The organism is Mesorhizobium sp. M1182, from assembly GCF_040318335.1.
Taxonomy (GTDB): domain Bacteria; phylum Pseudomonadota; class Alphaproteobacteria; order Rhizobiales; family Rhizobiaceae; genus Mesorhizobium.
The window spans coordinates 1-41823 of record NZ_JAMYMD010000046.1 but is presented as its reverse complement, the minus strand read 5'-3'; the positions used below and the strand labels follow the sequence as shown (position 1 = coordinate 41823).

The 41823-nt window shown below is 62.8% G+C and carries 34 protein-coding genes, 1 tRNA gene, 2 pseudogenes and 1 riboswitch; of the genes and pseudogenes, 19 read left to right on the top strand and 18 right to left on the bottom strand.

Features of this window, described 5'->3' with window-relative positions; genetic code table 11:
• From NKH33_RS30355 to NKH33_RS30345, 3 genes and pseudogenes are all read left to right on the top strand, one after another.
• Positions 1-242: pseudogene (locus tag NKH33_RS30355) on the top strand (glycosyltransferase family 4 protein); the annotation flags it as partial.
• A gap of 237 nt (positions 243-479) precedes the next feature.
• The gene (locus NKH33_RS30350; protein ID WP_352540670.1) at positions 480-1346 is read left to right on the top strand and encodes a class I SAM-dependent methyltransferase; all 867 of its coding nucleotides are present in this window, start codon (positions 480-482) and stop codon (positions 1344-1346) included.
• Positions 1347-1793: 447 nt separating this feature from the next.
• Positions 1794-4373, top strand: a complete 2580-nt coding sequence (locus tag NKH33_RS30345) for a bifunctional diguanylate cyclase/phosphodiesterase (protein WP_352923045.1) — start codon at positions 1794-1796, stop codon at positions 4371-4373.
• 88 nt (positions 4374-4461) lie between these two features.
• Here NKH33_RS30345 and radC read toward each other — a convergent pair whose 3' ends face one another.
• Together radC and map are read right to left on the bottom strand one after the other, a co-directional pair.
• Positions 4462-5208 carry a RadC family protein gene (gene radC / locus NKH33_RS30340; RefSeq protein WP_352923039.1) on the bottom strand — a complete coding sequence of 249 codons (747 nt, stop codon included), beginning with the start codon at positions 5206-5208 and terminating at the stop codon, positions 4462-4464.
• 52 nt (positions 5209-5260) lie between these two features.
• Positions 5261-6088: a type I methionyl aminopeptidase gene (gene map / locus NKH33_RS30335; RefSeq protein WP_352451363.1), complete on the bottom strand. Its 828-nt coding sequence runs from the start codon at positions 6086-6088 to the stop codon at positions 5261-5263.
• A gap of 296 nt (positions 6089-6384) precedes the next feature.
• Between map and NKH33_RS30330 the strand changes: the two genes are divergently transcribed.
• Positions 6385-6681: a DUF982 domain-containing protein gene (locus NKH33_RS30330; protein WP_023678889.1), complete on the top strand. Its 297-nt coding sequence runs from the start codon at positions 6385-6387 to the stop codon at positions 6679-6681.
• Between the two features lie 124 nt (positions 6682-6805).
• Here the strand turns inward: NKH33_RS30330 and NKH33_RS30325 are convergent.
• The 3 genes from NKH33_RS30325 to phaC all read right to left on the bottom strand — a co-directional run bounded on the left by NKH33_RS30325 (position 6806) and on the right by phaC (position 10337).
• A tRNA-Glu gene (locus tag NKH33_RS30325) sits at positions 6806-6880 on the bottom strand.
• Positions 6881-7055: 175 nt separating this feature from the next.
• Complete coding sequence (locus tag NKH33_RS30320) at positions 7056-8174, bottom strand: YcbK family protein (RefSeq protein ID WP_352923043.1); 1119 nt, start codon at positions 8172-8174, stop codon at positions 7056-7058.
• Between the two features lie 327 nt (positions 8175-8501).
• The gene (gene phaC / locus NKH33_RS30315) at positions 8502-10337 is read right to left on the bottom strand and encodes a class I poly(R)-hydroxyalkanoic acid synthase (protein ID WP_352923036.1); all 1836 of its coding nucleotides are present in this window, start codon (positions 10335-10337) and stop codon (positions 8502-8504) included.
• Between the two features lie 97 nt (positions 10338-10434).
• Between phaC and NKH33_RS30310 the strand changes: the two genes are divergently transcribed.
• The 5 genes from NKH33_RS30310 to recJ all read left to right on the top strand — a co-directional run bounded on the left by NKH33_RS30310 (position 10435) and on the right by recJ (position 16641).
• The gene (locus NKH33_RS30310) at positions 10435-10821 is read left to right on the top strand and encodes a hypothetical protein (protein ID WP_352500851.1); all 387 of its coding nucleotides are present in this window, start codon (positions 10435-10437) and stop codon (positions 10819-10821) included.
• Between the two features lie 40 nt (positions 10822-10861).
• Positions 10862-12079 carry an LL-diaminopimelate aminotransferase gene (locus NKH33_RS30305; RefSeq protein ID WP_352923033.1) on the top strand — a complete coding sequence of 406 codons (1218 nt, stop codon included), beginning with the start codon at positions 10862-10864 and terminating at the stop codon, positions 12077-12079.
• Between the two features lie 276 nt (positions 12080-12355).
• The gene (locus tag NKH33_RS30300) at positions 12356-13669 is read left to right on the top strand and encodes a homoserine dehydrogenase (RefSeq protein ID WP_352451360.1); all 1314 of its coding nucleotides are present in this window, start codon (positions 12356-12358) and stop codon (positions 13667-13669) included.
• A gap of 143 nt (positions 13670-13812) precedes the next feature.
• Positions 13813-14796 carry a class II fructose-bisphosphatase gene (gene glpX / locus NKH33_RS30295; RefSeq protein ID WP_352923030.1) on the top strand — a complete coding sequence of 328 codons (984 nt, stop codon included), beginning with the start codon at positions 13813-13815 and terminating at the stop codon, positions 14794-14796.
• Positions 14797-14856: 60 nt separating this feature from the next.
• Positions 14857-16641, top strand: a complete 1785-nt coding sequence (gene recJ, locus NKH33_RS30290; protein WP_352923028.1) for a single-stranded-DNA-specific exonuclease RecJ — start codon at positions 14857-14859, stop codon at positions 16639-16641.
• A gap of 19 nt (positions 16642-16660) precedes the next feature.
• Here recJ and NKH33_RS30285 read toward each other — a convergent pair whose 3' ends face one another.
• From NKH33_RS30285 to folE, 3 genes are all read right to left on the bottom strand, one after another.
• On the bottom strand, positions 16661-17632 hold the full coding sequence (locus NKH33_RS30285) for a patatin family protein (protein ID WP_023678882.1): 972 nt from the start codon (positions 17630-17632) through the stop codon (positions 16661-16663).
• Positions 17633-17716: 84 nt separating this feature from the next.
• Entirely contained in the window at positions 17717-18187 is a 471-nt protein-coding gene (gene hisI, locus NKH33_RS30280) for a phosphoribosyl-AMP cyclohydrolase (RefSeq protein WP_352923026.1), read from the bottom strand.
• A gap of 35 nt (positions 18188-18222) precedes the next feature.
• Positions 18223-18858, bottom strand: coding sequence for a GTP cyclohydrolase I FolE (gene folE / locus NKH33_RS30275; protein ID WP_352466975.1), 636 nt, complete (start codon positions 18856-18858; stop codon positions 18223-18225).
• Positions 18859-19098: 240 nt separating this feature from the next.
• Here folE and NKH33_RS30270 point away from each other — a divergent pair, with 240 nt between their 5' ends.
• Entirely contained in the window at positions 19099-19545 is a 447-nt protein-coding gene (locus NKH33_RS30270) for an iron-sulfur cluster assembly scaffold protein (protein WP_023678879.1), read from the top strand.
• Here NKH33_RS30270 and NKH33_RS30265 read toward each other — a convergent pair.
• The gene (locus NKH33_RS30265; protein ID WP_352500847.1) at positions 19542-20456 is read right to left on the bottom strand and encodes a LysR substrate-binding domain-containing protein; all 915 of its coding nucleotides are present in this window, start codon (positions 20454-20456) and stop codon (positions 19542-19544) included. The genes NKH33_RS30270 and NKH33_RS30265 overlap by 4 nt on opposite strands.
• Positions 20457-20547: 91 nt before the next feature.
• On the opposite strand from NKH33_RS30265, the gene NKH33_RS30260 reads away from it, so the two are divergent.
• From NKH33_RS30260 to thrS, 4 genes and pseudogenes are all read left to right on the top strand, one after another.
• Positions 20548-20715, top strand: a complete 168-nt coding sequence (locus tag NKH33_RS30260; RefSeq protein WP_352473909.1) for a hypothetical protein — start codon at positions 20548-20550, stop codon at positions 20713-20715.
• Positions 20716-20794: 79 nt separating this feature from the next.
• Positions 20795-21169, top strand: coding sequence for a membrane protein insertion efficiency factor YidD (gene yidD, locus NKH33_RS30255; protein WP_352451412.1), 375 nt, complete (start codon positions 20795-20797; stop codon positions 21167-21169).
• Positions 21170-21315: 146 nt separating this feature from the next.
• A pseudogene (blaOXA, locus tag NKH33_RS30250) lies at positions 21316-22121 on the top strand (class D beta-lactamase).
• Positions 22122-22288: 167 nt separating this feature from the next.
• Positions 22289-24262 (top strand): threonine--tRNA ligase, encoded by a 1974-nt coding sequence (gene thrS / locus NKH33_RS30245; RefSeq protein ID WP_352923024.1) that lies wholly within the window; start codon positions 22289-22291, stop codon positions 24260-24262.
• Positions 24263-24420: 158 nt separating this feature from the next.
• On the opposite strand, the gene NKH33_RS30240 is transcribed toward thrS, so the two are convergent.
• Entirely contained in the window at positions 24421-25386 is a 966-nt protein-coding gene (locus NKH33_RS30240) for an RgsD C-terminal domain-containing protein (RefSeq protein WP_352923021.1), read from the bottom strand.
• A gap of 156 nt (positions 25387-25542) precedes the next feature.
• Between NKH33_RS30240 and NKH33_RS30235 the strand changes: the two genes are divergently transcribed.
• On the top strand, positions 25543-26127 hold the full coding sequence (locus NKH33_RS30235; protein WP_352923019.1) for a nitroreductase family protein: 585 nt from the start codon (positions 25543-25545) through the stop codon (positions 26125-26127).
• Between the two features lie 20 nt (positions 26128-26147).
• Here NKH33_RS30235 and NKH33_RS30230 read toward each other — a convergent pair whose 3' ends face one another.
• Together NKH33_RS30230 and NKH33_RS30225 are read right to left on the bottom strand one after the other, a co-directional pair.
• Positions 26148-27029, bottom strand: a complete 882-nt coding sequence (locus tag NKH33_RS30230) for an HpcH/HpaI aldolase/citrate lyase family protein (protein WP_352540658.1) — start codon at positions 27027-27029, stop codon at positions 26148-26150.
• A gap of 3 nt (positions 27030-27032) precedes the next feature.
• Complete coding sequence (locus tag NKH33_RS30225) at positions 27033-27524, bottom strand: MaoC family dehydratase (protein WP_502901046.1); 492 nt, start codon at positions 27522-27524, stop codon at positions 27033-27035.
• Between the two features lie 110 nt (positions 27525-27634).
• Here NKH33_RS30225 and NKH33_RS30220 point away from each other — a divergent pair, with 110 nt between their 5' ends.
• Positions 27635-28756, top strand: coding sequence for a DUF2336 domain-containing protein (locus tag NKH33_RS30220; protein WP_352923016.1), 1122 nt, complete (start codon positions 27635-27637; stop codon positions 28754-28756).
• Here NKH33_RS30220 and NKH33_RS30215 read toward each other — a convergent pair.
• Both NKH33_RS30215 and parE read right to left on the bottom strand, forming a co-directional pair.
• Positions 28753-30819 carry an FUSC family protein gene (locus tag NKH33_RS30215; RefSeq protein ID WP_352923014.1) on the bottom strand — a complete coding sequence of 689 codons (2067 nt, stop codon included), beginning with the start codon at positions 30817-30819 and terminating at the stop codon, positions 28753-28755. The two genes, NKH33_RS30220 and NKH33_RS30215, sit on opposite strands and share 4 nt — an antisense overlap.
• 42 nt (positions 30820-30861) lie before the next feature.
• Positions 30862-32913 (bottom strand): DNA topoisomerase IV subunit B, encoded by a 2052-nt coding sequence (parE, locus tag NKH33_RS30210; RefSeq protein WP_352923011.1) that lies wholly within the window; start codon positions 32911-32913, stop codon positions 30862-30864.
• 273 nt (positions 32914-33186) lie between these two features.
• On the opposite strand from parE, the gene NKH33_RS30205 reads away from it, so the two are divergent.
• Positions 33187-34356: a GGDEF domain-containing protein gene (locus tag NKH33_RS30205; protein ID WP_352923008.1), complete on the top strand. Its 1170-nt coding sequence runs from the start codon at positions 33187-33189 to the stop codon at positions 34354-34356.
• Between the two features lie 65 nt (positions 34357-34421).
• On the opposite strand, the gene gcvP is transcribed toward NKH33_RS30205, so the two are convergent.
• The 3 genes from gcvP to gcvT are packed head-to-tail and all read right to left on the bottom strand — an operon-like array spanning position 34422 to position 38741.
• Positions 34422-37232 (bottom strand): aminomethyl-transferring glycine dehydrogenase, encoded by a 2811-nt coding sequence (gene gcvP / locus NKH33_RS30200; RefSeq protein WP_352923005.1) that lies wholly within the window; start codon positions 37230-37232, stop codon positions 34422-34424.
• 16 nt (positions 37233-37248) lie between these two features.
• Positions 37249-37617: a glycine cleavage system protein GcvH gene (gene gcvH, locus NKH33_RS30195; RefSeq protein ID WP_352451343.1), complete on the bottom strand. Its 369-nt coding sequence runs from the start codon at positions 37615-37617 to the stop codon at positions 37249-37251.
• A 5-nt stretch (positions 37618-37622) separates the two neighbouring features.
• On the bottom strand, positions 37623-38741 hold the full coding sequence (gene gcvT / locus NKH33_RS30190; protein WP_352473893.1) for a glycine cleavage system aminomethyltransferase GcvT: 1119 nt from the start codon (positions 38739-38741) through the stop codon (positions 37623-37625).
• A gap of 148 nt (positions 38742-38889) precedes the next feature.
• A riboswitch (glycine riboswitch) is annotated at positions 38890-38976 on the bottom strand.
• A gap of 204 nt (positions 38977-39180) precedes the next feature.
• Between gcvT and NKH33_RS30185 the strand changes: the two genes are divergently transcribed.
• Positions 39181-40179: a hypothetical protein gene (locus tag NKH33_RS30185; protein ID WP_352923002.1), complete on the top strand. Its 999-nt coding sequence runs from the start codon at positions 39181-39183 to the stop codon at positions 40177-40179.
• A 14-nt stretch (positions 40180-40193) separates the two neighbouring features.
• Here NKH33_RS30185 and NKH33_RS30180 read toward each other — a convergent pair whose 3' ends face one another.
• Complete coding sequence (locus NKH33_RS30180) at positions 40194-41024, bottom strand: transporter substrate-binding domain-containing protein (RefSeq protein WP_352923000.1); 831 nt, start codon at positions 41022-41024, stop codon at positions 40194-40196.
• Between the two features lie 86 nt (positions 41025-41110).
• Between NKH33_RS30180 and NKH33_RS30175 the strand changes: the two genes are divergently transcribed.
• A complete protein-coding gene (locus tag NKH33_RS30175) occupies positions 41111-41713 on the top strand; it encodes a DUF3011 domain-containing protein (RefSeq protein WP_352922997.1) in 603 nt (200 codons plus the stop codon).
• Positions 41714-41823 lie beyond the last annotated feature (110 nt).

The window sequence follows — 41823 nt, the reverse complement described above, 5'->3', positions numbered from 1 at the left end:
TCGATGACGGTGTGTCCGGATGGATCGTGGATACGGTGGAGGAAGCCGTGGGCGCGCTCCGGCGCATAGACAGCCTCGATCGCGCTCGAGTGCGGCAGACGTTCGAGAAGCGGTTCACGGTCGAGCGCATGTGCAGCGATTATCTGGCACTCTACCGAGCACTCACGAGCGGCACGGCAGACGCAGTTGCCCCCACAAACGAGCTCTCCAGAAATATCGCGATGGTGGCTGTGCCGGGCTGAGGAACCGACTGATCCACATACAGACCACGACGGCGGAGTCCGGGAGCGCCTGCGGGGTCTTGTCGCCGGGCGCGGCGATCGCGCCAGAAGCCTTTGATCAGCAGCAAGCCTTCCCGGGACTAATGCTTTCGCGAGCGGCGTCGTACTGCCGCCCGGTCCGGATTGACGCGCGCTACTTTCGCTGCAAAGGTGCTTTAACGACTTGTTTACCATGCGTCGGTCAGGGGTGGGGGGAATTTGGAACGGTTTCTGGGCGCGAACCGCCTTAATTGGGATGATCGGGCCGAACTGCACTCGACCGACACAACGGGCAGCTACCACATCGAGAATGTGCTGGCCGGCGGATCCAATCTCTATGAGCTGGAAACGCGCGAGCTCGGCGATATCGCCGGCAAGGATATCGTCCACCTGCAGTGTCACATCGGTCTTGACACGATCAGCTTGAAGAATCTCGGCGCAGGCAGCGTGACCGGGCTCGACTTTTCACCGACGGCGATCGTGGCAGCGCGGGATTTTGCTGCGAAGGCAGGCACCGAAGTGCGCTTCGTGGAAGCGCCACTGTTCGAGGCGGTGGAAGCGCTCGGCCGGACCTTTGATATCGCTTACGTTACCTGGGGTTCGGTAAACTGGCTGGACGACGTGTTCCGTTGGGCGCGGGTGGTTGCCGATCTTCTGCGACCCGGCGGCCGCCTCTACATGGCCGAGGGCCATCCATTGCTGTTTCAGTGCGATCGAAAGGCCGCGGCCCTGGAATTGAAGCACGACTGGCGAACGCCGATAGCTCGGCCGCTCGCCTGGAACGAGGAACTGACCTACACCGGCGATGATCGCATCTTGAAGCATCCTCGCTATTATGAATGGATCCACCCGATCAGTGACGTGGTGAATGCGCTGATTTCAGCTGGTCTGACGCTCGATTTTCTCAATGAGCATGACACGGTTTCGTGGCAGCACTTTTCATTTGCCGTGCGGGCCGGCAAGGATATGTACGGCTTGCCGGAGAACTCTCCCAAGATACCGATGGCTTATTCCATTGGCGCGACGAAGCGCAGCGTCGGCAAGATACCATACCTTGTGTCTCCCAAGGCGATTGAGGGGCACTAGTCCAGGTCAACGCTCCAGAGTACTCGGGTCGGAGCGTCGACTTGTGCAATCGCGCTCGCGCTCCTCTATCTTCCGAGCAAGCCAGGTCTAGCTGGCCTCTCTCTCGGTCCGCTTCCACAGACGAGCGCCTTGAGATGAGCAGATCTCCTCGCGAATGGTCGACAGACGCTGGATCGCCGGCGCCAGCGTATCTCAATCAGTGGGACCATGGCAGTGGAAGTCGGCAGCTGGCTCCAACCGCTCGGGCCTGCAACGTCAGCAACGGTCGGAAGTGCAAAAGCTCTAAGGAGCGTGAAGGTCAAATTAAACATTGAAAGCTAATGTTCCTCATCGGGTCGACCCGAAAACCTGAAATGGCACTTGAGGAATCGCCTATTGGCTTTTTTCCGCGCTAGGTTCGGCGGCATCAAGGAGGTCGTCTTTTCGTCGGCAAATATTCCGGCGGCGATCGCGCTTGTCGTCATACTTATCAGCGCTGCGTTCGCGGAGCACCAGAACAAAATCGTCTCGGACCAGGCCGTCCGTGCGGACGTGCTGACCAAGGTCAACCTCATCCGCGCCAAGCTCGAAGGCAATATCAACGGAAACCTTCAACTCGTGCGTGGATTGGTCGCCGCGGTCGTGACCGAGCCCTATATGGGTCAGCAACGCTTCGCCTCGCTCGCGAGCAATCTGTTTGGCGCCGACTCGCAATTGAACAATATTGCCGGCGCGCCCGATCTGGTCGTTTCCCTGATGTACCCGATGGAGGGTAACGAGCAGGCGATGGGCCTGGATTACCGCAAGAACGAGCGACAGCGTGCGGCTGCGCTAAGGGCGCGAGACGAACGCAAGCTGGTGCTTGCCGGTCCCGTCGAGCTGAAGCAGGGAGGACAAGGCTTCATCGGCCGCTTTCCGGTTTTCGTGCGGAGCGCGGGCAATACGGAAAGATTCTGGGGCATCATTTCCGCCGTTGTCGACGTGCAGCGTCTTTATCGGGCGAGCGGGCTGCTTGACGACGATCTCGGGATTGACATAGCGCTGATCGGCAGGGACGCTCTCGGCCAAAATGGAGACCAATTCTACGGTAATGAGCGGATCAGCAAAAGCGATCCGGTGACAGCCGACGTTGTGCTCCCGTCCGGTTCGTGGCAAATCGCGGCCATTCCCAAAAATGGCTGGCCTTCGACGCCAAGCAACGCATGGTTGTTGCGCGCTATCATGGCGACGGCCGGAGCCTTGGTTGTGTTCCCTTTCCTGGTCACAGGCCGCCTGATTGGCGAAAGACAGCGCAATTATGCGGAATTGCGTCGATTGTCACGACGCTTGGAACTCGCCCTGGAAGCGTCGGCTATTGGGGTTTGGGAACACGATCTAGCGACCAACGAGCTTACGTGGGATGATCGCGTCAACGAAATATATGGCAAACCAACCGGCGAGCACCGGGGCTATCCAGACTGGGCGGGAGCAATACACCCAGATGATTTGGCTGGCGCCAACGCGGACTTCGACAGGGCGGTGGCCAGCGGACGACCATATTTGTCGGAGTACCGGATTGTGCGTCAGGATGGCGAGATCCGTCATGTCCGGTCCAAGGCGATCGTTTACCGGGTCGCAAACGACACCCCAAAAATGATCGGCGCGGAATGGGACGTGACTTCCGACGTCCTGCTGAACAAGGATCTGGTTCGTGCAAAACAGCTGTCCGAGTCGAAAAATGCAGAACTCGAGTCAGCCAAAGCGCGCATAGAGCACATCGCGCTTCATGATTCGCTGACCGGCTTGCCCAACCGGCGTTACCTCGACCAGGTACTGGAACATTACGCGGCAAACGCCAGGCGCTCAGGCGGGCACGCGGCACTGCTTCACATAGATCTGGATCGGTTCAAGCACATCAACGATACGCTGGGCCACGCCGCCGGTGACGCGATGTTGGTTCACGCGTCAACCGTGCTCAGGTCGAAGGTCGGCGACGAGGGATTCGTCGCCCGTATCGGGGGAGACGAATTCATCGTTCTGTGCGTGGTGCGCGACGATACCAAGCAGCTGGCGCTGCTCGCCGACCGCGTCATCAGCCAGATGCGCGAACCGGTGTACTATCAGGGTCATCGATGCCGTTTTGGTGTCAGCGTGGGAATCGCTGTCGACAACGGAAAAGATGTCGAAGCCAAACACCTGCTGGTGAACGCCGATATCGCGCTTTACCGAGCAAAGGCGCGGGGGCGCAATCGATACGAATTCTTCACAGACGCGATGCAAAGCGAAATCGTCGATACCAAGCGGATTGCCGACGAAATTCTCGGCGGCCTCGAGCGCAACGAGTTCATCCCGTTCTACCAGCCCCAATTTGACGCAAAGACGCTCGAAATCGTTGGGGTTGAGGCGCTGGCGAGGTGGAAACATCCAATAAAGGGTATTTTGGCGCCCGACGTCTTCCTGAGGATTGCAGAAGAACTGAACGTTGTCTCGATCATCGACCAAGCCATATTGAAGCAATCGCTTTCGGATTTCGAAGCGTGGTCCGCTGCAAAACTTCACATTCCGCGGGTGTCGGTCAATGTCTCGGCCAGGCGCCTTCAGGATGAGGAGCTCATCAAGAGCCTGCGAGAGCAAAATATCAAGAAGGGAACAGTTTCGTTTGAGCTTGTTGAGTCGATTTTCCTGGACGAGAACGACGACCTTGTCACGTGGAACATCGAGCAGATAAAAGAACTGGGGATTGACATCGAAATAGACGATTTTGGTACCGGTTACGCTTCAATGGTCAGTTTGCTGAAGTTGCAGCCGCGCCGGCTGAAGATAGATCGGCAGCTGGTCACCCCAATCGTCAAATCGCCGCAGAGAAGGCAGGTTGTCTCGTCGATCATTGAAATCGGCAAGTCGCTGGGTATCGAGGTCGTGGCGGAAGGCGTCGAGACGATGCAGCATGCACGGCTACTCAAGGGCCTGGGCTGCGACATATTGCAGGGTTATGCCTTCGGCCACGCGTTCGATTCCGAGGGACTTAAGACCTTTGTCCGATCGCGACGCCTGCGCACGGCCAGCTGAGCCTCGGCGCCAGAATTTATCGAGCCGACCGCCTTCACGTTGCGGTACATAGGCGCACAGCGGACAAAGCTGAAGACAACGCCAAACCTCAGATCAGCAGCAGGCCCTTCATGCTGGAGTGGCCTTTCCTGCCGATGATGATGTGGTCGTGAACGGCAATGCCAAGCGGTTTGGCCGTCTCGATGATCAGCTTGGTCATCTCGATGTCGGCGCGCGACGGCGTCGGGTCTCCCGACGGATGGTTGTGCGCCAGAATGATCGCCGTGGCGGAGAGCTCCAAGGCGCGCCTGACCACCTCGCGCGGATAGACCGGTGTGTGGTCGACGGTGCCGACCTGCTGGACTTCGTCGGCGATCAGCGCGTTTTTCTTGTCGAGGAACAGGATGCGGAACTGCTCGCGCTCCTCGAAGGCCATCACCGACCGGCAGTATTCGAGAACCTGCGTCCAGGTCGACAACAGCTCGCGGCCGGCGATCTCGCCGCGCGCCATGCGCTGCGCCGTTGCCGCAACCACCTTGAGGTCGAGCGCCACCGCCGGGCCGATGCCCTTCACCTCCTGCAGGCGCTCGACGGACGCACCGAGGACCTCGGCCAATGTACCGAAGCGTGCCAGCAATGCCTTGGCGACCGGCTTGGTGTCGGCGCGCGGGATCAGCCGGAACAAAAGAAGCTCGAGCAGTTCGTAGTCGGGGAGGGTGTTGGCACCGGCGGCGAAGCGCTCGCGCAGGCGGTCGCGATGGCCGAGATAATGCGGCTTGTCGGCGGCCACCGCCTTCGCGTGGGATCGCACTGGCCTTTCGGGAAAGAAGGCCCGCTCGTTGTCGTTGCCGTTCATGGCTGCCCCACCCAGCATTTGCCGGGCAAGGTAACGCCCGATCTGCCAGACACTAGGCCCGCAGGCCGGGGCGGTCGAGGTTTTTTGGCGACAGCGTGAAGATCTCGCAGCCGGTCTCGGTGACGCCGATCGTGTGCTCGTACTGCGCCGACAGCGAACGGTCGCGCGTCACCGCGGTCCAGCCGTCCGACAGCACTTTCACATGCGGCCGGCCGAGATTGATCATCGGCTCGACGGTGAAGATCATGCCCGGCCGCATCTCGACGCCTTCGCTGGCGCTGCCGTAATGCAGGATATTCGGCGCGTCATGAAACAGCCGGCCAACCCCGTGGCCGCAGAAATCGCGCACCACCGAGCAACGCTCGGCTTCGGCATAGGTCTGGATGGCGGCGCCGATGGCGCCGGTTCGGGCGCCCGGCTTGATTGCCGCGATGCCGCGCATCAGGCACTCATACGTGACTTCGAGCAGCCGCTCCGCGGCACGCTTGATCGTGCCCACCGGATACATGCGCGAGGAGTCGCCATGCCAGCCGTCGAGGATATAGGTGACGTCGATATTGACGATGTCGCCATCCTTCAACGGCTTGTTGTCGGGTATGCCGTGACAGACGACGTGGTTGATCGAGGTGCAGGATGATTTCGTATAGCCACGGTAGTTGAGCGTCGCCGGAAGCGCGCCATGGTCCATCCCGAACTCGAAGACGAAGCGATCAATCGCTTCGGTGGTGACGCCGGGCGCCACAATCGGTACCAGTTCGTCGAGGCAGCGCGCGGTGAGATCGCAAGCCTTGCGCATGCCGACAAAACCTTCCTCGTCGTAAAGACGGATCTGGCCGGTGTTTCTGAGCGGTGCCGTGGCGGCGTCGAGATAGGTGACCATTTTATCCGTCTTGCAGGGATGCGGGGCTGGATGAGCCTCCGCGAGAGAAACCTTCCCAGATTTGGCACTGGAAAGCGCAAGGTTCAAGGACGAACTGCCGGCGACCGCCGAAGACCGGCGATATTCACGCCTGGGGGCATTCTCTTTGCCTCTAACGGCCCATGCTTCGCCAGGTTCATTGACCACCGTAGTGACGACACATTTCTAGGTGAGAAGCGGCCCAAGCATTAAGCCGCCACGGCAATTTTTTGCGACGAACGGCGTTGCTGCGGGGGTGTCAGTTCGGGAGAGATCGAATGGACAGACTGCAATTCGAGGTGCCGGTGCGGATCGCGCCTGTGCCCGGCCAGCCGGTCGAGGAAATCTACAGTGTCGAGCAGGCGCTCGATTTCCTGCAAACGTGGCCGGTTCGCCGGAAGGGACCAACCTATCAGGCCGCGTTCAATGCCTGTTTTGGCGCCACGGTGGACATCGTCGAGACCGAAGACGCATGGCGGGCCTTCATGGCCTTTTGCCGGGTGAGCGGCCTGCTTGCCAGGGACATGATGGTTCCGCGCAAGCGCGGCGGCGAGGCGAGGGGACTGCGGGCTTAGACAGCCTTCGACGTAGTCCTCAGTCGTCTTCGTCTCTTCTTGCCGACATCCCTATCAGAGTGGCGGGCCCAGCAGAGCTGGCGCAGCATCACGCTGGCGATAGACATGTGCCAAGTTGAAATGCTGGTACGCCCAAGGGGAATCGAACCCCTGTTACCGCCGTGAAAGGGCGGTGTCCTGACCGCTAGACGATGGGCGCGCTCAGATGTGAGCGCTTATAGTTGCGTCGCGACAAACCGGCAACCCGTCTGCCGCCGGCTGCGACAACTTTTTTCCTTTGGCTCCAAACCGCGACTTTCCGACAGCCAAGCTGGTTTTTGCGGCATGATGCAACGTCGCCGAGGGGAGCTTCGCAGTGCCGGAAGAACCTCACCCTAGCCGCGCCTGCGGCAGCGCCAGTTCCAGTCGCGCTCGGGGCCGACATCGACATGGACGGATTCGGTGTGGCAGTAGGTGCCGACGCCACCACGGCCCGGCATGGTGCGGATGTAGCTCGCCAGTTCCCATTTCGAGACGCCAGGAACCTGGATGTCGGCTGCGGCGCAGTACATGTGCAGCGAATTCTTTGCGCCGTTGGCGCGGCGGTTGCGGGCCGGATCGCGATAGCCGGAGGTGACCGTCATCTTGCGGCCGTAGTGGCCTTCGATCGTCTTCAGCACGCGAACCAGCGACGGCTTCAAGCAGGCGACATCGACGCTTTCGTTCTGTTTCAGGAGGCCGTTGGGCGCCAGCCGGGCAAGGCCGGCGGCGGAGGCGACCTGGTAGGCGCCACCCGAACCTTCGTCTTCATTGAGGTCGACGTCACTCTCGTCGTCGAGGCCGGATTTGCGCTTGATCTCGAACAGCGCCGTCTGGCGCACGCCGGGCAGCGCATCGGCCGTGAAGTGGCTGGTATCGCCCGTCGACACCAGCTGCACCGGCTTTTCAGCCGGATCGGCCAAAGCCAGGGTGACGGTGGGTTTTGCCGCAGGCGTCGCCTTGGCCTGCATGACCGTTGGCTGCCCGCCCGATCTGCTGTTGGCCGGCGAAGAAGGTGCCGCCGAAGCAGGCGTGGCGCTGAACAGTGAGGCCAGGAAGTTTTTCTTCGGTGCGTAGGCCTGTGGCTGCGGCATCTCGCCGGCGGTCACATAAACCGGGTTGGTCATCGCCGGTGCGGCGGCCTTGGCGTCGGGCTTCGATGCATAAGCACTGTTCTGCGCCACGGCCTGTTCGGCTGTCTGGGCGTTTGGTTGCAGCGGTTGCGGCGTGTGTCCCGCGATCGTCTCGGCTGCCGTGGGGACGGCGATCGGGAATCCAGCGTCGAGCTTGGCCCCTGGCTTGGCCACCGGCACATAGGCGACCTGCTCTGGAAGGTTGGCGTCGCCGTCGGCATTCATCGTCATTTGTGCGCTTGTCATCTGCGACGATGATGCGGCCGTGCTGGCCTGGGGCGCACCGGCGGCCGTGCTGATTTCGGTAGCCGAGGTATTGTAGCCTGGCATGCCGACCGACATGGTCGGGTCGCCGGCCGAGGTGCAGGACGCCAGGAGCACCGAGAAAAGCGCCGCCACAATGGCGCGGCTTTCTCCCTTCGCGAGGCGCGATCCTGCTGATCTCAAAACAAAATTCCCCCTCGATATCCGACCGGTTCGTCATTGGCGCGGCGTCGAAACGTCTCGTCGAAATGACCCTTGTTCCCCGAACCGGAAACGAGACCTGTGTCAAATCTGCAAGCCTCAAAGTAATTTGGCGGCTAGAGGATGAATCAAGGCTGCTCAGGGTTGACGGCACCATTTCGCCCGCTTTTGGCGGCGCGTCAACTCACCACACATTACAGATGGTTACACGCGCACCTTGACATAGGTGCCGGGGGCTTCGCCTAGAACTTGCATATGCTCGCCCGGTTTGCGGGCCGGTACGCGGGTATTGTCCTTGGCTTCGATCCAGCGTTGCCAGTGCGGCCACCAGGAACCGGGATGGTCGGTGGCCCCGGCGAGCCACTGGTCGAAGTCGCCGGCCGGCTTGCCGCCGGTCCAGTAGTGATATTTCTGCGCCGCCGGCGGATTGACGACCCCGGCGATGTGGCCGGAGCCGGCCATGACGTAATCGACCTCGCCGCCGAAATATTTCGAGCCGAGGAAGACCGAAAGCGCCGGCGCGATATGGTCCTCCTTAGAGGCGAGGTTGTAGACCGGAATGGTAACGTCCTTCAGCGAAACCGTGCGGCCCGCCAGTTCCATCATGCCTTGCGAAAGCCTGTTCTCGAGATAGCAATTGCGCAAATAGAAGGAATGGTTGGCAGCGCCCATGCGGGTCGAATCGGCATTCCAGTACAGCAGGTCGAAAGGCAGGGGATCCTTGCCGCGCATGTAGTTGTTGACGACATAGGGCCAGATCAGGTCGCCCGAGCGCAGCATGTTGAAGGCGGTCGCCATCTTCGTGCCGTCGAGATAGCCTTTCTCGTTCATCGCCTTTTCGACGGCCGCGACCTGCTCCTCGTCGACGAACACTTTTAGATCGCCGGCATAGGTAAAATCGACCTGGGTGGTGAAGAAGGTGGCGGATTTGATGCGGTTGTCGCCTTCCTGCGCCATCAGCGCCAGGGCCGCCGCGAGAAGCGTGCCACCGACGCAATAGCCGATGGCGTTGACTTGCCTTTCGCCGGTGGCCTTCTCGATCGTGTCGAGGCCGTATTGCAGGCCCTCCCTGATATAGGCCTCCCAGCTCTTGGCGCCGTGCCGCTCGTCCGGGTTGATCCAGGAGATGATGAAGACGGTGTGGCCTTGCTCGACTGCCCAGCGAATGAAGGATTTTTGCGGGTTGAGGTCGAGGATGTAGTATTTGTTGATCCATGGCGGGCAGATCAGCAGCGGCCGCTTGAGCACGGTGTCGGTAGTCGGTTCGTATTGCAGGATTTCGGCGACGTCGCTGCGGCCGACCACCTTGCCGGGAGTGGTGGCGAGATTCTTACCGATCTCGAAAAGCGAATAATCGGCCTGCCGCAGCTTCAGGTCGCCCTTGCCGGCGGCAATGTCCTCGGCCAGCATCTTCATGCCGCGCACCAGGTTTTCGCCGTTGGAGGCGACAGTCTCGCGAAACAATTCCGGATTGGTCAGGATGAAATTCGACGGCGAGATGGCATTGGACACCTGCTTGACATAAAAGCCGGCCTTGTGGCGGGTGTGCTCGTCCAGGCCATCGGCGTGCTCGACCAGTTCGGCCGCCCAGCGCGAGGTGACCAGATACGCCTGTTTGAGGAAATCGAAGAAGGCGTTGCGGCCCCATTCCGGGTCCTGGAAACGCTTGTCACCGCGCTCGGGCTTGATCGCGTCCTCGGCGTCCTCGGCGCCGGCGCCGATGCGCTGGACGGCATTGGCCCAGACGGTCATGTAGCCGGAAAACAGCCGCGTTTGCGCCTCCAGCGCGCGCTGCGGGTCGGAGAGCCAGTACTCGGTGAGCTTGGAGAACGTCTTCACCATGTCGACGACCGGCTCGGCGACGTGATCGCGCACCTCGCCCTTTTCCCGCGGCTCGGCCCATGCCGAGGCGGCCTTGCCGGCCTGCTCGATCATGCGAGCCATGTTCAGGGCGAAGCGTTCCGGGTCCTTCACCAGGTATTGCTCGACGGTCGAAGGTTGGTCATCTTCCGCTTTGCCCGAATCGGGTGTTTTGGACATGGTTCGCGGGGTTCCTCCCGAAGCGTTTTGTTGACATATTACCATGGGATATCGAACAGGGTCCAATGTGCTCTAACCCGGCCGCCAGGAAAACAATATGACGATTAATATTGGCAAGGACGTTTTTTCCGGCACTGGTCGTTTTTGCCGCATGGCGCTCGTCCTGTTGGCGATGGCCGGTTGCACGAGCAGCAACATGGAAGGTGCGGCGCCCGCCACCGGCCTTGTCGGCGCGAAGGACACCGGTTCCTATCCGAACCTGAACATCCGGCCGCAGGTGGCGGCCGAGCAATTCACCGACGAGGAAAAGAACGCCAAGCTCGCCCAACTGAAGGCCGAGGAGCAGAGCCAGGCCGCCAAGGGCGGCGGCGTCAAGGTTGCGGACCAGGCAGCGCTGGACCAGCTGGCAAAAAAACACGGCGCCGAGGCGCTGAAGCAGATCGAAGGCAAATGCGACCCCGCTCTCGACCCTAGTTGCAAATAGGCTTATACGCGCGACCGCAACCTCACTGTCTGGAACTGCCATGGAAGAATTTCACAAGGTCCGCCGGCTTCCGCCCTATGTCTTCGAACAGGTCAACCGGCTGAAGGCCAGCGCCCGTTCGCGCGGCGCCGACATCATCGACCTTGGCATGGGCAATCCGGACCTGCCGACGCCCAAGGCCATCGTCGACAAACTCTGCGAGGTGGTACGCGACCCGCGCACGCACCGCTATTCGTCGTCGCGCGGCATTCCGGGCCTGCGTCGTGCCCAGGCCAACTACTATGCCAGCCGCTTCGGTGTGAAGCTCGACCCGGACAGCCAGGTGGTGGCGACGCTCGGCTCGAAGGAGGGCTTTGCCAATATGGCGCAGGCGATCACGGCCCCCGGCGATGTGATCCTGTGCCCCAACCCGACCTATCCGATCCACGCCTTCGGCTTCATTATGTCAGGCGGCGTCATCCGCTCGCTGCAGGTCGAGCCGGACGACGGGTTCATCCTGGCGTTGGAGCGCGGCATCCGCCATTCGATCCCGAAGCCGCTGGCACTGATCCTCAATTATCCATCCAACCCGACGGCACTGGTCGCTTCGCTCGATTTCTACAAGGAGGTGGTGGCCTTCGCCAGGAAGAACGACATCATCATCCTGTCGGATCTTGCCTATTCCGAGATCTATTTCGACGGCAATCCGCCGCCTTCGGTGCTGCAGGTGCCGGGCGCCATAGACGTCGCCGTCGAGTTCACCTCGATGTCGAAGACCTTTTCGATGCCGGGCTGGCGCATGGGTTTTGCGGTCGGCAATGAACGGCTGATCTCGGCGCTGACGCGAGTGAAATCCTATCTCGACTACGGCGCTTTCACGCCGATCCAGGTGGCGGCGGCGCATGCACTCAACGGCGACGGTGCCGACATCGCCGAAGTGCGCGACGTCTACCGCAAACGCCGCGATGTCATGGTCGACGCTTTCAGCCGCGCCGGCTGGACCATTCCCGCACCGGCGGCATCGATGTTCGCCTGGGCGCCGATCCCGGAGCCGTTCAAGCACCTGGGCTCGCTTGAATTCTCCAAGCTCCTGATCGAGCACGCCGACGTCGCGGTGGCGCCGGGCGTCGGCTTCGGCGAGCATGGCGACGATCACGTGCGCATCGCGCTGGTCGAAAACGAGCACCGGATCCGGCAAGCGGCGCGCAACATCAAGCGCTTCCTCGCATCCAGCGCCAAGCAGCCGAATAACGTCGTACCGCTCGCCGCGCATCGCTGATTGGTTCAGTCACAGCCATGACCGTCCCTGCCAGCATGAACGTCCAGGCCGTCGTTTATGTCAGGCTAATCGATGAGTCGGTTTCCGTTTGGCGGCCGGTGCAAGCAAAACAAATTAGTCCGACCACATACCTCATCTTGGACCAGCCCATACCAGCCTCGGAAGTGTGGGAATTTCACCCCGGGACTATAGTCACCGTGACCCGGAAGCCTGATGAAAACGACGACTATCTGGTTGCGGTCGAAAATCAATTCTAGCTGGCGGACAGACTCTCCGATGACTGAAGCGTTGCGTGTTGGAATTGCCGGGCTCGGCACCGTCGGTGCGTCGGTGGCCCGCGTGCTGCGCGACAAGGCGGCTGAACTGACGCGACAGTGCGGACGCGACATCGTCGTGTCGGCGGTTTCGGCCCGCGATCCCAAACGCGACCGCGGCGTTGATCTTGGCACAGCACAGTGGTTCGACGATGCCGTCAAGATGGCGCAGACCGCCGAGATCGATGTCTTCGTCGAGCTGATCGGCGGCGACGAAGGCCCATCACGCTCGTCCGTCAAAGCGGCGCTCGAGGCCGGCCGCCACGTCGTCACCGCCAACAAGGCACTGCTTGCCAAGCACGGGGTGGCATTGGCCGAGATCGCCGAGAGGAAAGGCGTGCTGCTCAATTACGAGGCGGCGGTGGCCGGCGGCATTCCGGTCATCAAGACGATGCGCGAGGCGATGGCCGGCAATTCGGTGACCCGCGTTTTCGGCATCCTCAACGGTACCTGCAATTATATTTTGACGCGCATGGAAGCCGAGGGCCTGTCCTTTGATGCCTGCCTGAAGGATGCGCAACGGCTGGGCTATGCCGAAGCCGACCCGACCTTCGACATCGAGGGCCACGACACCGCGCACAAGCTGTCGATCCTGACCAGCCTTGCCTTCGGCACGAGGATCGCCGCCAACGATATCTACATGGAAGGCATCTCCAACATCAGCCAGGCCGACATCCGCGCGGCCGGCGATCTCGGCTACCGGATCAAGCTGCTTGGCGTCGCCCAACGCACCGAAAGCGGCATCGAGCAGCGCGTGCACCCGACCATGGTGCCGACGGCCTCGGTCATCGCGCAGGTGCACGGCGTCACCAACGCGGTGGCGATAGAAACCGACATCCTCGGCGAATTGCTGCTTTCGGGCCCTGGCGCCGGCGGCAACGCCACCGCGTCGGCGGTGATCGGCGACATTGCCGACATCGCCAAGAGCCGGCCTGGCTTCCAGCATGGTCCGGTCTTCGGCCGGCCGGCAAAGGAATTGAAGCCTTACAAGAAGGCGCAGATGCGCAGCCATGCCGGCGGCTATTTCATCCGGCTGACCGTGCACGACCGCCTCGGCGTCTTCGCGGCAATAGCCAAGCGCATGGCCGACAACGACATTTCGCTGGAATCGATTGTCCAGCATGCCGCCGGGCCGGAAACCGAGGCACAGAAGACGGTCATCCTGGTGACCCACGAGACGACCGAGGCGGCGGTGCGCAAGGCCGTCGACGGCATCACCAGGGACAGCCTTCTGACCGACAAGCCGCAAGTCATCCGCATCGAGCGGGCCGGATAGCAGTCTCACATTTTGCGTTTAATCGATTGATATTGCTGCGCTTTCAAAAAGGTCCAACGCAGGTCTTGCTGTTGTCACGGGGCTTTGACACAAGAAGCGCGTCTCTGGCGGGAGGCTAAACTGCCAACGAGGATTGTCCATCGATGAATGTGGCCCAGAACATTGTCGCCGGCCTCGACCGGATACTGACCATGGAATTGGTGCGCGTCACCGAACGCGCCGCGGTCGCGGCCGCCAGATTGCGCGGACGCGGCGACGAGAAAGCCGCCGACCAGGTCGCGGTCGATGCCATGCGGCAGGAGCTCAACCGTCTTGACATCAACGGCACGGTGGTGATCGGCGAAGGCGAGCGCGACGAGGCGCCGATGCTTTATATCGGCGAAGAGGTCGGTACCGGCCAAGGCCCGGCTGTCGACATCGCGCTTGATCCGCTCGAAGGCACGACGATCTGCGCCAAGAACCTGCCCAACGCACTGGCCGTTATCGCCATTGCCGAAAAAGGCAGCCTTTTGTTCGCGCCGGACGTCTATATGGACAAGATCGCGATCGGTCCGGGTTATGCCGACGGCATCATCGACATCGATGCCTCGCCGGCCGAAAACATCGCCAGCCTCGCCAGGGCCAAGGGCGTGCCGGTGGCGGAGATCACCGCCTGTATTCTCGACCGGCCGCGCCATGGCGCCTTGATCGAAGCCGTGCGGGCGACCGGAGCCGCGATCCGTCTGATCGGCGACGGTGATGTCGCCGGGGTCATCCATACCACCGACCCGGACGAGACCGGCATCGACATCTATCTCGGCACCGGAGGCGCGCCGGAGGGCGTGCTCGCGGCTGCCGCCTTGCGCTGCACCGGTGGCCAGATGCAGGGCAGGTTGATCTTCGATACGCCGGAAAAGCTGGCGCGCGCCGCGAAGATGGGCATCTCCGACCCGAAACGGATCTACCACACGCAAGACATGGCACGCGGCGACGTGCTGTTTGCCGCGACCGGCGTCACCGACGGCAATATGCTGGCCGGCGTCAAGTTCGGCCGCAATTTCATCACCACGCACACGATCGTGCTGCGCTCGTCATCGCGGACCGTGCGCGAAATCAAAGCCAGGCATCAGGATCTGGAAAAGTTTTGATTTCGACTCAGTTAGCCGTTGCATATTGTGCGCAATGACAAATTGCAGACGGCGCGTCACGTGACGGGGGAAAGACGCTTTTTCCTCGATGTCAGGCAGTCGGCCACCGGCGTTTCCTGGGAACACCGGCTGACCGAGCGTCAGGACATGGCCGCGCTCGCCATCGCGCAAGGGTATGGCGTGCCTGACATCGTGGCACGTGTGCTGGCCGGGCGTGGTGTCACCGCCGAGCAGACCGAGCGGTTTCTGGATCCGACCATCCGCAATCTGCTGCCCGACCCGGCATCGCTGACCGACATGGACAGGGCCGCCGCTCGCATCGCCCAGGCGGTGATGGCCAGGGAAAAAGTGGCGATCTTTGGCGACTACGATGTCGACGGCGCCGCCTCGTCGGCGCTGCTCAAGCGCTTTCTCGCATATTTCTCGGTGGCGTCGGAGATCTACATACCGGACCGCATCTTCGAGGGTTACGGCCCCAATCCGGAAGCGATGCGCGAACTCGTCTCGCGCGGCGCGACGCTGATCGTCACCGTCGATTGCGGCACCAACAGTGCTGCTTCCATCGACGCGGCGAAGGCCGCCGGCGCCGACGTCGTGGTGCTCGATCACCATCAGGTCGGCGGGCCGTTGCCGGCGGCGGCTGCGGTCGTCAACCCCAATCGCGAGGACGACCTTTCCGGACAAGGCCATCTTTGTGCTGCCGGTGTCGTCTTCCTTTGCCTGGTGCAGACCGCGAAGATTCTGCGCGGCCGCCTGCCGGATGCCGCACCGCCGGACCTGCTTGGCCTGCTCGACCTGGTGGCGCTGGGCACAGTCTGCGACGTGGTGCCGCTCACCGGCGTCAACCGCGCCTTCGTGGTCAAGGGGCTGCAGGTGGCGCGGCAGCAGAGAAACGAAGGGCTGGCGGCGTTGGCGCGGGTCTCGCGTATAGGCGAGCCGATCAGCACGTTCCATCTGGCCTTTCTGATCGGTCCGCGCATCAACGCCGGCGGGCGCATCGGCGACGCAGCACTTGGCAGCCGCCTGCTTGCAACCGACGACCCGGTCGAGGCCCGCACCATCGCCGAGACGCTGGATCGGCTCAACCAGGAACGGCAGTCGATGGAGCAGGAGATGCTGGCCGCCGCGCGCTCAGAGGCCGATGCCGAGCTTGCCGGCGGCAATGGTCCGGCCATCGTGGTGACAGCCAGCAGCAACTGGCATCCTGGCATTGTCGGCCTGCTTGCCTCGCGGCTCAAGGACCATGCAAGACGGCCGGCCTTTGCCATCGCCTTCAACGCCAATGGTGTCGGTACGGGGTCAGGCCGTTCGGTGTCGGGCTTCGACCTCGGCCGGCTGGTGCGCGAGGCTGCCGATGCCGGGCTTATCATCAAGGGCGGCGGCCACGGAATGGCGGCCGGCATCACTGTCGAGCGGGCGAAGCTCGGCGAACTCAGGGCTTTCTTCGAAGAGCGCGCGGCGGTGGATGTGTTCCGCCTGCAAGGCGAGGAGAGCCTGGCGATCGACGGCGCGCTTGCCGCCGAGGGCGCGACGCTTGCGCTGCTCGATGCGCTTGAGAGGGCAGGGCCGTTCGGCGCCGGGCATGTTGCGCCGGTGTTCGCGCTTCCGCGCCACCGGCTTGTCGATGCGCGGGCGGTCGGCAGCAACCACATCCGCGCCGACCTGCAGTCGGAAAGCGGCGGCCGCATCCAGGCGATCGCCTTTCGCGCGGTCGACACGGCTCTTGGCGAATTCCTGTTCAAGAACAGGGGTAAGCCGGTGCATGTCGCCGGCTCGCTGTCGGGCAACCACTGGAACGGCAACCGCACGGTGCAGTTCCGCATCATCGACGCGGCGCTTGCCTGAGAGCTCGCTGCCGCCCTGCCTAAGCGAGGACGGTCTGCAGCCGGGTCAGGTCGCCGATCTGCGCCATCGTTGCCTGGTAGCCGATACGGATCGCTTCGTCGGCGCGGTGGAATTCGGTCAGGCCGATATGGCTGAGCTTCGGCTGCAGCGATATGTCCGGCGGGTCGCCGGCCAGCCTGGCGCGCGAAATGCGGTCCTGGATGATGTTAAAGGCCTCGACCATGACGCCAGTAATGCCGAGCCGCGTCTCGCGCGACTGGCGTTCTGGATCGGCGTGGCCGGCCCTCGGCGCGTCTTTCTCGATGACCAGCTCGCCGGCATTGTGCTTGATCACCGCGGCGCGGCCGAACAGATCGTAGTGAAGGTTCACCGCAACCACGAGCGGCTGCTCGTAGGCACGGCAGACCGAGACCGGCACCGGATTGACCAGTGCGCCGTCAACCAGCACACGCCCATTGCAGGCGACCGGCTCGAACACGCCGGGCAGCGCGTAGGAGGCGCGCATTGCGGTGCTCAACGAGCCGCTCGACAGCCAGATCTCATGGCCGGTGCGGATTTCCGAAGCGACGCAGACGAATGGTTTTGGCAGGTCCTCGAAGCGGATGCCGGCTATGTGCTCGCGCAGCCGCGCATCGAGCTTCATGCCACCGAACAGGCCGCTGCCGCGTAGATTGAGGTCGAGAAGGCCAAAAATGCGCCGCCTGGTCAGGCTGCGCGCGAATTCTTCCAACTCGTCGAGCTTGCCGGCAACATAGCAGCCGCCGACCAGCGCGCCGATCGAGGTGCCGGCGATCATCGACACTTCGATGCCGGCTTCGTCAAGCGCGCGCAGCACGCCGATATGCGCCCAGCCGCGCGCACAGCCGCCACCCAATGCCAGCGAAATCCCTGTTTTGCCCGGAGATTTGGTTTCGGATGCGCCCGCGGCCGAGGAGAGGCCATTGGCCTCCCGAACGTCAGGTCTGTTGCGCAATGACGCCCAGTCGAGCATCACAATCTCCCTTGTCCCACGGTCATCCTACAGGCGGGCCGTATCGAAATCATGAATATACGTGGCTGAAGTGCTGCGAATGGTTCATATTGATGGTGTATTGGGCTTTCGATAGGTTTTTTCCGCATCGAACAGCGGCTTGCTGCCGTCGCTGGCAAGCGTCCCTTTGCCATCGCTCAGCCCCACCGTCCGATAAAAGCATGAACGTCGGCCGGTGTGACAAGTTGCTTCGTGACCCAGCACTTTGACGCGCAACCATATCGCGTCCTGGTCACAATCCGTGAGCATCTCGACGACCTGCTGGACATTGCCCGAGGTTTCGCCCTTCTTCCACAGCGCGTTGCGCGAACGCGACCAGTAGTGCGCGATGCCGGTCTCGAGCGTCAGCGCCAGCGCCTCGGCATTCATATGCGCGACCATCAGCAGCACGCCGTCTTCGGCATCGGTGACCACGACAGTGACGAGGCCGGCAGCATCGAAGCGCGGTGAAAGGACCGCGCCTTCCTCGAGTGCCTTCTTGTCTGTTGGAGCTTTCGGGAATTCCAATGCCGACATTCGCCGGTCCTTATCTAGCGAAGCCGGCAGGCCGATCAGATCCTGCCGCCGCGCACCATGGTGACGAAGCGGACCTGCTCTTCGGGTGTGTCCTTGAAGACGCCGGTGAAGGTTGAGGTCAGCGTGGTGGAGCCCTGCTTGCGGATGCCGCGCATGGCCATGCACATATGCTCGGCCTCAAGCATAACGGCCACACCGCGCGGATTGAGCACGTCCTGGATGACGCCGGCAATCTGCGCGGTCATCGCTTCCTGGGTCTGCAAGCGATGGGCGAAGATGTCGACGACACGGGCTATCTTGGACAGGCCGACAACCTTGCCGTCAGGCAGATAGCCGACATGCGCCTTGCCGATGATCGGCACCATGTGATGCTCGCAATGCGAGTGGAAGGATATGTCCTTGACGAGAACGAGGTCGTCATAGCCGGCAACTTCCTCAAAGGTGCGGCCAAGTTCCTCGGCTGGGCACATATCATAACCGTTGAACATTTCGCTGAACGCCTTGGTGACGCGCTTCGGCGTGTCGATCAGGCCCTCGCGGTCAGGGTTGTCGCCGGTCCAGCGCAACAAGGTGCGCACAGCGGCTTCGACTTCGGCCTCGCTCGGCCGGTCGGTGACCGGCTTTTCCATATAGGCAGACCGCGGCATGAGTTTCTTGATAACGGCGTCCATAAAGGCGTCTCCCGTAGTTCCTCTCTCAGGAGGAACGAGTTGAACGGACCACGACCTTTCGGGTGTCAGAAACTCGCCCGGTTTCCAGCCCGTAAGTGGCGTGAACAGAATTGGGTATGACGAGGTTTGTGGTCGCCTTGTCGATACCCGACTACCGCCATTATATATGTTCGTGCCGAGCGAAAGGAAGACGCCAGAGCGGCAATGACTGTTCGCTGGGCGGCGACGGATTGGAAAAATATGATCGACGATGTCTACAATGCGAAAATTCTGGGTTTTGCCGGAAACATCGCACGGATCGGCCGGCTCGACCGGCCCGACGCAACCGCACGAGCACATTCCAAGCTGTGCGGCTCGACGGTGACCGTCGATCTGAAGATGGATGATGGCGTCGTCAGCGATTTCGCGCATGACGTGAAGGCCTGTGCGCTTGGCCAGGCGTCGTCGTCGATCATGGCGCAGCATGTCGTCGGCGCCAGCGCCGAAGAATTGCGCAGCGTGCGCGAGACGATGCTGAAGATGCTGAAGGAAAACGGCCCGCCGCCCGAAGGCCGCTTCGCCGACCTGAAATACCTGGAACCGGTGCGCGACTACAAGGCGCGCCACGCCTCGACCATGCTGACCTTCGACGCAGTGGTCGACGCCATCGGCCAGATCGAGAAGAAGCGGGCGGAAGAGGCGGCTTAAACCTTGGCGAGAAAACGCCGGCTTTCGGCGAATTCCGCCCGGACCCAGTCGGCAAAAGCCCTGGCTGGTTCGGAAAGGTCATTCAGCCTTCTGGCTACTAGCCAATAGGCGCCCGACGCGACGTCGATGTCGAAAGGCTTGATCAGCGCGCCGGACGCAAGTTCTTCGCCGATCTGCAAAAGATCGCCCAGCGCGACACCATGTCCAAGCAAGGCTGCCTGCTTCGAAAGCGAAGCATCGGCCAGCATCGGGCCGCGCGCAGGCACGGCATCAGCCGTCACGCCCGCCGCTTCGAACCAGCGCGCCCAAGCCTGACGGTTTTCTTCGTGCAGCAATGTATAGCGACCAAGGTCGATCGGCTTTTCCAGAGCTGGGCCGGATGCAAGAAGTGCCGGCGACAGAACTGGGGAATCGACGACTGCGGCAAGCTGTTCGGCTTCGCTGCGTGGCCATGAGGTGGCGTGCGCACTGAAACGCAGGGCAAGTTCGGGCTGATCGCTGCGAAACTCTATCAATCTCGGGTCGACCTCAAGGGAAACGTCGATGTCGGGTCGCAACTCGCGAAAGCGGTTGAGCCGCGGCACCAGCCATACGGATGCAAGCGATGGCTCGACGCTGACACGCACCACGGACTGCGTCGGGGCCGCCGTCAATTCCGAAAGCAGCCTGTCGATGCCCTCGAAACTTCTGACCAACTGGTCGAGCAGCCGCTGGCCGGTGTCGGTCAACTCGACGCGGCGATGATGGCGGAAGAACAAAGGTTGGCGCAGGAAGGTTTCGAGCTCGCGGATCTGTCGGCTGATCGCCGCCTGCGAAACATAAAGCTCCTCGGCCGCACGGCTGAAGCTCAGGTGACGACCGGCTGCTTCGAAGCTTCTCAGAGCCGTCAGGGGGAGGTGTCCGCGCTTCATTCGCATAACTCAGAGTTATCTGACGTGGACGTTATACTCGTTTGAAGAGCAAGGCCAGCGGCGCTCTAATCGGTGCTCAAGGAGTGCCGCCATGATCCAGTTTCTCAACATTCTGGGCGATGTGATGCGGATCGCGACGTTTCAATGGTACGACGAGAAACCGCATAGGGATTGGTGCGAGGAGAGGCCGCCGACCAGCGTCGCCGTATGCCGAAGGCCGACGCCCGACCGCTATCCGGTTCGCCCTACCAGGCCATGACGGGATTGCCGGAACGGCATTGCGTTCCTGGCCCGATGCGCACATCTATCGCGTAGGGAAACGCGATGTGGAGACTGCGGTGGTCGGCCAACATCGGCATGCGCACGGCGCCAGGCCGATTCGACAAGGACGCAACTGGTCCGGCCCGTGGCGCAAGACGCCGGGCCGCGTCTTCGGCACGTCGCTTGTCCGACTTTACCAGCTGACGCTGTCCGGCTTCGTCGGCAATTCCTGCCGGCATCTGCCGACCTGTTCCGAATACGCGTACGAAGCGATCGCCCGCCACGGGCTGTGGGCCGGCGGCTGGATGGGGTTTTTCCGGGTGCTGCGCTGCGGACCGTTCGGCACGCACGGCATCGACCGGGTGCCTGAGGCACTGGCTGATCGCTACCTCTGGTTCACGCCATGGCGGTACTGGCGGATCGGGAAAAAACGTGGCGACCTGGACAGTTGACCGCAACTGTGCGGTGCACAGAGGGGTCGCTTTTTACGATCTGGTAGGGTTAACCGCAGCTTGCGCTGACATAGTGCATTTGAGACAAAATCGAGACAAGACACCTCGCTAAGCCGCTCCTGACACCCTTCAGGAGAGATTGCCAAATGCGCCGGATAGATCGTCTTCCCTTCGTTTTCGCCGTTGTTCTCTATGTCCTGGCGTGGCTGATGGGTTTTCCGATCCGTGCGCAATCAGCGCCGCTCGGGGACATCGAATGCACGACGCCGCAAGCGGCGAGACGCTGTATCGCCAAGGGACCTGTGATCAGCGCTTCAGCCCCGCCTCGACATTCAAGGTTCCGCTGGCGCTGATCGGCTATGATGCTGGAATCCTGAGCGACGAGCATACGCCAAGCTGGGAGTACAAGGCAGAGTTCAATGCCCCGAAACGGGACCGCAAGACCGTCGACCCGACGATCTGGGAAAGGGATTCGGTCCTTTGGTTCTCACGCGAGATTACGCGCCGGCTCGGCAGCAAACAGTTTGCCGGCTATGTGTCCAGATTGGACTATGGCAACACCGAAGTCTCCGGCACTGCCGGCAAGAATGACGGCCTCACCCATTCCTGGGTGAATTCTTCGCTCAAGATATCGCCGGTCGAGCAGGTCGATTTCCTGCGCAAGCTGCTGGCGCGAAAACTGCCGGTTTCGGACAAGGCCCATGCGATGACCAGCGCGATTGTCCCGACCTTCCGGGCAGGCGGCTGGACGGTGCAGGGCAAGACCGGAACGACCAGGCTCGGCGACAGCGCCGACAAGCGCTCGCTTGGCTGGTTTGTCGGCTGGGCGCAGACCGATGCTCGCAAGATCGTCTTTGCCCGCCTGGTAGTCGATACGAAACGTTCCGACACGCCAAAGGGACTCAAGACGCGGGCGATGTTCCTGAAAGATCTGCCGAATCTCCTCAGGTGACCTACATCCGGCTTTACGGCGCCGAAAACTGCCCATAAAAGACCGCTCGCCGCCGGACGCATCCGGCTCTTACTGATGCATGTCGTAGCGCCAAAACCGCTAAGCAGTCTTGGGCGACATGCATTTTACCACCCGCGCTCGTTTGCGGGACTGGATAGGAGAATCTTATGCTGAATTCCGTTTCCCTGACATTTCCCGATGGTTCCGTTCGCGATTACGACGCGGCGATGACCGGCGCCGCCCTGGCGGAATCGATCTCGAAGTCGCTGGCCAAGAAGGCCGTTGCCTATTCGATCGACGGCACGCTGCGCGATCTTTCCGACCCGATCGGCAGATCGGGCAAAGTCGAGATCATCACCCGCGAGGACCCGCGTGCGCTGGAGCTCATCCGCCACGATGCAGCCCATGTGCTGGCCGAAGCCGTGCAGGAACTTTGGCCGGGAACGCAGGTGACCATCGGGCCGGTGATCGAAAACGGGTTCTACTACGATTTTGCCCGCAACGAGCCGTTCACGCCCGACGATTTCCCGGTGATCGAGAAGAAGATGCGCGAGATCATTGCACGCAACAAGCCGTTCACCAAGGAGGTCTGGTCGCGCGAAAAGGCGAAAAGGATCTTTGCCGACAAGGGCGAGCGCTACAAGCTCGAGTTGATCGACGCCATCGCCGAGGACCAGGATCTCAAGATCTATGCACAGGGCGACTGGTTCGACCTCTGCCGCGGCCCGCATATGGCCGCGACCGGCCAGATCGGCAGCGCCTTCAAGCTGATGAAGGTCGCCGGCGCCTATTGGCGCGGCGACAGCAACAATCCGATGCTGACCCGCATCTACGGCACGGCCTGGGCCGATCAGGCGCAGCTCGAAGCCTATCAGACGATGCTGGAGGAGGCCGAGAAGCGCGACCACAGGAAGCTCGGCCGTGAGATGGACCTGTTCCACTTCCAGGAGGAGGGCCCCGGGGTCGTCTTCTGGCACGCCAAGGGCTGGAGGATGTTCCAGAACCTGGTCAATTACATGCGTCGCCGCCTCGACGAGCAGGGCTATCAGGAAGTCAACGCGCCGCAGGTGCTCGACAAGAGCCTGTGGGAGACGTCAGGCCACTGGGGCTGGTACCGGGACAACATGTTCAAGGTGACCGTTGCTGGCGACGACACCGACGACGACCGGGTGTTTGCGCTGAAGCCGATGAACTGCCCCGGTCACGTCCAAATCTTCAAGCACGGGCTGAAATCCTACCGCGATCTGCCGGTAAAACTTGCGGAATTCGGCAATGTGCATCGCTATGAGCCGTCCGGCGCGCTGCACGGGCTGATGCGCGTGCGCGGCTTTACCCAGGACGATGCGCACATCTTCTGCACCGAGGAACAGCTCGCCGACGAGTGCATCAAGATCAACGATCTGATCCTCTCGACCTATGCCGATTTCGGCTTCGACGAAATCACCGTCAAGCTGGCGACCCGCCCCGAAAAACGGGTCGGCACCGACGCGATGTGGGATCATGCCGAGGGCGTGCTGCAGGACGTGCTCGACAAGATCGCGGCGCGGTCGGGCAACCGGATCAAGACGGGCGTCAATCCGGGCGAGGGCACGTTCTACGGGCCGAAGTTCGAATATGTGCTGAAGGACGCCATCGGCCGCGACTGGCAATGCGGCACCACGCAGGTTGATTTCAACCTGCCTGAACGGTTCGGCGCCTTCTACATCGGCTCGGATTCGGAAAAGAAGCAGCCGGTGATGGTGCATCGCGCCATCTGCGGCTCGATGGAGCGGTTTCTCGGCATCCTGATCGAGAATTATTCCGGCCATTTCCCGCTCTGGTTCGCGCCGCTGCAGGTGGTGGTGGCGACGATCACTTCCGATGCCGACGATTACGCCCAGAAGGTCGTTGCGCAGCTGAAGGCGGCGGGGCTGATCGCCGAAGCCGATCTGCGCAACGAGAAGATCAACTACAAGGTCCGCGAGCATTCGCTGGCCAAGGTGCCGGTCATCCTCGTCTGCGGCAAGCGCGAGGCCGAGGAAGAAACGGTCAATATCCGTCGTCTCGGGTCGCGTGACCAGGAATCACTCGGCCTCGCAGCCGCCGTGAGGCTGCTTGCCGACGAGGCGGTGACACCCGACCGCAAGCGCCGCGCGGCCTGAACCAGTCGACGAGCAATGAATGGCGGTGGAGCGATCGACCGCCATTTTTATATTTTGTATGCCTGTCACGCCGCACGCCTATCTGGCAAATCGATCGACGTGCGCGTCGGCGACGCGCTGGCGCGACCCATGCACAAGGCAGCTTAGAGGGGCGCGTCTCAGTCGGCGCCTTCCTCGGAATCGATGGCCGAAGCCTCGGTGGCCAGAACCTCGATGTCCTGGTTGTGCCCAGCCACCACCGTAAAATCCTTCTGGTAGATGCGGTCGCGGTTCTTGGCGATGATGGTGTAGTCGCCCTCGGCCAGCACCACCGAGGCAAAGGCGCCGACGGTTTCCTTGATCGGATCGCCGGATTCGTTGAGCAGGGACCAGGAGGTGTCGGCGATCGCCTCGCCGCCTGGTTCGCGCACCAGCTTCATGGTCATCTCGGCGGCACGGTGCTCGACGGTCGCTTCGGTCAGCTTGCCGGCCTCGACGCGGATGTCGGAGCGGATGACCGCGTTCACCGCGCCATAGGTCGACACGACGTGGTAGGTGCCGGCATTGAGCCGCACGACGCTGTTCGGCTCGACATCGGGTATGATCAGGGCGCGATCGCCATCGGCCGCGGCGTGGCTCTCATAGATCGAGAAGCGCAGCTTCTTCGGCGGTATGCGTACCCCGCCGGACAGCACTGCATCGAGCTTGAGGCCACCGGCATCGAGCACGAGGCTCTCGCGCTTGGCTTCCTTGCCGACGGTGATGCGCTTGGTGGCGCCGGCCCGCCCGTAGGAGGCGTGGACCAGATACGAACCCGGCTCGAGCTGGAATATGGCGGTGCCGCCATGAGAGGAGGCGACCATCGTCAGCTTGCCGTCGCTGGCCGATTCGGGTTTGAAGACGCGCCAGACTATGCCGCGCGTGATGTCGGCGCCCTTGTCGGTCAATTGCGCCGACAGCGTGATCGCCCCGCTGCTGCCCAATGCCAGCGATGTCTCGCTTTTCGGAGGTGCATAGCCCGAAATTCCGGGAAGCTTCAGCTCGCCAAGGCCGTCCACATCCTGGGCGACAGCAAGCGAAACCGGCACCATCAACAGTGCGGCAGCGAGCCATATCAGGAAAAGACGCAATGTCCCCTCAAACATGCCTTGCGTTGAAGCCCAAGGCGGTGGCAATTTCAAGGCTTAAGAGTCCGGTCGGCTTCTGCTACAGGGCTCTTTGTCCGGCGCGCCGCGCCAATGCCCAAGCCGCCCGATGTCCCGATGGTGCGCTTCAGCTCAAATTCCAGGAGACTTGCGCCCATGGCGTCGCCGATCATCGATTTTCTGCTGACCCGAAATTCCGCGCCGATCCCGGATTTGAAAGAACCGGCACCGGGCGATGCGGAGATCGCGACGATGATCGCCGCCGCCTCGCGGGTGCCGGACCACGGCCGGCTGGAGCCTTGGCGTTTCATCCTCTATCGCGGCGAGGCTCGCGTCGATATCGGCAAGAAGCTGGCAGCACTTGCCGAACAGCGCGAAGGGCCGCTGCCGGAAGGCCGCCGCAACCAGGAACTGGCGCGCTTTTCGCGCGCGCCGCTGGTCATCGGCGTGATTTCTATCCCCAGGGAAAACCCAAAGATCCCGCAATGGGAGATGTTCCTGTCCGGCGGCATGGCGGCGATGAACCTGATGCTTGCCGCCAATGCGCTGGGCTACGGCACCAACATGATCAGCAACTGGTATTCCGACGTGCCCGAGGGCAGGGCGATCCTCGGCCTGGCGCCGCATGAGCGGGTCGTCGGCTTCGTCCATATCGGCTTCTACCAGGGGCCAGCGCCGGAACGACCGCGGCCCGATCCGGCAAAGCTCTATGCCGACTATTCAGGGCCGTGGGTGGGATAATTCCGGCGCGGAACAGACCCCTAAGGATCAAGCTCCGATGCCTTGGCTCGCGCCAGGAGCCGCTCTGCGAGCTTGAGATGCGGCCGATCGTACATCTTGCCGTCGATGCCGACGACGCCTGGATTTCCTGCCGCCTCGAACGCCTCGACGATCGCCAGGGCGCTTTTCACCGCTTGCGCCGAAGGCGTGAAGGCGGCGTTGATGACCGGCACCTGCGCCGGATGGATCGCCATCTTGCCGGTGAAACCGTCGCGCTCGGCCTCGGCGCATTCGGCCTCGAAGCCGGCCATGTCGCGAAAATCCGGAAAGACGGTGTCGATTGCCGCGACTTCCGCGGCACTTGCGGCAAGCATGGTCATGGTGCGGGCGAGGCGGAACACATCCGTGTAGCGGCCGTTCCCGTCGCGCGTCGCGCGTGCGCCGATTGCCGCCGACAGATCTTCCGCCCCCCAAGTGACGCCGACAAGCCGCGCGCTTGCCTTGGCGTAGGTTGCAGCGGCCATTACGCCGGCTGCGGTTTCGGTGATGATCGGCAGGATCCTTATCGCGCCATCCGGCAGGCCGCTTTCGGCTTCGTGCACCCTGAGCTTGGCCGAGAGATGCTGGACATCCAGTCCGCTGTTCGACTTAGGCAGCATGATGCCGTCTGGTTTCACCGGCACGAGCGCCGCCAGATCGTCGTCGGTCAGTCCGGTCGAAAGATCGTTGACGCGAACATAGATCGCGGAGCTGGTCCGGTGCCTGTGCGCGGCGATGAAACGCGCCGCTGTGTCGCGTGCCAGACCTTTGTTCTGCTCGGCAATCGAATCCTCGAGGTCGACGATGACCACGTCGGCGCCTACGCCAAAGCCCTTCTCCAGCTTCTTTTCCGAATCGCCGGGAACGAAGAGCAGAGAACGCATCGGCTATGCCTTTTTCATCATCATGGCTTGCCTCGTGCATTTGGCAACCAGCACATCGTTCTGGTTATAGGCGCGGTGCTCGAACTCGACGATGCCGCGGTCCGGCTTCGACCTGGATTCACGCACCGAAACCACCGTGGTCTCGACGCGAATGGTGTCGCCATGGAAGACGGGATGCGGAAACACCGTCTCCTTCATGCCGAGATTGGCGATGGTGGTGCCGACGGTGATGTCGTTGACTGAAATGCCAATCATCAGGCCCAGTGTGAACAGCGAATTGACCAGCGGCTTGCCCCATTCGCTCTTCGCCGCGAAGTCGAAGTCGATGTGCAGCGGCTGCGGGTTCAACGTCATCACCGAAAACAACATGTTGTCGCTTTCGGTCACGGTTTTGCGCAGCGTGTGCGTGAACACTTGGCCGACAGCGAACTCCTCAAGATAAAGCCCGGCCATGGTCGATCTCCTCCGCTGCTTCAGGGTTGATAGGCGTTGCATATCGCGCTCGCAAGCCAGTTAACGAACATGGTGAACCGTTCGTAAACCATTTGTGCCTACGGTCTCCACCAGGGTCAGAAGCGTTCTGGCAAGGGGCGTAAGCAGGCGACATGGTCGTTTCGCATTTCCTGAAATGGATCCATACGGCGAAGGTGTCGGAGCGTGCTGCGGCGGCAACCGCGCTGGCTCGCGCCTATGTCGACTCGGACCTGCCTTTCGAGGACCGCTGCGCTGCGGAGGCGGCGCTGACGCTGCTGCTCGACGACGCATCGTCGAAGGTGCGACTGGCAATCGCCGACGCGCTTTCCATGAGCCACCACGCGCCGCCGCAGATTGTCAGCGCGCTGGCGTCGGACCAGCCCGAGGTGGCCGCTTTGGTACTGGCGCGCTCGCCGCTGCTTACCGATGCCGACCTGATTGATCGGGTTGCCGGCGGCCAGAAAGCGACGCAGAAGGTGATCGCCGACCGGCCGCGTGTCTCGATGTCGGTTGCGGCGGCGATCGCCGAGATCGGTGAGCCGGAGGCTTGCACCACGCTGCTCGCCAACAGCGGCGCCGACATCGCATCCGTCAGCTTTCGGCGCATGGCCGAGCGTCACGGCCATCTGCCTCTGGTGCGCGAGGCGCTGATCGCCGACACCCGGCTGCCCGCCGACTGCCGGCATATGCTGCTGGTCAAGCTCGGGGAGATGCTCAAGGGGTCGCCGCTGGTGCTGGCGCTGATGGGCGCCGCCAGGGCCGAGCGCGTCACGCGCGATGCTTGCATCAAGGCTTCGCTGACGCTGATCGAAGGCACGCGGACAGAGGAACATACCGCACTTGTCGAACATCTGCGCCTGCGCGGCGACCTGACCGCAAGCTTCGTCGTCCGCACCATTGCGCACGGCAAGGTCGACTTCTTTGGTTCGGCGCTGGTCGCGCTCAGCCAACAGTCCGAACAACGGGTGAGAGCACTGCTGGCCGGCGGCCATGACATAGCGTTGCAGGCACTGTTCCGCAGCGCCGGGCTTGCCGCCGCCACCCACGCCATCATTCTGCGCGCGCTGAAGGTCTGGCGCGAGGTCGCCAATGGCAAACGCCTCGCCGGCGTCCAGGAAGTGAGCTGGCTGATGCTGAAGGAATTGGGCGGACAGTCCGCCGAAGGCGATCTCGCCGGGCTGGTCAAATCGATCCATCTCGACGCGCTGCGCGAGAACGCACGCGGGCACGCGCTGGCGATCGCCGCTGCCTAAACCCGGTCCTTCGCGAAAAAATCCGGAAAATCCTCGATCGCGGCGGCAATGATGCGCAGCGAGGCGGCGATCTGCAGCATTTCGGCCGCGACGCTGCGCTCCGCGATGCCTGCTGCATACTGCCTGGCGACTGCGACGGTCGCCGTCTGCGGCTCGCCGGGACGCCTGAACAGCAGTTCGCGTGCCAGACCGCGCAGGAAATTGGCGATGGAAAGTGCTGTTTCAGGCGGGATCGCGGAACTTTGCTGCGCGTTGCGCAGCCGTAGGATTTCGAGGCCGACGGTAACCGCAGCTATGCCGCCGCCGAGAACCGCGTCGCCTTTCTTGCCGGCGTTCTGCAGCAGTGGCATCAACTGGTTGATCCGGTCGTAGGCAAGGCTTTCGAAGGCCGATCGCCGCGGCAGGCGGTCGTGCAGGCAAAGGCGTGCAAGATCTTCGCGCATGGTTTGCAGGATGCGGTTGACTGTAACCCAAGGGTCGGCGGGCAGCACGACGGCGAAGACGCCGATCGCCAGAAGAATGCCGACAAGGACCGCTGCCGAATTGGCGAGGAACGGCTCCGGATCGTAGGTCATGACCTGATGTGGGCTGAGGAAGGCGAGGAAATTGATCGCAAAGGCCGTTGCCACGCCGACGTAACGCGGATTGGCCATGCCCAGTGCCGCTGGCACCAGGATCGGGACGACGAAAACCGCGAACCAGCCAAAGCCCGGCAGCGCTGGAAGTGCTATCTGCCCGACCACAAACGCGAACGGCAGGGCGAGCAACGTGCCCTCGAAGAAGTTCCATGCCGACCGGATCGGATCGGCGCGCGCGGCGAACAAGCTGGAGACAACGGCGACCAGAATGACCGTGCCGGTCGCGTCCGACCATTTCGTCGCCAGCCAGAAGCCGGCGACCAGGAGCGTGGCGATTGCTGCGCGCACGGCATTGCGCGATGCCGCACGGTAATCGCGGTGCACCACCAGCGCTGGCTGCCGCCGTTCGCGACTGGCACGAGACGGGGGAGAGCGGAGTGCATCCAGGCCGCGCAGCACTTGCTGCATTGCCCCGGCGAAGTCGGCGGCAATGGTTAGACGGGTGACAGTGCCAGCCCAGTCAATGTCTTGCCCGGCCGCGATGTCAGGCATCTGTCGCGCCTTGCCGGCGATTGCGTCGAGCCGCGCCACCCAGGGCGCCGTATCGTCCAGCGCGCCCGGCTTGGCTACCAGTTCGCCGACAACGGCCTGCAACTCGGCGCGAACTGGGATGAGGGCTGCATTCTTCGGCGCGGCGTGGGCATGCAGCGCACGCGCCGCCGACAGGGCCGACAGAAGCTGGCCGATGGTACGCCGGACCGGATAGGCGCGGGTGGCGAGGCTCGGCCCTTCCAGCCTTGCGTAGGTGCGCATCTCGCCGAGCGTCTGGACATCGCCGATCAGCTTGCGGTGCAGCCCGGCAAGCTTTTCCGCATCGCCGCCGGAAAAAGCGCCGTCCGCATAGGCCGCCAAGTCGAGAATGCTGCGTTTCAGTCTTGAGATGATGGCGTCGGCGGCCAGTTTCGGCAGGATCAGCCGGCTGGTCAGCGCAGCGCAGACGATACCAAGCACGATTTCCGCGCAGCGCGCCACGGCGAGATCGATGACGAGGTGCGGCTGGCCGAAAGCCGGCAGGCCGATGATCATCGCGGTGTAGCCGGCAAGCGCCGCGCCATAGGCTTCCGGATTGCGTAGCAGCGACGAGACCAGCGAGCAGATGCCGATCCAGACGGCAAGAACTGCAACCAGCAACCAGGGGTTGGCATCGAAAACAGTGGTAATCCCGATCGCCGCCAGCGCGCCGGCAAGCGTGCCGAGGAGACGATAAAACCCCTTCGCCAGCACCATGCCGGCGACCGGCTGTGCGACGATGAACACCGTCATCATCGCCCATTGCGGGTGGTCGAGCTTCAGCGCATAGGCGGCCAAAATCGCGATGAGGCCGGCCGAAACGGTGCGCAGGGCAAAGATCCAGTCCGAGCGCGTCGGCCGCGTCAGGCCAGCGATCCGCGTGCCGATATCGTCCTTCAGCCGCGCCCAGGTCAAGTGCTCGTCTCCAGCTCAGAAGGCCAAGCTAGCGGCGGGAGCTCAGATATCCAGCACTTCCGTCTCGGCGAATTCCGCGCGTTCCTGGATGAAGCGGAAACGGGCCTCGGGCTTGGTCCCCATCAATGCGTCGACCGCATCCTTGGTCGCCGCCTCGGCATCGATAACGTCGACCCTGAGCAGCGTGCGCTTTTTCGGGTCCATGGTGGTTTCCTTGAGCTGGGCAGCCATCATTTCGCCCAGCCCCTTGAAGCGGCCGATTTCGACCTTGCCGCGCCCGGTGAATTCGGTGCGCAGGAGTTCGTCCTTGTGCGCATCGTTGCGGGCATAGGCGACCTTGCCGCCTTGCCGGATCGAATAAAGCGGCGGCACCGCCAGATAGAGATGGCCGCCGCGGACCAGGCTCGGCATCTCCTGGTAGAAAAAGGTGATCAGCAACGAGGCGATATGGGCGCCGTCGACGTCGGCATCGGTCATGATGATGACCCGGTCGTAACGCAGGTCCTCGTCGCGATATCTCGAGCGCGTGCCGCAACCAAGCGCCTGGATGAGGTCGGATATCTGCTGGTTGGCGGCAAGCTTGTCGTTGCCGGCGCTGGCGACGTTGAGGATCTTGCCGCGCAGGGGCAGCACCGCCTGGCTGGCGCGGTCGCGCGCCTGCTTTGCCGAACCGCCGGCCGAATCGCCCTCGACGATGAACAACTCGGCACCGGCGGCGGCATTCTGCGTGCAGTCGGCGAGCTTGCCGGGCAGGCGCAGCTTGCGCACCGCACTCTTGCGCGACACTTCCTTTTCCTGGCGGCGGCGCACCCGCTCGTCGGCGCGCGCGATCACCCATTCGAGCAGTTTCGAAGCCTCCTGCGGATTGTCGGCCAGCCAGTGGTCGAACGGGTCGCGGATGGCGCTTTCGACGATGCGGATCGCCTCGATCGTCGCCAGCCTGTCCTTGGTCTGGCCGACGAATTCCGGTTCGCGGATGAACACCGACAGCATGCCCGCCGCCGAGATCATCACATCCTCGGAAGTGACGATCGAGGCGCGCTTGTTGCCGACCAGGTCGGCGTAGGCGCGCAAGCCACGCGTCAGGACGTTGCGGAACCCAGCCTCATGCGTGCCGCCCTCCGCGGTCGGGATGGTGTTGCAATAGGAATTGATAAAACCGTCGCCGCCGAACCAGGTCACCGCCCATTCGAGCGAACCGTGGCCGCCCTGCTTCTCGCTCTTGCCGGCAAACATTTCACGGGTCACCTGGAATTCGTCGCCGAGCGAGGCTTTCAGATAATCCTTGAGGCCGCCCGGAAAATGGAATTCTGCCTTGGCCGGCGTCGTGTCCTTTTCCCTGATCAGCGACGGATCGCAGGTCCAGCGGATTTCGACACCGCCGAACAGATAGGCCTTTGACCGCGCCATGCGGTAGAGCCGCGCCGGCTCGAAAGCAGCACCCTTGCCGAAAATCTGCTCGTCTGGATGGAAGCGGATCTTCGTGCCGCGGCGGTTGTGCACCTCGCCGAGCTGCTCCAGGCCGGTCACAGGAATGCCGCGCGAGAACTTTTGCCGATAAAGTTTCCTTCCCAGCGCCACCTCGACCTCGAGATGGTCGGACAGCGCGTTGACGACGGAAACGCCGACACCGTGCAGGCCGCCGGACGTCTCGTAAACCTTGCTGTCGAACTTGCCGCCTGAATGCAGCGTCGTCATGATGAGTTCGAGCGCCGGCTTCTTGAATTTCGGGTGCGGATCGACCGGAATGCCGCGGCCGTTGTCGGTTACGGACAGGTATCCGTCGGCGGAAAGCTCGACATCGATGAAGGTCGCATGGCCGGCGACCGCCTCGTCCATCGAATTGTCGATGACCTCGGCGAACAGATGGTGCATCGCCTTGTCGTCGGTGCCGCCAATGTACATGCCCGGGCGGCGGCGCACCGGCTCTAGGCCCTCCAGCACTTCGATGTCGGCGGCGCTATAACTCTCGCTGGCGTCGCGGGACGCCGTCGGCCGCTTCGCCGCCTGGACCAGCGGATCGGCAGGGCGCGCGGCGCGAGCCGGCTGCGGCTGCTTGTCGAATTTGGCGAAAAGATCGTTATTGTCGTCCATGCCGGTCCTGGATTCCGATGCTGCGAATCACCACCCGATACTGCCACGCTTTTGGCGGGCAGGCGACGGAGGTTCCTGTTACGTTCGAGGATAGGGCCTCTTACTGCAAAACCATTCGACAACCAAGCGGCGGAAATGGGGTCGAGGGTGGAGCATCGACGCTTTGTAAACCCTGTCCGAAGGTTACGCCGCAAGATTGGCTGAAAAAACGGTATTTGCGGACTGTCGCTGACCTATAATGCAGCGGAACCCTCAAGAGGCTGTCGCTTAAGCATGTTGGATTACAGTTCGCTCCTGCTCGCGGCGGCGCTGTCGGGCACGTGCCTTAGCATCACCATGTTTGCCATCTGGTTCAGCGCGCCACAGGCACGCTTTGTGCTGACGGTGGCGTGTGGCATTCTCGTGCTCGTCGCACATGTGGTGTTGTTCTGGCATTTCACCAGGGATCCAAGCGCCTGGCTTTGCCAGATCGTGCTTGTGCTTCTCAGCCTCGGCTTCCTGATCATCTGCCTGTCGGCCATGCAATACCTCGGCATAGGCGACTACAGGCGAGCCATCTTGCCGACCTTGGTTGCGATGGCCGTTTGCGCGGGCGCGACGTATCTCGGGTTTGATGGTGTCGGCTTTATTGTCACCTACGCGACGGTAACGGCGCTGCTCTCGCTCATCGGGGCGATGTTCTGGATTGAGGGTGGTCACGATCGCCGGATATTGCTGGTCGTCTCGTTCCTGAGCGGCGTCTGTGCCCTGTCGTTCGGACTTTGCGGCGCGGCCCTGCTGGTCAAGGGCCAATGGGTGCTGGGTGTAGCACCGGACAATTGGGCCGAGCGGGTGAATTCCGTCGTGGCCGTCGCCTGCATGACCGGGCTCGGCGCATTGACGCTCTCCCTGCACCATTTGCAGGCGCAGATCGAACTGAAGGCCGAGACGATGACCGATCCATTGACCGGGCTGATGAATCGGCGGGCGTTGACGGCACTCTACGGCGAGCGGGTCTTCGGTCCGTTCATGTCCGTTGCCATGTTCGACCTCGACCATTTCAAGAGGACGAACGACGTATTTGGTCACCCGGTCGGCGACCAGGTTCTGTGCCGCTTTGCCGCCGTCATCAGGAAATACGCCCGGACCGGCGTCGACGCCTTCCGGTTGGGCGGCGAGGAATTCGTGCTCGTCATATCGCGGATGACGGAAGAGAAGGCCTATGACATTGCGAGCAAGATCAGCGTCGCCTTCGGCACGGAAGTCGTGGCCACCCAACTCGGTCCGTTGCGAAGCACAGTCAGCGGCGGCATCGGCTTTGGCGGAACAAACGGCACCGGTCTCGACGATGTGCTGGCCGAAGCCGACGCAGCACTCTATGCGGCAAAGCGCGCCGGGCGAAATCGCGTCGTCGTTCGGGACCGGGCGAGCAAGGCCGACGGGCCGGCCTTGCGTTCTGCCTGATTGAGGTTTCTATCTGCTTGTTAGACCCAGTCCGAAAACCGGATTCCACTTTTCGGGATCATGATCTATTCCGCCGCACCCAGATATTCCGACAGCGGCGGGCAGGAGCAGACAAGGTTGCGGTCGCCGGCGACATTGTCGATGCGTGACACCGGCGGCCAGTATTTTGCCGCGGTGTCGGCATCGCCGGCGGGGTAGGCCGCCTCCAGGCGCGAATAGGGATGGGTCCACTGGCCGGCCAATGCCTCGGCGGCGGTGTGCGGCGCGTTGACCAGAGGATTGTCGGCCAACGGCCATTCGCCCTTCGCCACCTTGGCTGCCTCGCCGGCTATGGCGATCATCGCCTCGCAGAAACGATCCAGCTCGCGCTTGGGCTCGGACTCGGTCGGCTCGACCATCAGCGTGCCGGCCACAGGGAACGACATGGTCGGCGCGTGGAAGCCATAGTCGATCAGCCGCTTGGCGATATCGTCGACGCTGATGCCGGCGCTGTCCTTGAGCACGCGGGTGTCGAGGATGCATTCATGCGCAACGCGTCCGTTGCGCCCTTTGTAAAGCAGGGGGAAATGCTCGCCGAGCCGCGTCGCCACATAGTTGGCGGAGATGATCGCCGTCTCGGTCGCCTGCTTCAGGCCGGAAGCGCCCATCATGCGGATATACATCCAGGTGATCGGCAGGATGGAGGCACTGCCGAACGGTGCCGCCGCCACGGCATGGGCCGAGCCTTCGGTGACGTGGCCGGGCAGATATGGCTTCAAATGCGCCTTGACGCCGATCGGGCCGACGCCGGGGCCGCCGCCGCCATGCGGGATGCAGAAGGTCTTGTGCAGGTTCATGTGGCAGACATCGGCGCCGATATCGCCGGGACGGGCGAGGCCGACCAGCGCGTTGAGGTTGGCGCCGTCGAAATAGACCTGGCCGCCATGGCTGTGGACGAGGGCACAGAGATCGCGCGCGCCTTCCTCGAAGACGCCATGCGTCGAAGGATAGGTGAACATCAGCGCCGCAAGGTTGTGCGCATGCTCGGCCGCCTTGGCCTGCAGGTCGGCCGTATCGATATTGCCGTCCTCGGTGCAGCGCACGACGACGACGCTCATGCCGGCCATGGCAGCACTTGCCGGATTGGTGCCATGCGCCGAGGACGGGATCAGGCAGACGGTGCGATGGCCTTCGCCGCGCGACAGATGATAGCCGCGAATGGCGAGCAGCCCGGCATATTCGCCCTGGCTGCCGGCATTGGGCTGCAGGGTCACCGCGTCGAAGCCGGTGATCTCGGCCAGCCAGCCTTCCAGCTCGTCGATCATGGCGCGATAGCCTATCGAATGGTTTGCCGGCGCGAAGGGATGCAGGTTGGCGACATCAGGCCAGCTCACCGGCATCATTTCGGCGGCGGCGTTGAGCTTCATGGTGCAGGAGCCGAGCGGGATCATAGCGCGGTCAAGCGCCAGGTCCTTGTCGGCCAGCCGGCGCAGGAAGCGCATCATGTCGGTTTCCGAGTGGTTTTCGCGGAAGACGGGCTGGGTGAGGAACTCCTTGCCGCGCGGCTTTCCTGGCATGGAAGTGCCGGCGGCAACGCCGGCCTTGGCGCCGAAAAGTGCTGCGATCGCGTCCAGATCGGCCTCGGTGGAGGTCTCGTCGAAGCTGATGCCGACACGGTCGGCGTCGATGACGCGCAGCAGCCGACCGGTCTTCTCGGCGGCGGCGGCGATGGCGCCGGCTTTGCCTTTCACTTCCACGGTCACAGTGTCGAAGCGGCTTTCGCCGAGTACCGAAACGCCTGCTGCCTTGAGGCCGGCAGCCAGGCGGTTGGCCAGCGTGTGGACGCGGCCGGCAATCGCCTGCAGCCCGGCAGGGCCATGCCAGATCGCGTAGGCCGTCGCCATATTGGCGAGCAGCGCCTGTGCGGTGCAGATGTTGGACGTCGCCTTGTCGCGGCGGATATGCTGCTCGCGTGTCTGCAAAGCGAGGCGATAACCGGGACGGCCCTTGCTATCCGTCGACTGGCCAACGAGCCGGCCGGGCATCAGCCGCGTCAGCCTGTCGGAGACGGCGCAATAGGCGGCGTGCGGCCCGCCAAAGCCCATCGGCACGCCAAAACGCTGCATCGGACCGACGGCGATGTCGGCGCCAAGCCTGGCCGGCGCATCGGTCAGCGTCAGGCCAAGCGGGTCGGCGATGAAGACGACCAGCGCGCCGGCCGCGCGGGCCTTGTCGATTGCTGCCTTGTGATCGCCGTAGACGCCGAACGTATCGGGCCAGGAGACCAGCAGGGCGGCGGTGTTGTCGTCGATCACCTCGCCGTCCACCTCGATGCCGAGCGGCTCGGCACGGGTGCGCACGACGTCCAGCGTCTGCGGGTGCGGCGTGCCGGCCAGTGCCACCTTGGTGCGCTTGTCGCGATGATGGCGCAGCGCGATGCCAACCGCTTCGGCCACCGCCGTCGCCTCGTCGAGCAGCGAGGCCGATGCCACCGGCAGGCCGGTCAGTTCCGTCACCAGTGTCTGGAAGTTGAACAGCATTTCCAGCCGGCCCTGACTGATCTCGGCTTGGTAAGGCGTGTAAGCCGTATACCAGGCCGGGTTCTCGAACAGGTTGCGCTGGATCACCGGCGGCACGTGGACGCCATGATACCCGGCACCGATGAAGCTCTTCAGCACCGTGTTCTTTGCCATCGTCGCCGCGAGCTCGGTCAGCGCTTCCGCTTCGCTTGCGGGGGCGGGCAGGGCCAGCGGCCGGTCGAGCCGGATCGACTTCGGCACTGCCTGACTGATCAGGGTCTCGACCGAAGGAACGCCGATCGTCGCCAGCATGGCTCTGACGTCATGGAGGCCCGGGCCAATATGGCGAGCCGAGAAGGGGTAGGGTGCTGCGGTCATCTTCCTGGTCCTGCTATCAACCAATATGGGCTTTGTAAGCGGCTTCATCGAGAAGTCCGTCGAGTTGGCGCTCATTGGCCAGCTTCATCTTCCACAACCAGCCGTCGCCGGTTGCCGCCGAATTGACGAGTGAAGGATCCGATGACAGCGAGGTGTTGGCCTCGGTGATCTCGCCGTCGACCGGCGCGTAGACATCCGATGCGGCCTTGACCGATTCGACCACCACGGCGGTGTCGCCCTTGGCCAGCTTCTTCCCCGGCTCCGGCAGTTCGACGAAGACGAGATCGCCGAGCTGCTGCTGCGCGTAATCGGTGATGCCGACCGTGGCGATGCCGCCCTCGACGCGCAGCCATTCGTGATCTTCGGTGAAATAGGTCTTTGCCATTGAAATCATCCTTTGCGGTAGCGATGGGGCGTGAAGGGCAAGGGGTGGATGTCGACCGGGATTTTCGTCCCGCGGACATCGGCGAACAGTTTTGCGCCGGATTTGGCAAGCGGCGTCTGGACGTAGCCCATGGCGACCGGATGACCGGCCGAGGGGCCGAAGCCGCCTGAGGTGACATGGCCGGCAGGATTGCCGTCGGCATCGAAAAGGGCAGCACCGGCGCGCACCGGCTGGCGGCCTTCCGGCTTCAGGCCGACGCGTTTTTGCGCCGGACCACGCTCCAGGATGGCGCGCAGCGCATCGGCGCCGATGAAGGCGCCAGAGGCGCGAACCTCCTTGGGGATGGCCCACATCAGCCCGGCGCTGGCCGGATCGATCTCCGGCGTGATGTCCAGCCCGTGCAGGCACAGTCCGGCTTCGAGCCGCAGGCTGTCGCGGGCGGCAAGGCCGACCCACATCACCCGCTCGTCCTCGAGCAGCCTGGCGACGAGGTTTCTTGCATCCGCTTCCGGCAGGCCGATCTCGAAGCCGTCTTCGCCGGTATAGCCGGACCGGCTCATGAACCATTTTTCGCGCGGCTCGATGCCGTGCATGAACACCAGCGAACCGGTCTCGATGCCGGCGCGGGAAAGGGCAGCCCACGCCTCGGGGCCCTGTATGGCCAGGAAGACGCGGTCGAGCGCATCCACTTTTACATCGAAATCGCCCTCTGCATCGAAATTTTTGGCCAGTGCGCGCAGATGCTTTTCGTCGGCGGCGGCGTTGCCGGCATTGGCGACCATCATGAAGCGCTCGGCGCCGAGCCTGGTGACGATCAGATCGTCCAGAATGCCGGCCGCCTCATTGAGGAAGAACGTGTATTTGGACTGGGAAACCTCAAGTGCGCCGGCATCGAACGGGCAGGCGCGGTTCAGAAGCGCTGCTGCCCCCGTACCGCTGATTTCGAACAGCTTCATGTGCGAGATGTCGAACAGGCCGGCATGCTCACGGCTGTGCAGGTGCTCCTTCATCACGCCGGCCGGATAGGTCAGCGGCATCGACCAGCCGGCGAAGGCGCCAAAGCGCGCACCAGCTGCCATGTGCAGATCTTCGAGGGGAAGGTGTTTGGTATCGTCGCCCGTCATGTCATCTCCAGAGTCGCACGCAAGCGGCCGCGAATGGCGACCAGTCCGTGCCCCTCTGTCTGAAGCCTGAGAGACTCGCGCCCCGTAACTCTGTCGGCAGCGCTTACACCTTCGGCGCGGGGGCAAGCCCCGACTTTCCAGAGTGTCTTTCCCGTCTACGGTTCTTTTGCCTGAGAGATTTCGGGCGATTTCCCCTTCGGCGGCAGCTCTCGCTGCTCTCTCCCACAAACAGGTAGGACTCGGTCAGGAGCCCTCGACTCGTCATCCATAGCCCGTGGACGACACCTTGTCACCTGCCGGCGACATTTTTACTGCCAGGTCTTCTGCGGGCCTTCTTTACAGGCAAGCCTTCGCTAACCACGCCGCTTGCCGGTTTCTCAAGACCTTGCCGATATACCGCATAAGGGCCGGCAATTACCGGCGGCGGGCGGGGAACAGAATGGGCGAATTGATCATGAGCGCGCCGGTGGCCGGGCTGACCTCGAAAAATCGGATCACGGCGGAAGACGTGGTCATGCTGCGCGGCGAAGTGTTCGGCGACGGCGTGGTAACGCGCGGCGAGGCCGAGGCGCTGTTTGCGCTGGATGCAACGGCGAGGGACAAATGCGCAGAATGGCTTGAGTTTTTCGTCGAGGCCGTCACCGATTTCATCGTCCACCAGGAAAAGCCGGCGGGCTATGTTTCGCAGGACAATGCCGACTGGCTGATCCGGACGATTTCGCGCGACGGCATGGTCGACAGCCAGACCGAACTCGAGCTGCTGGTGCATGTGCTGGAAGTTGCCAAATCATCGCCGAGCACGCTTTCCAGCTATGCGCTGGAGCAGGTCGCTCATGCGATCGTGGACGGCAAGGGGCCGCTGATGACCGGTGGCAGGCTTATCCCTGGGTCGATTGCCAAGGCTGAGGTCGAGCTGTTGCGCCGCATCCTTTACGCCTACGGCGGCGATGGCAACATCGCCATCAGCCGCCCCGAGGCCGAGGTGCTGTTCGAGATCAACGAGCGGACAGCGGCGGGCGACAACGATCCGTCCTGGAACGATCTGTTCGTCAAGGCGATCGCCAATTTCGTCATGTGTTCGGCCGGCTACGAACCGCCGGTGCGCGACGTGGCGCTGCGCCGGGATTCGTTCTTCGAGCAGGCCGATCCGGAGATCGGCGGGTTCTTCAGCCGCATGGTATCGGGCGGCCTGTCCGGCATCATGGAAGCCTATCGCTCACCCGGCGATATCGAAGCCGAGTGGGAGTCCAAGAACAAGGCAGCCGAGGCTCTGGCCCGCCGCGCCGAGACGGTCGATGCCGGCGAAGCGAAGTGGCTCGCCGAACACATCGGCGACCGGCCGCTGCAGGAGAACGAGCGCGCGCTGCTGACGCTGATCAAGCACGCCTCGCCGGAAATCCACCCGGCGCTGAAGCCGCTAATCGACAAGGTCGCGTAAGCAGTCGCGCGACGCTATTGTTTGGCGGGCTCCGGCTTGGCGCTGGTGTCGAACCGCGACATCCATTTGAAGCTGCCGAACCAGTAGCGGCGCACGCCGCCTATGGTGCCGTCGGCGGTGCGCGCGCCGATCCAGTTGTTGACGTATTGGACGAGGCGGACATCGTCCGGGCGCATCGCAAACGCCTCCGGCGTCCGCAACAGCGGGCCGCCCACCATCGTCAACTTCGCGTCATAGAGCCTGGCGGCCATCTGCGGCGTCGGCGATGTCGCGACCATTGCCTGTGCGTCGCCGCCGATGATCGCGGCGAAAACATCAGAGGTATTGTCGAAAGACAGGATGGTCGCCTTGGGAAAAGCTTCCTTCGCGGCGGCTTCATCGGTGGAATTGGACAGCACGGCGATCTTGTATCCCGGCGCCGCCACTGCCTTGCCCGGCCTTTTCCCAAGACTGGCGATCGTCGCAACCAGGCGGATATCGGCAGTGCCGGTCTGGTTGGAGAACACCACCTCGCGTGCGCGTTCCGGCGTGCTGGCGTAGCCCGCCGCGATCATGTCGAAATCACCCTTGAGCAGTCTTGTCTTGAGGTCGTTCCAGGGCACCTCGACCAGCTTCAGGTCGACGCCGAGATCAGACGCCAGCGCACTGGTCAGGTCGACATCATAGCCGGCGAACTTCCCGTCGGCCTTCTTGAGGATCCATGGCGGGTTGAGCGCCACGCCGACCGTCAGTGTCTTCTGGTCGATGATGCGCTTGAGGCTGTCGTCCGCCCGGGCTGGCAGCAGCGACAAAGCCAACCAGGCAGAAAGGGCAAGTATAGTTGTGGCGATCGTCTTAGCGCGCATTAATATAACCTCGCTGAGCCTGTCCGGTCGTCAGATTTACACAGAGGTGCCATTCTGTCGATAGCGGACCCTGATGGAGAGTTGCGATGTCGGCACGGATGGCGGTTACCGGTTCGATGATGTTCCTGGTTTGCCTCCTGGGCAATCCGGCGAAGCTTTCGCTGCTGCCGGCGGCAGCGCAGGCTGCGGGGGCAAAACGCGTGGTCTGCTCCAGCGCCGACTACCGCTATTCCTATTGCGGGGTCGATACGCGCCGCGGCGTGCAGTTGACCTCCAGGCTGTCGAAGGCGCGTTGCGTATACGGTAGAAGCTGGGGCTATGACGGCGGCGGCATCTGGGTCGACAATGGTTGCTCGGCCGAATTCGCAGTCGCCGGCCCCAACCGCAATCCCTCTGCTGGCGACGTCGCCGCAGCCATTATCGTCGGCGGCGTGGTAGGTGCCATTCTCGACAACGGCGATTCGCATCGCCATCATTCCGATAATTACTATCCGAAGCCGCGCCCGCGCCGTTACGACCAATGGATCGATCCGACGCCGCAATTCGACAATCAGGGCAACCCCAACTTCGATACCCACGGCAACTACCAGGGACCGCATGGGCTGGGCAAGCTTGTCACCCCTGACGACAATCCTGACCTGAATCCGGCCCTGCGCAGCGACGGCGACGACAGCGACGACGACAGTTAGATGAAGCTTGGGTCAGGTTTCGGTGGATAGTGTTGAAAAAGTCCGGGTTGCAGCAGTCCTGAAGCACTTCTCTATTCGGCATGTTGAGGTCAAGCGCTTTCGAGCTTGCG

What these genes read in the sequence shown, in the direction of transcription:
- radC (WP_352923039.1), bottom strand. Translation starts at nt 5,208, where the DNA reads ATGAACGGCAACGACAACGAGCGGGCCTTCTTTCCCGAAAGGCCAGTG.
- map (WP_352451363.1), bottom strand. Translation starts at nt 6,088, where the DNA reads ATGGTCACCTATCTCGACGCCGCCACGGCACCGCTCAGAAACACCGGC.
- NKH33_RS30330 (WP_023678889.1), top strand. Translation starts at nt 6,385, where the DNA reads ATGGACAGACTGCAATTCGAGGTGCCGGTGCGGATCGCGCCTGTGCCC.
- NKH33_RS30320 (WP_352923043.1), bottom strand. Translation starts at nt 8,174, where the DNA reads ATGTCGGTCGGCATGCCAGGCTACAATACCTCGGCTACCGAAATCAGC.
- phaC (WP_352923036.1), bottom strand. Translation starts at nt 10,337, where the DNA reads ATGTCCAAAACACCCGATTCGGGCAAAGCGGAAGATGACCAACCTTCG.
- NKH33_RS30310 (WP_352500851.1), top strand. Translation starts at nt 10,435, where the DNA reads ATGACGATTAATATTGGCAAGGACGTTTTTTCCGGCACTGGTCGTTTT.
- NKH33_RS30305 (WP_352923033.1), top strand. Translation starts at nt 10,862, where the DNA reads ATGGAAGAATTTCACAAGGTCCGCCGGCTTCCGCCCTATGTCTTCGAA.
- NKH33_RS30300 (WP_352451360.1), top strand. Translation starts at nt 12,356, where the DNA reads ATGACTGAAGCGTTGCGTGTTGGAATTGCCGGGCTCGGCACCGTCGGT.
- glpX (WP_352923030.1), top strand. Translation starts at nt 13,813, where the DNA reads ATGAATGTGGCCCAGAACATTGTCGCCGGCCTCGACCGGATACTGACC.
- NKH33_RS30285 (WP_023678882.1), bottom strand. Translation starts at nt 17,632, where the DNA reads ATGCTCGACTGGGCGTCATTGCGCAACAGACCTGACGTTCGGGAGGCC.
- hisI (WP_352923026.1), bottom strand. Translation starts at nt 18,187, where the DNA reads ATGTCGGCATTGGAATTCCCGAAAGCTCCAACAGACAAGAAGGCACTC.
- folE (WP_352466975.1), bottom strand. Translation starts at nt 18,858, where the DNA reads ATGGACGCCGTTATCAAGAAACTCATGCCGCGGTCTGCCTATATGGAA.
- NKH33_RS30270 (WP_023678879.1), top strand. Translation starts at nt 19,099, where the DNA reads ATGATCGACGATGTCTACAATGCGAAAATTCTGGGTTTTGCCGGAAAC.
- NKH33_RS30265 (WP_352500847.1), bottom strand. Translation starts at nt 20,456, where the DNA reads ATGAAGCGCGGACACCTCCCCCTGACGGCTCTGAGAAGCTTCGAAGCA.
- NKH33_RS30260 (WP_352473909.1), top strand. Translation starts at nt 20,548, where the DNA reads ATGATCCAGTTTCTCAACATTCTGGGCGATGTGATGCGGATCGCGACG.
- thrS (WP_352923024.1), top strand. Translation starts at nt 22,289, where the DNA reads ATGCTGAATTCCGTTTCCCTGACATTTCCCGATGGTTCCGTTCGCGAT.
- NKH33_RS30240 (WP_352923021.1), bottom strand. Translation starts at nt 25,386, where the DNA reads ATGTTTGAGGGGACATTGCGTCTTTTCCTGATATGGCTCGCTGCCGCA.
- NKH33_RS30235 (WP_352923019.1), top strand. Translation starts at nt 25,543, where the DNA reads ATGGCGTCGCCGATCATCGATTTTCTGCTGACCCGAAATTCCGCGCCG.
- NKH33_RS30230 (WP_352540658.1), bottom strand. Translation starts at nt 27,029, where the DNA reads ATGCGTTCTCTGCTCTTCGTTCCCGGCGATTCGGAAAAGAAGCTGGAG.
- NKH33_RS30225 (WP_502901046.1), bottom strand. Translation starts at nt 27,524, where the DNA reads ATGCAACGCCTATCAACCCTGAAGCAGCGGAGGAGATCGACCATGGCC.
- NKH33_RS30220 (WP_352923016.1), top strand. Translation starts at nt 27,635, where the DNA reads ATGGTCGTTTCGCATTTCCTGAAATGGATCCATACGGCGAAGGTGTCG.
- parE (WP_352923011.1), bottom strand. Translation starts at nt 32,913, where the DNA reads ATGGACGACAATAACGATCTTTTCGCCAAATTCGACAAGCAGCCGCAG.
- NKH33_RS30205 (WP_352923008.1), top strand. Translation starts at nt 33,187, where the DNA reads ATGTTGGATTACAGTTCGCTCCTGCTCGCGGCGGCGCTGTCGGGCACG.
- gcvP (WP_352923005.1), bottom strand. Translation starts at nt 37,232, where the DNA reads ATGACCGCAGCACCCTACCCCTTCTCGGCTCGCCATATTGGCCCGGGC.
- gcvH (WP_352451343.1), bottom strand. Translation starts at nt 37,617, where the DNA reads ATGGCAAAGACCTATTTCACCGAAGATCACGAATGGCTGCGCGTCGAG.
- gcvT (WP_352473893.1), bottom strand. Translation starts at nt 38,741, where the DNA reads ATGACGGGCGACGATACCAAACACCTTCCCCTCGAAGATCTGCACATG.
- NKH33_RS30185 (WP_352923002.1), top strand. Translation starts at nt 39,181, where the DNA reads ATGGGCGAATTGATCATGAGCGCGCCGGTGGCCGGGCTGACCTCGAAA.
- NKH33_RS30180 (WP_352923000.1), bottom strand. Translation starts at nt 41,024, where the DNA reads ATGCGCGCTAAGACGATCGCCACAACTATACTTGCCCTTTCTGCCTGG.
- NKH33_RS30175 (WP_352922997.1), top strand. Translation starts at nt 41,111, where the DNA reads ATGTCGGCACGGATGGCGGTTACCGGTTCGATGATGTTCCTGGTTTGC.